At 64.6% G+C, this 57,671-nt stretch carries 35 protein-coding genes (1 of these 35 running past the window's edge); 21 read left to right on the forward strand and 14 right to left on the reverse strand.

Annotated elements, in window-relative coordinates; genetic code table 11:
• Positions 1 to 254: 254 nt before the first annotated feature.
• Positions 255 to 668 (forward strand): hypothetical protein, encoded by a 414-nt coding sequence (locus BM052_RS15735; RefSeq protein ID WP_091148431.1) that lies wholly within the window; start codon positions 255 to 257, stop codon positions 666 to 668.
• A gap of 588 nt (positions 669 to 1,256) precedes the next feature.
• On the opposite strand, the gene BM052_RS15740 is transcribed toward BM052_RS15735, so the two are convergent.
• Positions 1,257 to 4,217 carry a TonB-dependent receptor plug domain-containing protein gene (locus BM052_RS15740; protein ID WP_091148432.1) on the reverse strand — a complete coding sequence of 987 codons (2,961 nt, stop codon included), beginning with the start codon at positions 4,215 to 4,217 and terminating at the stop codon, positions 1,257 to 1,259.
• Between the two features lie 106 nt (positions 4,218 to 4,323).
• Here BM052_RS15740 and BM052_RS15745 point away from each other — a divergent pair, with 106 nt between their 5' ends.
• The 4 genes from BM052_RS15745 to BM052_RS15760 all read left to right on the forward strand — a co-directional run bounded on the left by BM052_RS15745 (position 4,324) and on the right by BM052_RS15760 (position 10,365).
• Entirely contained in the window at positions 4,324 to 6,630 is a 2,307-nt protein-coding gene (locus BM052_RS15745) for a S9 family peptidase (protein ID WP_177198513.1), read from the forward strand.
• 345 nt (positions 6,631 to 6,975) lie between these two features.
• Positions 6,976 to 7,896 (forward strand): dihydrodipicolinate synthase family protein, encoded by a 921-nt coding sequence (locus BM052_RS15750; protein WP_091148434.1) that lies wholly within the window; start codon positions 6,976 to 6,978, stop codon positions 7,894 to 7,896.
• A gap of 14 nt (positions 7,897 to 7,910) precedes the next feature.
• Positions 7,911 to 8,909 carry a 4-hydroxyproline epimerase gene (locus BM052_RS15755; protein ID WP_091148435.1) on the forward strand — a complete coding sequence of 333 codons (999 nt, stop codon included), beginning with the start codon at positions 7,911 to 7,913 and terminating at the stop codon, positions 8,907 to 8,909.
• Positions 8,910 to 8,928: 19 nt separating this feature from the next.
• Complete coding sequence (locus BM052_RS15760; RefSeq protein ID WP_091148436.1) at positions 8,929 to 10,365, forward strand: amino acid permease; 1,437 nt, start codon at positions 8,929 to 8,931, stop codon at positions 10,363 to 10,365.
• Positions 10,366 to 10,393: 28 nt separating this feature from the next.
• Here BM052_RS15760 and BM052_RS15765 read toward each other — a convergent pair whose 3' ends face one another.
• A complete protein-coding gene (locus BM052_RS15765; RefSeq protein WP_091148438.1) occupies positions 10,394 to 11,038 on the reverse strand; it encodes a GntR family transcriptional regulator in 645 nt (214 codons plus the stop codon).
• A gap of 62 nt (positions 11,039 to 11,100) precedes the next feature.
• On the opposite strand from BM052_RS15765, the gene BM052_RS15770 reads away from it, so the two are divergent.
• Positions 11,101 to 12,363 (forward strand): NAD(P)/FAD-dependent oxidoreductase, encoded by a 1,263-nt coding sequence (locus BM052_RS15770; protein ID WP_091148440.1) that lies wholly within the window; start codon positions 11,101 to 11,103, stop codon positions 12,361 to 12,363.
• Positions 12,360 to 13,547, forward strand: a complete 1,188-nt coding sequence (locus BM052_RS15775) for a M24 family metallopeptidase (protein WP_091148442.1) — start codon at positions 12,360 to 12,362, stop codon at positions 13,545 to 13,547. Before BM052_RS15770 ends, BM052_RS15775 begins: the two co-directional genes overlap by 4 nt.
• 57 nt (positions 13,548 to 13,604) lie before the next feature.
• On the opposite strand, the gene BM052_RS15780 is transcribed toward BM052_RS15775, so the two are convergent.
• Positions 13,605 to 15,374, reverse strand: a complete 1,770-nt coding sequence (locus BM052_RS15780; protein ID WP_255406197.1) for a DUF885 domain-containing protein — start codon at positions 15,372 to 15,374, stop codon at positions 13,605 to 13,607.
• Positions 15,375 to 15,644: 270 nt separating this feature from the next.
• On the opposite strand from BM052_RS15780, the gene BM052_RS15785 reads away from it, so the two are divergent.
• Both BM052_RS15785 and BM052_RS15790 read left to right on the forward strand, forming a co-directional pair.
• The gene (locus BM052_RS15785; protein WP_091148445.1) at positions 15,645 to 17,189 is read left to right on the forward strand and encodes an aldehyde dehydrogenase (NADP(+)); all 1,545 of its coding nucleotides are present in this window, start codon (positions 15,645 to 15,647) and stop codon (positions 17,187 to 17,189) included.
• Positions 17,190 to 17,428: 239 nt separating this feature from the next.
• Positions 17,429 to 18,934 (forward strand): amidase, encoded by a 1,506-nt coding sequence (locus tag BM052_RS15790; RefSeq protein WP_091148446.1) that lies wholly within the window; start codon positions 17,429 to 17,431, stop codon positions 18,932 to 18,934.
• A gap of 41 nt (positions 18,935 to 18,975) precedes the next feature.
• On the opposite strand, the gene BM052_RS15795 is transcribed toward BM052_RS15790, so the two are convergent.
• From BM052_RS15795 to BM052_RS15810, 4 genes are all read right to left on the reverse strand, one after another.
• Positions 18,976 to 21,858: a TonB-dependent receptor domain-containing protein gene (locus tag BM052_RS15795; RefSeq protein WP_091148448.1), complete on the reverse strand. Its 2,883-nt coding sequence runs from the start codon at positions 21,856 to 21,858 to the stop codon at positions 18,976 to 18,978.
• Between the two features lie 121 nt (positions 21,859 to 21,979).
• On the reverse strand, positions 21,980 to 25,084 hold the full coding sequence (locus BM052_RS15800) for a TonB-dependent receptor (protein ID WP_091148449.1): 3,105 nt from the start codon (positions 25,082 to 25,084) through the stop codon (positions 21,980 to 21,982).
• Positions 25,085 to 26,134: a FecR family protein gene (locus BM052_RS15805; RefSeq protein ID WP_091148451.1), complete on the reverse strand. Its 1,050-nt coding sequence runs from the start codon at positions 26,132 to 26,134 to the stop codon at positions 25,085 to 25,087.
• Between the two features lie 110 nt (positions 26,135 to 26,244).
• Positions 26,245 to 26,760 (reverse strand): RNA polymerase sigma factor, encoded by a 516-nt coding sequence (locus BM052_RS15810; protein WP_091148452.1) that lies wholly within the window; start codon positions 26,758 to 26,760, stop codon positions 26,245 to 26,247.
• 197 nt (positions 26,761 to 26,957) lie between these two features.
• Between BM052_RS15810 and BM052_RS15815 the strand changes: the two genes are divergently transcribed.
• Positions 26,958 to 30,194: a S41 family peptidase gene (locus BM052_RS15815; protein WP_091148454.1), complete on the forward strand. Its 3,237-nt coding sequence runs from the start codon at positions 26,958 to 26,960 to the stop codon at positions 30,192 to 30,194.
• A 29-nt stretch (positions 30,195 to 30,223) separates the two neighbouring features.
• A complete protein-coding gene (locus tag BM052_RS15820) occupies positions 30,224 to 31,639 on the forward strand; it encodes an L-serine ammonia-lyase (RefSeq protein ID WP_091148455.1) in 1,416 nt (471 codons plus the stop codon).
• 58 nt (positions 31,640 to 31,697) lie between these two features.
• Here the strand turns inward: BM052_RS15820 and BM052_RS15825 are convergent, their stop codons facing one another.
• Complete coding sequence (locus tag BM052_RS15825) at positions 31,698 to 32,234, reverse strand: Lrp/AsnC family transcriptional regulator (RefSeq protein ID WP_091148457.1); 537 nt, start codon at positions 32,232 to 32,234, stop codon at positions 31,698 to 31,700.
• A gap of 84 nt (positions 32,235 to 32,318) precedes the next feature.
• Positions 32,319 to 34,817, reverse strand: coding sequence for a zinc-dependent metalloprotease (locus BM052_RS15830; protein ID WP_255406198.1), 2,499 nt, complete (start codon positions 34,815 to 34,817; stop codon positions 32,319 to 32,321).
• Between the two features lie 643 nt (positions 34,818 to 35,460).
• On the opposite strand from BM052_RS15830, the gene BM052_RS15835 reads away from it, so the two are divergent.
• From BM052_RS15835 to BM052_RS15845, 3 genes are all read left to right on the forward strand, one after another.
• The gene (locus BM052_RS15835; protein WP_091148459.1) at positions 35,461 to 38,358 is read left to right on the forward strand and encodes a TonB-dependent receptor plug domain-containing protein; all 2,898 of its coding nucleotides are present in this window, start codon (positions 35,461 to 35,463) and stop codon (positions 38,356 to 38,358) included.
• A gap of 26 nt (positions 38,359 to 38,384) precedes the next feature.
• Positions 38,385 to 39,989, forward strand: coding sequence for an amidohydrolase (locus BM052_RS15840; protein WP_091148461.1), 1,605 nt, complete (start codon positions 38,385 to 38,387; stop codon positions 39,987 to 39,989).
• Positions 39,990 to 40,395: 406 nt separating this feature from the next.
• Positions 40,396 to 41,976, forward strand: a complete 1,581-nt coding sequence (locus BM052_RS15845) for a tetratricopeptide repeat-containing sulfotransferase family protein (protein WP_091148462.1) — start codon at positions 40,396 to 40,398, stop codon at positions 41,974 to 41,976.
• Positions 41,977 to 42,069: 93 nt separating this feature from the next.
• Here BM052_RS15845 and BM052_RS15850 read toward each other — a convergent pair whose 3' ends face one another.
• From BM052_RS15850 to BM052_RS15870, 5 genes are all read right to left on the reverse strand, one after another.
• Positions 42,070 to 44,457 carry a TonB-dependent receptor gene (locus BM052_RS15850; RefSeq protein ID WP_255406199.1) on the reverse strand — a complete coding sequence of 796 codons (2,388 nt, stop codon included), beginning with the start codon at positions 44,455 to 44,457 and terminating at the stop codon, positions 42,070 to 42,072.
• A gap of 253 nt (positions 44,458 to 44,710) precedes the next feature.
• Positions 44,711 to 45,742, reverse strand: a complete 1,032-nt coding sequence (locus tag BM052_RS15855; protein WP_091148466.1) for a sterol desaturase family protein — start codon at positions 45,740 to 45,742, stop codon at positions 44,711 to 44,713.
• A gap of 402 nt (positions 45,743 to 46,144) precedes the next feature.
• Positions 46,145 to 47,074, reverse strand: coding sequence for a Vgb family protein (locus BM052_RS15860; RefSeq protein WP_091148467.1), 930 nt, complete (start codon positions 47,072 to 47,074; stop codon positions 46,145 to 46,147).
• Positions 47,075 to 47,104: 30 nt separating this feature from the next.
• Complete coding sequence (locus BM052_RS15865) at positions 47,105 to 48,118, reverse strand: MBL fold metallo-hydrolase (protein ID WP_091148469.1); 1,014 nt, start codon at positions 48,116 to 48,118, stop codon at positions 47,105 to 47,107.
• A 34-nt stretch (positions 48,119 to 48,152) separates the two neighbouring features.
• On the reverse strand, positions 48,153 to 49,241 hold the full coding sequence (locus BM052_RS15870) for an MBL fold metallo-hydrolase (RefSeq protein ID WP_091148470.1): 1,089 nt from the start codon (positions 49,239 to 49,241) through the stop codon (positions 48,153 to 48,155).
• A 178-nt stretch (positions 49,242 to 49,419) separates the two neighbouring features.
• Here BM052_RS15870 and BM052_RS15875 point away from each other — a divergent pair, with 178 nt between their 5' ends.
• The 7 genes in view from BM052_RS15875 to uca are tightly spaced (at most 30 nt apart) and all read left to right on the forward strand, a layout consistent with a single transcriptional unit that may run on beyond the window.
• Positions 49,420 to 50,505 (forward strand): putative urea ABC transporter substrate-binding protein, encoded by a 1,086-nt coding sequence (locus BM052_RS15875; RefSeq protein WP_091148472.1) that lies wholly within the window; start codon positions 49,420 to 49,422, stop codon positions 50,503 to 50,505.
• Positions 50,506 to 50,535: 30 nt separating this feature from the next.
• Positions 50,536 to 51,351, forward strand: coding sequence for an ABC transporter permease (locus tag BM052_RS15880; RefSeq protein ID WP_091148473.1), 816 nt, complete (start codon positions 50,536 to 50,538; stop codon positions 51,349 to 51,351).
• Entirely contained in the window at positions 51,348 to 52,130 is a 783-nt protein-coding gene (locus BM052_RS15885; RefSeq protein ID WP_091148475.1) for an ATP-binding cassette domain-containing protein, read from the forward strand. Before BM052_RS15880 ends, BM052_RS15885 begins: the two co-directional genes overlap by 4 nt.
• Positions 52,131 to 52,142: 12 nt before the next feature.
• Positions 52,143 to 52,652 (forward strand): CopG family ribbon-helix-helix protein, encoded by a 510-nt coding sequence (locus BM052_RS15890; protein ID WP_091148476.1) that lies wholly within the window; start codon positions 52,143 to 52,145, stop codon positions 52,650 to 52,652.
• Positions 52,649 to 53,473 carry an urea amidolyase associated protein UAAP1 gene (locus BM052_RS15895; RefSeq protein WP_091148478.1) on the forward strand — a complete coding sequence of 275 codons (825 nt, stop codon included), beginning with the start codon at positions 52,649 to 52,651 and terminating at the stop codon, positions 53,471 to 53,473. The genes BM052_RS15890 and BM052_RS15895 overlap by 4 nt, the downstream gene beginning before the upstream one ends.
• 16 nt (positions 53,474 to 53,489) lie before the next feature.
• Positions 53,490 to 54,125, forward strand: coding sequence for an urea amidolyase associated protein UAAP2 (locus tag BM052_RS15900; RefSeq protein WP_091148480.1), 636 nt, complete (start codon positions 53,490 to 53,492; stop codon positions 54,123 to 54,125).
• Positions 54,122 to 57,671: the 5' portion of an urea carboxylase gene (gene uca / locus BM052_RS15905; protein WP_091148482.1), read on the forward strand. Its footprint extends 56 nt past the window's final position; the window shows 3,550 of its 3,606 coding nt (coding positions 1-3,550); its start codon is at positions 54,122 to 54,124; the stop codon falls past the right edge of the window. Before BM052_RS15900 ends, uca begins: the two co-directional genes overlap by 4 nt.

Raw genomic sequence — 57,671 nt, forward strand, 5'->3', positions numbered from 1 at the left:
ATCCCAGAGCCTTTTTACCCATAGATCAGTGTATGGGGCCCGCGGGTTCCTCCATGTCAGGATTCCGTACGCAAGCGCCCGAAATCCTTGGACTTCCCCGCCATTCGAAGGCATCGCTTCGCATGGCCGGTTCTGGAAGAGCCAGACGCTAGTGGTACGATTCTGACATTTGCATCCCATTTCAGCAAGCGCCGGAGCAAATGCCATAGTCTTCAGCGAGCCATGCCGACGTCTTCACCACAATCTGCGCGATCATGGAGCATCTTCGGACCGACGCTACGATCATCGAGCAGCGCCTGATCAATGATGCTCAGACGCACACTGTCCTGAGCGTCGAGACCTTCTCCCGGTATAACGACGGAGTAATCCAGGCTTCGTTCCTGAGAGCAGCGCTTCCCATCGAACTCAACTATCAGGACACGCCGACGGAAAGTCGGCTGATGCTCGACCTGCTCCGCCAGATGATCCGCTATCGAGACCGCCAGCAGGGTGAAGCGCTGGCGGAATTTCTGCTGGCGCTAGCCTGTGGGCGGTTGCGACTCGTGAGAGACGACATCGCGAAGCTTAGGATAGAGCTGGAGGGAGGACTTGACGGCGCCAGCGCGATCTCAATCTGGCTTGCTGATTGCATCGTGAACCGCTCCGCTCAGCTTCCAGACTGGGAATAGCTCGAGATATATCGCCCATTATGAGGAGCACCGTTCAACTATGCATTGGGGTTGCAATTTGGTAGTGGCGGAAGTGGAGATTTTGGCGGCGAATCAAGTCTATTTACTCAGGACGATTCCTCGTTTGAGAATCGAACCCATTTTGATTCCGGCTTTGATGGACCGATTGATGGATTCGAATTTGAGCGATCTTAATTTACCTTTTTAAATCAATCCCTTGGCCGACTGATTCGATTCCGGCTCGGCCATGGACGTCCGGAAAATGGCTGTTTCCCACCTTTTTTGTGATATGCTTGCCAAGCAAATCCGGACGGCTCCACCCTCTTCCGAGTACAATATGGGTACAGATGATGGACCGTCCGCCGAGCATCGCTTGGGAGGTCCATCATGGCGGAAGGCAGCAGTCGCCATGGATCGGCTGCAAGAACGTCCCCATTAGCGGGGTGATCGGCGTCTGATGCCTTACGCCATCCTGACGGGGCCCCCTTTTGCGCGCCGATAGGGGCCCCCGTTTGGACGCCGATTGACGCATCTATCAAAGATGGGACAATTGGCTCATGATGAAGCTCGCCAGAGTGGGGAGCGCCCTCAGCGCGTGAAGCGCAGGCGGAGGAAGAACGTGCGCCCGATCACGTCGTACACGCCGGCCTGATAGCTCAGCTCGAAGTTCGCCCCCCCCGCCTCGGCGCCGGGGATGCGCGGCGGCGCGCGGTCGAAGACATTGTTGAGGCCGCCCGATAGCTCGATGTTCTTCGTCAGCTTCACCCATCCGTAAATGTCGTTGTAGAATACGTTGGGCGTGAAGATGGGGTCGTAGTCCTCGCTGGTGATCGTGCTTGACGCCTTCATCGGCGAGAAGTGTCGCACCGTCCAGGTGCCGCCCCAGGTTGGTTGCGAATAGGTCGTGCGGATCACGCCTTTCCATGTCGGGCTGCCGAATACGCCGCGAAATTCGGTGGTCGTGTCGGGATCGGTGGGATCGAGCGTATAACGCCGGTTCAGCAGCCGCGTATAGTTGGCGCTGATCTCGATCCGGCCCGCCTTGGCGCCCAGCCCCAGTCGTTCGAGTCCCAAAGAATAGTTGAGTCCGAAATCGATCCCCCGGGTGAGGTACTGGGCGAGGTTGAGCTTCTGCGTCGTGACGGAGACGATATTGTTGCCGGAATCGCGCGTGACGAGGTCGCAGAAGACATTCTCCAGCGTCGGCTGGTCCACGCATTTGTCTATCAGCGTCTGGGCACCGAAGGCGTCGATCGCGTCACGCAGGTCAATATCAAAATAGTCGACCGTCAACGACAGACCCGGGACGAAGCGAGGTTCCAGCACCCCGCCCACCGTCAGCGTGCGGGCGACCTCGGGCTTCAGGTCCAGATTCCCCTTCGCGATGACGTCCCGATAGATCCAGTAATTGGTGAGATCGGTCGGTTTCAGGGCCGCGCAATTGGCTTCCGTATATTGCGTGCGCGTCACGCGGTTTTCCAAGTTCCAGGATTGGCATGGGTCGGTAACCCACAGGCCGCTCGTGCTGCTGGCGGTATAGAGTTCCTCGATGTTGGGCGCGCGCACGGCCTGTCCGTAAGTCGCGCGGAAACGCAGGTCGCGGATCGGGGCCCATTCCCCGCCGATCTTCCATGTCGTCGTCCGGCCGGCGGTGCTGTAGTCGGACAGGCGCACCGCACCGTCGATCGACAGACTGTGCACCGCGAACAGGTCTCGCAGCAGCGGCGCATGCAATTCGCCGTACACTTCCTTGACGCTGTATTTTCCGATCAGCGGCACGGCAGTGGTGCCGAGGGATGCGTCGTAGGCGGTGCTTGTGGCGTCGTACTCCGGAATGACGCCGATATCGTTGCGTTCGTTGCGGTACTCGGCACCCACCACGGCCTGCAACGTGCCGCCGGGCAGGTCAAGCAGGCCTCCCGAGACGTAGGCGGACGCCACCTGCTGAGTCATGACCGATTTCCCCCAGCTCGACGTATACTGGATATAATCGATCATTTGCGGGGTGAGCGTCATGAACGGATTGATGGCCACGCAGCCGTTGGTCGGATCGCTCAGCGTGCTGCGGCATACTGCGTTGCCGTTGCCGTCGGTGGTAGAATCGAGCCCCAGATACCAACGATCGTAGGACGTGGTGTTGACGTCGCGGACCTGCTCTTCGCTGCGGCCATAGGAGTAATAGGCGGAATAATTCCATGCCTTGCCGAACAGCCGGAAATCGCCCTCCGCGCCGGCGACGGCCTGAAGAGTCTTGCGCCTATATTGGGTTTCCGGCCTGCCGACCTCGGTCACCCGGCGCGCGAAATTGATCCCGCCCTCCGGAATGACGCCACCGGCCGCCGCCAGGATTTCAGAGGTAATGAACGGGCTGTCGGCTGGCACCGCATCATAGCCGAACCCCGTCAGCGAATCGTAGGCGGCGGTCGAAGTGTTGCGCGAGAAACTGACGTTGCCGAAGAGGCGGAACGCATCGCTGAAGTCGTAATGCGAGGACACGCGGGTGGAGAAGCGCTCCGACGGCACGGAGAGCAACCAGCCGTCATAACGGCCGTTATATTCCCCTCCATCGGTCAACAGCGTGCCGAGCGCCTCGCTGGTGTTGGCCATGTTCACCGCCGTCAAGTTGGTGAAGCCACTCGGGCCCAGCACCGGCGCGCGCAACTTGCCATTGCCATCGATCGCATAGAGCTTGTCGGCAAGGATCACCTGCGCCGAATTCGACGAATAGATATTGTAATTTCCGTCGGATATCCCGTATTTCTCGCTGCTGCTCGCGCGTGCGTAGTATGGATATCCAGCCGCTGTCCACGGGCGATCCTCACCAGCCACGAGACCAGGTTGATTATCATAGAATCCGTAGACGGTGACGTTCCCACGACCATCGCTGAAATTGGTTCCGGCGAGGATATCAAAGCTGTAAGTGTTCATATCGTTGCGAGTCGACTGACTATATTGCAAATTCGACTCTATTCCCTGAAAGTTCTTCTTCAGGATGAAGTTGGCGACACCAGCCACCGCATCGGCACCATAGAGGGCGGAAGCTCCGCCCGTTACCACTTCGACCCGTTCGACGAGACTTGACGGGATGTTGCTGAGATCGACGGCGGACGTGCCGGGAATCGCCGGCACCTGTCGCCGTCCATCCACCAGCACCAACGTGCGCTGGGTCCCCATGCCGCGCAGATCGAGGGCATTGATACCCGCGTTACCGGCAAGGTTACTGGTCTGGTTCGTCTGGGTGATCGCGAGCGCCGGCAGCTGGTTGACGACGTCTACGATCTGCCCCGAGCCGACCGTGCGGATCTCGTCAGCCGTTACGACCGCGATCGGAGCGGGAGCGTCGTTTACATCCCGCCGGATGCGCGAGCCGGTGACGACGATATCGCTCCGATCCTCATCGACGGTTCCGGCATCGGCACCGACGTCGGACGGGAGGTTGGCGGCATCTGCTGTCGCACGCGGAACCGACGTTTCCGCAAACGAAGGCTGCGCAAGAACCGCGCAGCCCAGCAACAATCCCACGCGATAAACTTTCTGACGATCGATCATGTCTCTTGCCCTCATTTGCCACTTCGTATACCAAATACGATATATTCATTGTGTCAAGAGGTATTGGATGTCGCACCGTCCATTCCTTCATCCACAGGAGGGCGGTGTGGCGATCACGAAGGTTGGAACGCGGGTGGTTGGCGTAGTGCTCGCCGTTGCGCTGGCGGCCGGCAGATCGGCGGCGAACGAGCCCGGCATCGCATCGGCCGATCGTTCGCCTGCGATCGATGTCCGCTATGCGCGCGCGGACGCATTCGTCTCACCGCGGCTCGGCGCGATGCTGGTCGATGCCGACTTGCAGCCGTCCTTTACCCCCGATGGTGCCGGCCTGCTGTTCCTTCGGGGCACGCCAGGCAGCCGGTCATTGCACTATCTAGCGCTCGAATCGTTGCAGGATCGGGTGGTAGCCAGTGAAGACAAGCTGCTAGCCGCACTCGCGGCGAAGATCGGACAGCGGATTAGCCCGTCCGAATTCGAAATCGGCTATCCCGAATATGGCACCACCGACCAATCGCTGCGTTTCACCTTCATGGACCGCAGATGGATGCTCGGGCCAGATGGCGCGCTGACCGAAGTCCATGAAGAGGCGGTCTCGCCCGATGGCCGCTACCTGATCGTGGCGCATGGCTACGACCTTTATGCACAGGATCGGAAGACCGGCCGGGAAGTACGGCTGACCACCGATGGTACGCGCGATCGCCCCTATGGCCGCGGCATCGCCACGCTGCCCGATATCCTGCGGGCGGGCAGCGAGGAGCCCCCCATGCCCGTGTCGGCGGCATGGTCTCCCGACAGCCGCCGCATCCTGACCTGGCGCCTCGACACGCGCGACGTGCCGCGTCTCTCGATCACGCAGCAAAATCCGCCGGGCAGCCTCTATCCCAGATCGTTCAGCTATATCTATCCGCTCGCTGGCGGCACGCGGCTTCCGCAGGCCGAACGGCTGGCGATCGACGTCGAGGAAGCGTTGCGCACGGGCCGCGCGCATGTCGTGCCTCTCGCCATTCCCGCCGAGTCGCTGCTCTATCCCAACGATCCGCACTTCGAATGGCAGGGCGATCGCGCCCGCGCGGTGTGGACCGAGCGCGGCTATGGGCAGGTTGCGGTCTACGACGCCGATCCGGTCACAGGCGCGGCGCGCGTCGTGGCGCGCGAGCGCATGAAGCCACTGGTGTTCGTTACATCCAGCTTCTTCCACGCCGCGCCCGGGCTGGGCGGCGAGCTCGACGTGTCCGAACGGACGGGATGGGCGCAGCTCTATCTCGTGCGCCCCGACGATCCTGACGGTGGGATCGCGCTGACCCACGGGGACTGGGAGGTGATCGGCATCGAACACGTCGATCCGGACGCGCGCACCGTGCTGGTGACCGGCGTGGGGCACGAACCCGACCGCGACCGCTATTTCCGCGCGCTGTACCGCGTGCCGGTGGCCGGCGGCGATCCGGTCCTGCTGACGCCCGAACCGCTCGATCACGAAGTGGCCGTCTCGCCCGACGGCAAATGGTTCGTCGACGCGATGTCGAGCCCCGCGGAGCCGACCCGGACCGTGCTGCGCGATGCGCGCGACGGGCATGTCGTGCTGGAACTCGCCCATGCCGACGCCGGCGCGCTCCGCGCGATCGGCTATAACTTCCCCGAAACGTTCGACGGGGTCGCCGCGGACGGGCACACGCCCCTTCACGCGATGATCTATCGCCCGATCGGCTTCGACCCGAAACGGCGCTATCCGATAATCGACAATGTCTACACCGGTCCCACGACCACGCAGGTGCCGACGACCTGGGCCGGCACGATCGCGTCCTCATCGTCGAGCGTCGCGCAGATCGGCGTGGTCGTCGTGCAGATCGACGGGCGCGGCACCTCGCGCCGCGGGCAGGCGTTCCGGCTCCCGTCCTACCAGAATCTCGGCGAGGTGGGACTGGACGACCATATCGCGATGATCCGGCAGATGGCGGCGCGCTATCCCAGCCTCGATGCGACCCGCGTCGGCGTCTATGGAGGTTCGGCGGGCGGTTACGACGCGGCGCGTTTCGTGATGCGGCGGCCCGACTTCTTCAAGGTGTCGGTCGCCTGGTCGGGCAACCACGACCTGCGGCTCGACAAGGCCTGGTGGCCGGAAGCGTCGATGGGCAACGCCGATCCCGCGACGTGGGAGCGCAATTCGAACATGTCGACCGCGGGCAACCTCACCGGCAAGCTGCTGCTCGTCCATGGCGACATCGACGACAACGTCCCGGTGACCGAAAGCCTGCGCCTGGAAAAGGCGATCATCGACGCGGGACGCGATGTCGATCTCGTCATCCTGCCGAATACGCGGCACCGCGTCTATCAGCCGTTCTTCTGGCGCAAGTTTCGCCACTATTTCACCCGCCACTTGCTGAACGAATCGCCACCGGGCGAAGTGCCGCAATGAACCGCCCCCGCCCGCCAGTCGCCCCGATGGGCCTCGCGAACATGACGTTCGGCGGCTATGGTGCGTTTTGCCGGATGACAGTGCGCGACTGCCGTCGCCGGCGATGTGCCGCAGCGCGCCATCCCGGCTGACCGGGACGCTCTCGTCGGCCGCGAGAAAACCGGACCGGCCGAGAAACGGCAATATCGGCGCGAACGACCAAGGTTGGGAATGCTGATTACCGGATACCTGCGCGGGTCCGGCCTTTCGCACCCACCGCGCGCCGGGCGCAAAACGCACGTTTCCGCGGTTGCGCATATTTAGAATATAGTATACGAATTTTCGAAACGAAAAGGATATCGATGTATGAAAGGTGCTTCGCAATTGTGGTCAGGTGTCTATCCAGCCGCGACAACCCAGTTCGCGGCGGACTTTTCGATCGACATGGACGCGACCCAGCGAGTGCAGACGGCATTGGTTGATGATGGCGTCGATGGGCTGATCGTGCTGGGCACCTGCGGCGAGAACAATTCGCTCGAACCCGAGGAAAAACGCGCCGTGCTGGCAGGCGCGGTGGAAGCGGTCGGTGGCCGGGTGCCGCTGGTTGCCGGGGTTTCGGAATTGACTACCGAACGCGCGATCCGCTATGCCAAGGATGCTGAGAAGCTAGGCATGGACGGACTGATGCTGCTGCCGGCGATGGTCTATGTGCCTACGAGCGAGGAACTGCAGGCGCATTTCCGCGCGGTGGCAGAGGCGACCGCGTTGCCGATAATGCTCTACAACAACCCACCCGCCTACCGCGTCAACATCGACTTCGCGACGCTTGAAGGCCTTGCCGAGATTCCCAACATCGTTGCGATCAAGGAAAGCGCGCCCGACCCGCGCCGCTTCACCGACGTCATCAACCGCTTCGGGAACCGCTTCGAGGTGATGGCGGGGCTCGACGACATCGCGCTCGAAGGCCTCATGCTCGGCGCGAGCGGCTGGGTCTCCGGCCTCACCAGCGCCTTTCCCCGGGAATCGGTGCGGCTTGTCGCGGCGGCAAGCGAGGGCAATTGGGAAGAGGCGCGCGCGATCTACCGCTGGTTCATGCCCCTGCTCCACCTCGATGCCGAACATGATCTGGTACAGTCGATCAAGCTGGCGGAGCAGATCATGGGCCGGGGCAGCGAGCGCGTGCGACTGCCGCGACTGCCGCTTTCCGGCCAGCGCCGCAAGGACGTGATCGCCTGGGTGGAGCAGGCCGCCGCAACCCAGCCGAGCAACAAGCTCGCGGTCGCCTGAGCGCATCCCGCTTCATGCGCAGCCACTTCTTCTGTATCGACGGCCATACTGCCGGCAATCCGGTCCGCTTGGTGGCGGGCGGCGCGCCGCTGCTGCGCGGCGCCAGCATGATCGAGCGCCGGCAGGACTTCATCGAGCGCTTCGATTGGATCCGCACCGGCCTGTGCTTCGAGCCGCGCGGGCACGACATGATGTCGGGCGGCTTCCTCTATCCGCCGACGCGGGAGAATTGCGACTGCGGCATCCTGTTCATCGAGACCTCGGGCTGCCTGCCGATGTGCGGCCACGGCACGATCGGCATCGTCACCTTCGGCCTCGAACATGGCCTCATCACCCCGCGTGAGCCCGGCAGGCTGCGGATCGAGGTGCCCGCCGGCGTGATAGAGGTCGCTTACGGCATCGAGGGCGAGCGCGTGACCTGGGTGCGCATCCGCAACGTGCCGGCCTATGTCGCCGCCACCGGCGTCGCGATCGACGTACCCGGCTTCGGCTCGCTGTCGGTCGACGTCGCCTATGGCGGCAACTACTATGCGATCATCGAACCGCAGGGCCCCTACACCGGGCTCGACGATCTCGGCGCGGCGCGCATCGTCGAACTCAGCCGCAGCATCCGTGCGCTGGTGCGCGAGGCGTTCGAGCCGGTGCATCCGCTCGACGAACGCATTCGCGGCGTCAGCCACGTGCTGTGGGCCGACCGGCCGAAAGGCGAAGGCGCGGACGGACGCAACGCCGTGTTCTACGGCGCGCGCGCGATCGATCGCAGCCCCTGCGGCACCGGCACCTCGGCGCGGATCGCGCATCTGGCGGCGCAGGGCCGGCTGAAAGTGGGTGATGGCTTCGTGCACGAAAGCTACATCGGCAGCCGGTTCCTTGGCCGGGTGGAGGAGGCCGTCGACATCGGCGGCATTTCCGGCATCGTGCCGTCGATCGAGGGTTCGGCGATCGCGACCGGGTTCAACACCATCTGGATCGATCGCGCAGACCCGTTCTGGGCGGGCTTTACCGTCACCTGATAGCTGAAAGGACCGTGCCATGGCCCTGCTGGGACCCGTCAAACCGATCGCACAGGGCGCCGCTTCCGATCCCGGCCAGCGCCTGCGACCCAGTCTTTCCTGGCCCCACCTGATCGCGCTGGGTATCGGCGCGATCGTCGGGACCGGCATCTACACCCTCACCGGGGTGGGCGCCGAACGCGCCGGGCCGGCGGTGATCCTCTCCTTCGCGATCGCCGGCGCGGTGTGTGCCTGCGCCGCGCTCGCCTATGCAGAACTCGCGACGATGATCCCGACCGCGGGCAGCGCCTATACCTACAGCTATTCGGTGCTGGGCGAGACCATCGCCTGGATCGTGGGCTGGAGCCTGATCCTCGAATATTCGCTCGCCTGCTCGACCGTGGCGGTCGGCTGGTCGGGCTATCTGGTGGGCTGGCTCGAATCGACGGGGCTGCACTTGCCGGCAGCGATCCTTAACGGACCGCACGCCGGCGGCATCGTCAACCTGCCGGCGGTAATGGTCTCGCTGGCCATTGCCGCGATGCTGATGGCCGGCACCCGCGAGAGCGCAACGCTCAATATCGTGCTTGTCGTAATCAAGCTGGTGGCGCTTGCCGCCTTCGTCGCGCTGGCGCTGCCGGCGTTCGACCCCGCGCATCTCCATCCGTTCATGCCCTACGGCTTCGCCAGCCACGCGGCCGGCAATAGCACGCAGGGCGTGATGGCCGCCGCCGCGATCGTGTTTTTCGCTTTCTACGGCTTCGATGCAGTCGCCACCTCGGCCGAGGAAGCGAAGAATCCGGGACGCGACCTGACGATCGGCATCATCGGCTCGATGGCATTGTGCACCAGCATCTACATCCTCGTCGCGCTTGCCGCGATCGGCGCCATGCCCTTCATCGAACTTGGCAATTCGCCCGAGCCGCTGGCGCTGGTGCTGCGCGTGCTGGGCCATCCCTTCGCCGCCTGGGCGATCGCGGGCGCCGCGCTGGTGGCGCTGCCCTCGGTAATCCTGGTGATGATGTATGGGCAAAGCCGCATCTTCTTCGTCATGGCGCGCGACGGACTGCTGCCGCGCGCACTGGCGAAAGTCTCACCCCGCACCGGCGCGCCGGTTCTGGTGACGGGAATCACCGGCCTGTTCGTAGCTGCCGTCGCCGGCTTCTTCCGGCTCGACGAGATCGCCGAGCTGGCGAACGCGGGCACGCTCGTCGCGTTCATCGCAGTGGGGCTGTGCATGATGCTGCTGCGGCGGCGGGCGCCCGAAATCCCGCGCATCTTCCGCTGCCCGGCACCATACCTAGTGGGCACGATGGCGGTGCTCGGCTGCCTTTACCTGCTGTCGTCGCTGCCCGAAAAGACGCTGGTGCGCTTCGCGATCTGGAATTTGATCGGACTGCTGGTCTACGCGCTTTACGGCCGCAGCCGCAGCCTGCTTGTGCGCGATGTGGTTTCTGCCGTTCCCGTCCAACCCTGAGATGAGCGGCGGTGCAAAGTGGCGGCCGTCAGCGGCCGAGCTGGCGCCGCAAGTCGCCGAGCGTGCCGCCGATGTGCTCGGCGATCAAAGTGCGCGCGCGCTCCGCATCGCGCGCGAGCCAGGCTTCCATCAGTACCGCATGCTCCAGGTGCGCGCGGTCCTCGCGGCCGGCCGGTTCCAGGTGCTTGCGCACGTAGCGTTCGGACATGATGTGCAGCCGCTCGACCAGCTGGGTGGTCAGCAGCCGCTTGCCGGGGCGCACCAGCGCCATGTGAAAATCGCGGTTGCGCGCGCCCACCTCGTCCAGTCGGTCGGCGGCGGCGCGGTTCAGTTCGTCGAGCGCCGCGCGCGCCGCGTCGCGCTCCTCCTCGCTCGCCGCCAGCGCCGCCGCCACGACCGCGTCGGGCTCGATCGAAAGCCGCAGCGCAAAGATTTCCTCGGCTTCCTCAGCCGACATCGCCCGCACGAAGAAACCGCGATTGGCCGCGTTTATCAGCAATCCTTCCTGTTCGAGCCGGGCCAGCGCTTCGCGCAGCGGAATCTTGCTCACGCCCAGTTCGGCGGCAAGCGCGTCCTGCCGCACCGCGCGGTCGACCGGCAGCTTGCCCGATACGATGCGTTCACGCACAATTTCGAAGATTTGCTCGGACAAGGTGCGAACCACAATACTCATCTGGAACCGCACTCCGTCGCTTGTACATATAACGTATACGACGCAGCCGGTTGGCTCACAACATGAATGTGCGGACAAATAAAGATACGGTGGTGGTCGGCGGCGGCATCATCGGCCTGACCTGCGCGCTGGCACTCGCGCGGCGCGGTGCGGCGGTCACGGTGTTCGAGCCCGACGCGCGGCGAAGCGCACCGTCCTGGGGCAATGCCGGGCATGTGGCGATCGAGCAAGTCATGCCGCTCGCTTCGCCCGCGATGATCCGTTCGGCACCGCGCCGGCTGTTCGCGCTGGGCGGCGCCCTGGCGCTGCCGCCGGGGCAGTGGCGCGCGTGGCTACCCTTCGCGCGTGATCTGCTGCACGCCTCCTCGCCCGCGCGCTTTGCGCGGGGCGCGGCTGCGCTGGGCCCGCTGCTCGCCGAGGCAATGCCCGCGTGGCGCCGCCTGGCCGCCAGCCTGCCCGGCCCGCCGCTGCTGCGCGAGGAGGGACACTTCATCGTGTGGGAAAGCAAGCGCCGCGCCGAGCACGGACGCCGCGCCTGGGCGGTGGCCGAGACCGGGACCGCGCGCTGGCGCGAGGCGGAGGCGGCCGAACGCGGCCGGCTCTCGGCGCTGTCCAGCGCGATCGCGGGCGCGATCCGGTTCGAGAACACCGGGCAGATCGCAAGCCTGCCCAGGCTTGCCGACGTGCTGGAAGCCGCGCTGGGCGCGGCCGGCGGACGGATCGTGCGCGCGAACGCGGCCCTGCAAGCGGCCGACGGAGGCGTTGCGATAGCGATCGACGGCGGCCCCGCATGGGTGCCCGAGCGGCTGATCCTGGCGGCCGGCGTGCGTTCGGCCGCGCTGCTGGCGCCGCTCGGCCTTCGCGCACCGATCATTGCCGAACGCGGCTATCACATCCGCGCGCGCGATCACGACTGGCCCGCCGGACTGCCGCCGGTCGCGTTCGAGGACCGCTCGATGATCGTCACCTGTTTCGAAAGCTACGCACAGGCATCGAGCTTCGTCGAACTCGCGCATCCGGATGCACCGCCCGATCCACGCAAGTGGGACAGGCTCGAAAGCCATGTCGCCGCGCTGGGCCTGCCCCTGCGCGGCCCCTTCGAACGCTGGATGGGGCCCCGCCCGACCTTGCCGGACTATCTCCCCGCGATCGGCCGCGCCCGCGATGCCGCCAACCTGTTCTACGCCTTCGGGCACCAGCACCTGGGCCTGACGCTTTCTGCGATCACCGCCGAGGGCGTGGCGGCGCTGGCTGGGGGCGATGAGCCGCCGATCCCGCTCGCACCTTTCGCTCTTGAACGCTTCTCCAAGGATAGATTGCCATGACCATCGGTGGATCGGACTATCACACCGAACTCGCGTGCCTCTCGCCATGGCCCGATCCGGCCGCTCCGATCGGGGGTGACGAACGCCTTGCTCGCCTCGGTCGCGCCCGTGCGCTGACGGAGGCGATGGGCGCCGATTCCCTGCTGGTCAACGCCGGCGCCTCGCTGCGCTACTTCGCCGGACTGCCCTGGAGCGCCACGGAACGGATGGTGGCGATGCTGCTGCCGCTCGCCGGCGAGCCGATCATGGTCTGTCCGCGCTTCGAACTCGGTTCGCTGCGCGCGGATCTCGGCATCGCGGCGGACATTCGGCTGTGGGACGAGGACGAGAGCCCTCACGCGCTGCTTTCAGACGCCTTGCGCGGGGCGAAAGTGCTGGCGATCGATCCCGCACTCAGCTTCCAGATGGCCGAGCGGCTGGGCGCCGCCGCGCCGTGGCTGGCGCTGGCGGACGGCGCACCCGCGATCGACGGCTGCCGCATGGTCAAGTCCGCCGCCGAAATCGCGCTGATGCAACAGGCCAAGGCGATGACGCTGGAAGTCCACCGCCGCGCCGCGCGCATCCTTGCCCCTGGAATTGCCGCCAGCGAAGTGAAGCGCTTCATCGACGATGCGCACAGCGCGCTCGGCGCGGCGGGCTCCAGCTTCTGCGCGGTCCAGTTCGGCCAGGCCACCGCCTATCCGCATGGCCTGCCCGGCGATCAGCGGCTGGCCGAAGGCGATCTGGTGCTGATCGACACCGGCTGCATCGTCGAAGGCTACAACTCCGACATCACCCGCACTTACGCCTTCGGCCGGGTATCGGACGAGACGAGCGCGATCTGGGCGCTCGAAAAGGAAGCGCAGGCCGCCGCCTTTGCCGCCGCCGTGCCCGGCGCTCCCTGCGAAGCCGTGGATGCGGCAGCGCGCGCGGTCCTGGAAAACGCCGGACTCGGTCCGGACTACCACTTGCCCGGCCTGCCGCACCGCACCGGCCACGGCATCGGCCTGTCGATCCACGAGCCCGCCTATCTGGTGCGCGGAGACACGACGCCGCTGGCACCGGGCATGTGCTTTTCCAACGAGCCGATGATCGTCATACCCGATCGCTTCGGCGTGCGGCTGGAGGATCACTTCTACATGACCGAGGACGGCCCGCGCTGGTTCACGCAGCCGCAGCCTTCGATCGTCCGGCCCTTCGCCTGAGCCGGCGCCAACGGTGTCCGGCGGACTACGGGAGCGCCGGGGGCAACCCTTCCGGGCCTATTCTTCGTCCGGGTAGGGTCCCTTGCCGCCTTCGGCGATGAACCGGTCTATCCGGGCTTGCAGCACCGGCAGCGGCACCGATCCCAGGTCCAGCACGGTATCGTGGAAGGCGCGAATGTTGAATTTCGGCCCCAGCGCCTTTTCGGCACGATCACGTGCGTCGAAAATCGCCATCTCCCCCGGGTAATAGGCCAGAGCCTGCCCCGGCCAGGCGATGTAGCGATCCACCTCGGTCTCGATCTCCCGGTCGGCCAGCGCGGTGTTGTCATGCAGGTAGGCCTGTGCCTGCTCGCGGCTCCAGCCCATCGAATGAATGCCGGTGTCCACCACCAGCCGTGCCGCGCGCCACATCTGGTAGGAAAGCATGCCGAAGCGATCATAGGGTGTCTCGTACATGCCCATCTCGTCACCCAGCTTCTCGCAGTAAAGCGCCCAACCCTCGCCGTAGGCGGAGATGTAGGTCTGCTGGCGGAATGGGGGCAGATTCTTGTTTTCCTGCGCCAGCGACATCTGGAAGGCATGGCCCGGCGCGCTTTCATGCAGCGTCAGCGCCGGCAGCGCGTAAAGCGGGCGCGAGGGGAGATCGTAGGTGTTGACGAGATACCCCCCCGGCCCGCCCCGCCCGCTGGTGTAGTAGGGCGCGATGTCGTCGGGCACCGGTGTGATCTCGAAGCGAGCGCGGGGCAGATGGCCGAACCAGGCCGAGGCTTTGCCGTCGAACTGCTTGGCGATCCATGCCGCGTCCTTGAGCAGTTCCATCGGGGTCTTGGCGTAGAACCGCGGATCGGTGCGCAGGAAGTGGAGGAAGGCGGGCAGATCGCCGCCGAACTTCACCTCTTTCATCACTTCCAGCATCTGCGCGTGGATCTTCGCCACTTCGTCGAGCCCGATCCGGTGGATCTGCCCGGGCGTGAGGTCGAGCGTGGTGAACTCGCGGATCTTGGACTGGTAGTAGGCCTTGCCGTCGGGCAATGCATAGGCATCGATCGCCGTCACGGCATGCGGAATATAATCCTCGCGCAGGAACACGAGCAGCTTGCGGTGCGCGGGCACCACGTCATCGGCGATCGCCGCCTTGCCTTGCGCGCGCAGCTCTGCCTGCACCGCAGCCGGGATCACCGCAGGCATCGCCTTGAACGGCTCATAGTAGGGATTGTCCTCGGTGCTTTTGGCTTCGGCGATCGAGGTCACGGTATCGTCGCGCCCTTGCAGCGTGATCCTTGGCGGAGTGAAGCCGCGCGCCTCGCCTGCCTTCATGTTGGCGATCTGCTGGTCGAAATAGCGCGGGATTTCGCCCATCAGCGCGATGTAATTGCGATAGTCCTGCTCGGTCCGAAAGGTCTGGCGCGCGGCGCCGCCGACATCGCCCCAGAAGCTGGTATCGGAATTGAGCGGCCTTTCGTATTCGCGAAAGCGCTGCGCGGCGAGCAGCGCGCCGATCTGATAGCGATAGACCGCATAGTTTTCCCGGTTGTTCGGGCTCAGCGCTTTCGCATCGATGGTATCGAGCTTGGAGAGCACCCCGGCCCATTTGGCCAGCTTGGCGTCCTGGGCCCGGGGTCCGACATCCGGCAGGTGTGCGGAGATGGCATCGCTGTCCTCATCATCGGCGAACTGCTTTTCGCGCCAGGCCCATTCCTCCTGATAAAGCGCCTCGAAGCGGCGATCCGCCTTGGCGGGATAAGCCGCCTTTGCGGGCGCCGCGTTCTCGTCGGCGCTCGCCGGCGCCGTGACCGTCAGCGCGCCCGCGAAAGCGATCGCTGACACAACGTTTCGCCAATGTGAATCCGCCAATTCAGACCCCTTCTTTCGCAATTCCGTTCTAAATCGTATATGATATCTAAAATGAGTGCAAGGCGGCGGCGATACCTTCCCGCTGGCCCCCTGCGTGTAGCCCGGTGAGCGCACGCTCACGCGCATGGAAAGCTTGCGACGATATATTTATATAGTATACGATTGTAGTTACATCGCCTCGCCAACCCGGCCCACGAGCCATTGGTGCAAAGACCGCGCAACCTCCGGAAGCAAAGGACTTTCATGACTTCGACCATCGATGGCGCGATCCTGTTCGGCGCCGACGAACGCCAGGCGGAGGCACGCTTCACCGCGATCGATCCCCGTCGCGCCACTCCGCTTTCGCCCAGCTTCTCGTCCGCGACGCGGGCCGACGCAGCCGAGGCCGCGCGTCTCGCTGACGAGGCGTTCGTGGATTATGCGGCGACATCGCCCAACGAACGCGCAACCTTCCTCGACGCCTTGGCCGATGCGATCGATGTGATCGGTGATCCGCTGATCGAACGTGCCATGGCCGAAACCGGCCTGCCGCGCCCCCGGCTCGAAGGCGAACGCGGCCGCACCACGCAACAGCTTCGCCTGTTCGCCGCCTTCCTGCGCGCGGGCGGCGGCCTCGACCCGGTGATCGACCCCGCCCTTCCCGGCCGCGCCCCGCTGCCCCGGCCCGATGTCAGACGCATCAACCTGCCCCTCGGCCCGGTCGCGGTGTTCGGTGCGTCGAACTTCCCGCTCGCCTTTTCGGTCGCGGGCGGCGACACCGCCGCCGCGCTCGCCGCAGGCTGTCCAGTGGTGGTCAAGGGCCATCCGGCGCATCCCGGGACCGGCGAACTGATCGCGCGCGCGATCATCCGCACGGTCGGCGAACGCGGGCTACCGCCCGGCACCTTCAGCTATTTGCCCGGCGAGACCGAGGAGCTCGGCGCCGCGCTGGTCGCCGATCCGCGCATCAAGGCGGTGGGCTTCACCGGCTCGCGCGCCGGCGGCCTGGCGCTGATGCGCGTCGCCGCCGACCGCGCGGTGCCGATCCCGGTTTATGCGGAAATGTCCAGCATCAATCCGGTCCTGCTGCTGCCGGCCGCACTGGAAGCGCGCGCCGAAGCGCTGGCCGAGGGCTTCGTCCAGTCGCTGACCCTGGGCTCGGGCCAGTTCTGCACCAATCCCGGCCTTGTCCTCGCGTGCGAGGGTCCTGCGCTCGACCGCTTCATGGCCGCGGCGGGAGCAGCACTGTCGGCCTGCCCGGCGAGCACGATGCTGACCGCGGGCATTCACGCCGCCTACGAGGCCGGCGTAAACGCTCTGATCGAAAACGACGCGGCCCGGCTGCTCGCGCGCGGCGGCAAGGCGGCGGCGCCTTACGAAGCCGTCGGCGCGCTGTTCGAAACGCTCGCCGGCGATTTCCTTGCCCAGCCGGCGCTGGGGAACGAAGTGTTCGGCCCTTCCTCGCTCATCGTGCGCTGCGAGAATATCGAGGAGATGGCGCGCGTCGCGAGCGCGATGGAGGGGCAACTCACCGCCACCATCCATATCGACGAGGCTGACAAGCCGGCCGCGGCGCGCCTCCTGCCGGTGCTGACGGCCCGCGCCGGACGCATCCTCGCGAACGGCTGGCCGACCGGGGTCGAGGTCTGCCACGCGATGGTCCACGGCGGCCCGTTTCCCGCAACCAGCGACGGGCACACCACTTCGGTCGGAACCTTGGCGATGAGCCGGTTCTTGCGGCCGGTATGCTTCCAGGACCTGCCGGGCGAGCTGCTGCCGCCTGCCTTGCGCGATCCAGCGGTGGACTGATACCAACGGCTTTTGGCCTGCCGGCACCTTTCCGCGCGCCGATGCCGGCATGCGTCAAATACGCTTCAGTTCTCGAAAGGCACCCTTTTCGCCTCTGCCTGGACCGAATCCCGACAAAGTCTCCTGGTCTGGATCGCCGCGCCGCCTGCGGCGATCGAAGGGAGGGGGACACCGCCCCCATTCCGATTTCGGCAGGGTCGAGCGTCAAACAGGGAAGAAGCCAGTAGGAGGAAGAAACGATGCGTGGTTGGATCGCCGCCGCATTCACCCTGATGATCGCGGTGGCCGCGTCCGGCCTCCACGCGAGCGACCGGCACGACTTCACCGCGGAGTTGACGATCGCGGGACTGCAAGCCCGCATCGCCAGCGGCAAGAGCGGTTGCGCGGAAACCGTCAGCCTCTATCTTGAGCGGATCGGGCGCTACGACGCGGCGGGCCTCCACGCCGTCAGCATCGTCAATGCAGCGGCTCTCGACGAAGCACGGGCGCGGGATCGTGAGCCCCCGTCGCGGCGACGAGCGCAACCGCTGTTCTGCGTGCCCGTGCTCGTCAAGGACAATATCGATGTCGCCGGCATGCCCACCACCGCGGGATCAATGGCACTCAAGGACAACATCGCGATCGGCGATGCACCGATCATAGCGAGGCTGAAGCGGGCCGGAGCGATCGTTCTGGCGCACGGCAACATGGCCGAATGGGCATTCAGCCCCCGGCACACCGTCAGTTCAACGGTGGGCGAAACAGTGAACGCCTATGATTTCTCGCGAGTGCCCGCCGGGTCCTCCGGCGGCACGGCCTCCGCGGTCGCGGCCAATCTGGCCATGGTGGGCCTTGGCACCGATACCGGAAATTCCATCCGCGGCCCTTCCTCCCGCCTTGCGCTGGTGGGCATGCGCCCCACGATAGGGCTGGTCCCGCTGGACGGCATCGTGCCGCTGGTACTGGATCGTGATGCCGTCGGCCCCATGACGCGCACGGTGGAGGACAATGCCCGCATGCTGGCGGTCATGGCGAATTCCGCGCCAGGCGGCCGAGCGCGGCACTATCTTGAAGCTCTTCGCCCCGGCGCCCTGAAGGGGCAACGGATCGGCGTACTGCGCGCGCTCGCCGATCCCGCTGAGATGTCACCCGATATTTCCCGCCTGTTCGAGGTCGCCCTTGCCGATCTGCGCGCGGCGGGTGCGACGGTGGTCGATATCACCATACCCGGGCTGAAGGCGCATTGGGACAAGGATGTCTATTGCCCACGCTTCCGCGCCGACGTGAATGCCTATCTCGATCGTCCAGGCCGGGTGTCGCCGGTCCGCGACGTCCAGCAGGTCTTTGAAAGCGGGCATTTCGCTCCATCGTCGCAGGAGCAATTCGCATTCTTCCTCGAGGGCGCCCGCAATGATTGCCCCGACCTTGCCCGGGATCCGGAAAGGCGGGCCTTTCGGGCGGACGTGATTAAGGCGATGGACGAGGCGGGGGTGATCGCCATCGCCTATCCGAGCTGGACAAGCGGCCCCGCGCGCATCGATCGCTGGCGCGAGGATTACCGGGGCGACAATTCGCAGGCGATCGCGCCGGCCACGGGGCAGCCCGCGATCACCGTCCCCATGGGCTTCGATGACGATGGCCTGCCCGCCGGCCTGCAGCTTCTGGGACGCCCCTTTGCGGAGGCGAAGCTCTACGGCATCGCCCATGAATACGAGCGGCGGACGCATCACCGGCGCCCGCCGCCCGCCTTCCCGCCGATCCGTTAGGAATCGCGAGCGCGGCGGCTCCCGTCGCCGCCGCCGCTACATCAGAACTTGTAGGTAATCGCGCCGCTGAAGCTGGTCCCCAGATTGGGATAGATCGACGCGTTGTTGATCCCCTGGTGGATGTTGATGCCCCGCATCGGGGGCTTGTTGTCGAACACGTTGTTGACGTTCACCCGCAGGTTGAACGCATCGTTCAGGTCATAGCCGATCGACCAGTCATGATAGACTTTGCTGCCGGTGTAGGGTTTATCATACGTTTCCGAGGTGATGCCGGTGAAATAGTCGATCCATTGGGAACTGATCGACCGTGCCTGCCAGGTGAAGCTGAACTTCGGCACACTGTAGGTCGCGGTCCACAGCATCTCCCAGTCCGGATTGCCGATCACACCGTCACGCCGCGTTTCCGACTGCGGATTATTGGCATCGCTGAAGTAGCGCAAGCGATGCAGATAAGTGCCGACCAGGCTCAGATCGAGCTGGCCAGGCAGCCTGGCGCTCAGTGTTTCGAGCGGCAGCACGTAGCGGATGTTGAAATCGACGCCCTTGGTCATGAGACGGCCGATGTTGAGCTGGACCGCGCTGATGCTTGTCACCGCGTTTGTCACCGGATCGCGCGTAACCGCCGCGCAGTTCGGATTCTGGGCGACGGGAATATCCTGATCGACGCAGTTGTTGAGGATCGTCTGCGTCGGAATGTTGCCGATCGCGTTCCTGATGTCGATGTCGAAATAGTCGACCGAGATCGACAGGCCGGGAATGCGGGGCGGCGTCAGCACGATGCCATAGGTCCAGGTCCTGGCCGTTTCGGGATCCAGATCGGGGTTGCCGCCATAACGGCCGAGGATGGTCTTGCCGTTGGTCGGCGCATCAAAGCCCGCCGGGATGCCGAGCGCGGCGCAATTGGCGGCGCGATTGGGGCTCAGGCCGATGACCGACACGTCGCAGGGATCCTGATCGAACGAAAAGCCCGAAGTGACGGGCGAGAACAGTTCCCCGATGTTGGGCGCGCGCACGGCCAGCGAACGCATGCCGCGCAGTCGAAGGCCTTCGAACGGTTCATAGGTGCCTCCGGCATTCCACGACCAATGCATGCCGTTGGTGCTGTAATCCGACACGCGAAAGGCGCCCTGCAATGCCAGATCGTGAACCAATGGAATGCCCTTGAGCAGCGGAACACGCAGCTCGCCAAACGCTTCCCTCACTTCGACCTTGCCGGAAATCGGAGCTTCCTGGGGGTAGAAGGTGTTGTTCGCCTGAAGCTGCGCGGAAGGGAAGGTCCTGGCCGTATCACGACGATACTCCACGCCGGCCGCCAGCGACACGGGACCACCGGGCAGCATGAAGAGATCGCCGGTGATGCTGGCGCCCAAGTCGATCAGGCCGGCGGTCTTGCGGTAACGGTCGTCATAGCTGCTATAGGCGATGGCTGCCGGATCGCCGGTATCCAGGCCCATGATGTTGAGCGGAAGGCATCCCTGCGCCCGCGCGGTAACGCTGGCGCATTGGGGTCCATTGGGCCCCATCACGACATCGATCGATTCCAGGAAGCGATCCTGCAGGCGACCATTGAGCAGCTTGATGTTGTTTATCGAACGTCCGTAGGATGCATAAGCATTATAGGACCAGCCGCCCCCTAGGTCCCCGTCGAAACCGGCCGTGAACTGATAGACATCGCGATCGGAATCACTGCCCCGGCGCCCGAAGTCATTGTTGTTGCGGAAAACCTGAATGCCGTCCTGTCCGGCGTCCAGCAATGCGTTCCGCAAGGCGGGCAGCATATAGGGGTTGTCCACCGAGATGAATGCGGCGGCATATTGGACATCTTCCTCTGGCGGTTGCCAGAACCCCAGGACATTGGTGCGCGAATAGTTTGCCTCGACGAAGAATTTCGCGGCACGGCTGAATTCATAGTTCAGCATGCCAGTGAAGACATAGCGCTTGGTCGGCAGCGAGAGATTGTCGTACTTCTCGTAAAAGCCGCCATCGCCGCCGATCGACCGGCCCGAACGGTTGCCGACCGACCCGAAATCATAAGGGCGGTAGCTGAGACCATCATCGGAAAAGGTGTAGCCCTTGTTGCCGATGAAGAAGGCGCCCGGATCGTTCAGCCCGTTGAAACGGATGCCCGGAACCTGGATGAAGAGGGGCGTCGTACCATTGGGATTGCGGATATAATTATAGCCGTTGCTCGCATATTTGCGGTCCACGGCTTCCACGCCCTTCACCTGGTCGTAAACGGCGTTGAGCGTGATGTTGCCTCGCCCTTCCGCGAAGTTCTTGCCGCCGGTCAGTGTCGCGCCCCAGGATTCGCCGTCCCCCCGAGACGTGATGCCGCCATTCACCCGGGCGGTGAACCCTTCGTAGTTCTTCTTGAGGATCAGATTGACCACCCCGCTCACGGCATCGGCGCCATAGACTGCGGATGCACCGCCCAGCGAAATATCGACGCGATCGATCAACACCGAGGGGAGCGTGTTGAGATCGACCGACGATGTCAGCGGCTGGCCCGGTACGACGCGTCTGCCATTTACCAGAACCAGCGTGCGGTTCGTGCCCAGACGGCGGAGATTGACCAGGTTGAGGCCCTGGCTGGTGCCTCGTCCCTGAGAATTGGCGTCGCTCAGGCCAACGCCCATCTGAGGCAGGTTGTTCAGTACCTTGGCGATATTTTCCCGCCCCGACTGGGCGATCTGTTCCCGTCCCACCGACGTGACGGGGATCGGCGCCTGAAGCTGCACCTGCTTGATGCGCGACCCTGTCACTACGATGGCCTCGCCGTCACCGGGCTGCGCGATATCGTCGGCATTCGCCTGGGCAAGCGCCGAGGCCGGAAGCAGCAGGCCCCCGGCGATGGCGCTGATGCTCGCAGAGCGCAGGAAACCGTTTGCGCCGCACAGGCGGCGCATAGAAAATCTATCGATCATCACTATCCCCTTTTGATCCTTGGAGTCAGTCAATGTCCCGCTGCGGGCATCCGCTCACCCCATGTTTTCCGGGATGTCGTGGCAGCCGATCGTTTGACGATTGACTCGCGCCTTTTGGGAATCAGAGGGAGGCCGTCACGCTGAACCGAAACTGCCGGCCCAGGTTGGGATAGATCGCGCCGGTGCGCAGGCCGGCGTTGATATTATATCCGCGCTGCGGCGGCGCGCTATCGAACAGGTTGAGGATATTGAAACGCAGGGTAAATCGCGGATCGATCTTTTGCGCCACTTCCAGGTCGTGATAGGTTCGCGCGCCCGTATTCGGCTTGTCGATAGTCAGGGTGGAATCGATCGTGATCCGGCTGGAGCCGATGAACTGTGCGGTCCAGCCTATCGTGGTCGGCCCATGCTCCCACCGCGTCGACAAGGTGCCGCGCCACCGGGGATTGGGCAGGATGCCGTCCAGCCGCTGGACAATGCCCCGCGCCACATCGCGGGTGATCGCCAGCCGCTCCACCCAGGTTGCGAGCAGCTCGACAGTCAGCCTGCCGCCGCCCGGCTCCCAGGGCGGGCGCCACGTCGTCGAGATGTCGATACCCGCCGTTTCCAGCTTTCCGATGTTGCTGATGCTCGCGGTGACCATGGCAATCCGGCCAGTCAGCGGATCGCGCATGATGGCGCCGCATGCCCGGCCGCGAACATCGGGGTCGGCTCCGTCAACGCAGTCGTTGAGCAGCAACTGCTCGATGGGGAATGCAATGGCCTCGTCGATCCGGATACGCCAGCGATCCACTGCCAGCGCCAGGCCCGGCAAGGCACCGGGCTTCCATGTGACGCCCAATGTCGTGGTCGCGGCATGCTCCGGGCCAACATGCTCGTTGGACTGATAGGCGACCAGCTTTGAAATTCCGTTCTGGCCATCGAAGTCCGCCGGCAAGCCCAGCGCCGAACAACGCGCGGCACGTTCGGCAACCGCATGGCGCAGCGCGGCGTCGCACGGATCGGTGATGAATGAAAAGCCCTGCTGCACCCCGCTGAAAAGCTCGCCGATATTGGGCGCCCGCACCGCCTGCGACCGCACTGCCCGTATCCGCAGTTCGGGGACCGGCGCATAATCGAGGCCCAGGTGCCAAGCCGTGGCCCTTCCGGCCGTGGAGTAGCGGGAGAAACGCAGCGCCGCGGTGGCGGTGAGCCTTTCCACCATCGGCTTTTCCGAAAGCATCGGCAGCGCGATTTCACCGTAGCCCTCCACCACCGAATAGGCACCGCGATAGGACGTGACACGGGGGAGATAAGTGCCGCCGCTTTCCTGAACGGCGCTCGAGCGGCGCATGCTCGTTTCTCGCCGATATTCCCAGCCCAGCAGCAGATCGACGGGGCCGCCGGCAAGGTGAGCCGGATTTCCGCTCACATTGCCGCGAAGAACCATCTGCATAAGCGTTTCACGCGCTTTCGGGGTGATGCTCACCCAGGCGCGAGCGGTGGGGTCGAACGGTTGATCGCCCAGAATGTTCAGTGGCTCACAGCCTTCCGCGCGTCCGTTCCGGCAGACGATCGCTCCCGTGGCGGCATCACGCACGGCATCGATGGCTTGCAGGAAACGAACATTGTCACGGACATTGATCGTGGTGACCCGGTCCTCGGTGCGACCCCAGCCTCCGCCAAGCGCATAGCGCCAGTTCACGCCGAGCGGCCCGGTGAGATCGGCTTGTCCCTGGATCATCAGCCGTCGGTTGATCGATCCGACACGGCCCAGCCCGTCCAGCACCTTGGCCACCCAGATGCGGTCGACACCCGCCGCCCGCATCATGTCCACCGTCGAGGTAGGGAGATAGGGGTTGTCGATCGCGATGGGGATTCCGGGGCCACCGATCGGATCGATCACCGGTTGCCAGGAGGACCGGGTGCGGCTGTCGGCCACGCGCAGTGACGCGGAAAGGACGTTGCCCGCGCCGATTTCCGCCTTGCCCAGGATCGTTCCCACGGCGCGCGACAGGGGGATGCGAAGCTGGTCGTAGGCCGAAACGTCAAGCCCGTCCCCGCCGAGCTGGACGCCGCCCCTCGTCCCGGCCGTACCACTGTCATAGGGCCGCACCCCGGAGCCGTCGGCAAGGAAGACATATCGCCGCCCGCCGAGCTCGAAGCTGCCCGCCTTGTCGAACGGCCCAAAGCGGACGCCAGGACGGGTAAGGAGCGGCGCATCCGGTTCATCGCTGGCGTAAACGAGGTCAAGGCCGGTGCTGGCCCGGCCCAGGCTTGTGGCATCGACCCCCGAGAGCCGGTCGTAGGACAGGCCGAGGGTCAGGTGCAGACGATCGTCGGCAAGCGCCGTGCCGGCGAGAAACGAAAGATTGTAGGAAGCACCATAGCCGCGCTCCGCGATGCCGCCGCCGGCCGAAAGCTCGATGCCGTCCACATGGTCGCGCAGGATGATGTTGATGACGCCCGCGACGGCATCCGCCCCATAGACGGCGGACGAACCGCCGGTCACGACTTCGACGCGGTCTACCAGCCCTGGCGGAATGGTATTGAGATCGACGACGGAAAGCCCCCGCCGGCTGCCGACTTGTCGCTGCCCGTTCACCAGCACGAGCGTGCGGGCCGCGCCGAGGCCGCGCAGGTCGGCCTGGCTGAGCCCCGCACCGCCGGAAGTCTGGTTTTCCGTATTCTGCAATCCGAACCCGGGTTGGATAGCACCCATCAAGAGCAGGACACGGGACAAATCCTGCTCACCGCTCGCGGCGATCGCGCTGCGGGTCAGCCGGCGCACGGGCATGATCGCGCGGCTTTCCATGGCAGCAAGGCGGCTGCCGGTAACGATCAGGTCATGCCCCCCGCTTTCGGGCGACGAGGTTGGCGACGGACGGCGAGGGACGAGCGGCGTATCGGCGGCACGCCTCCGGATCGCCACGGTGTTGATGCCGACGAAACGGGCTTCATACCCGCTGTCCTTGAGCAGCCGCTTCAGAGCGGAAGCGGGAGACATCGTACCGCGCACCGTTCGGCTGCGCAGTCCGCGCAGGTCCGCCGCCTTGACGAGTTGGATGCCTGTCTGCTGGGACCAGGCGGTCAGCGCGAGATCGAGGGGCTGGGCCGGGATATCGAAGCGCTGCGCCTGCTGGTCCCGGCTGGCCGGGGCGGGCGTCGCGGGGCGGGCCTGCGCCACTGTCGCCATTCCGACGCCAAAGGCCAGCGCGAGCAGAGATCGCGAAGCCAGGCGCAACATCTACGGGGTCTCAGGCGGGAAGGACGCCTCGCTCCGCTTACCTGGGGCCGAGGATATGACTATCTCGTTCGGTTGCACACGCACGGTGACCGGAAAGGCATAGGGCAGCGCGCCAGCCCATTCGTCAATGGAATCGGTGCGCAGGGTGCCGCTGTAGTGCAACCCCCTCGCCCGCTCGTCGACAATGCGGATACGTTGGCGTCCGTAGCGATTTGCGTCTGCGACGACGTCGGCCAGGCTATCCCGATAATAGCGCAGCTGCCCGTTGCGAACGGCGAGCGCCATCGTCCCGTCGATCGCCGCGACCGGTCCAAAGCCGCCCTGCGAAGAATAGGCGACGCGGTCCCCCGCCTCCAGCCTCGTCTCCGCGCGCCCGTCGCTGGCCGCGACCACGCCCTCGGCGACAGTCACGACCGCCGCATCGCCCCTTCGAATGATGGCGAACGTCGTTCCCACGTCGCGGGCGATCATGCCGGCGACATGCACCTCGAAAGGCTTGCTTTCGTCATGAACGACATCGAACAGGGCCTCGCCGCGGTTGAGCGTGACACTTCGCGACGAGCCCTCCATCGCCACCGTCACGGCACTCTCGGCGCCCAAGGTGACCTGCGAACCATCAGCGAGCCGGATCGTGCGGGTTTCGCCATGCGCGGTGGCAAAGACCTGCGGGGCGCTCGTCTTCGCCCCGAACGTCAGCATGGCCATGGCGCCGGCGGCCAGCACCACGACCAGGCCGGTCAGCGCGAGCGGCCGCAGGCGCCAAAGTCCACCGGCGATCGGCGGCCGGACGCCCGATGGCGGTGCCTCGTCGTCCAGGCCAGTCTCGCCGAGCCGGACGTCATTTGCGTCGATATTGCCGAGTGCCTGCCACCCCCTTTGCATATGCGCCATGACCGCGCGATGATGGTCGGACCGCTCCTCCCAGCGGGCGATGGCCTCCATGGCCGATAGCGGGTCATCGCTCACATGCAGTGCGGAAATCAGCGCCAGCGCTTCTTCGGCCAGCGGATCCTCATGCAGGGGCGCAGCCGCCGCGATCTTATCGGCCATGGCTGATCCGCGCACCGCTGCAGCTGGACTTCCTCAAGACACGCCTTTCCTGCCGCCCCGTAGACTGCTTGGTATCAAAGACGTTTCGGCCACGCCTGTTGGGAATGCGATCAGCCGTCATACGCCACTTTCATATCCTCTTCCGACATGCGGCTCAGACAATGGCGCATGGCGGTCAACACATATTTGCGCACCATGCTTTCGGTGAGGCCCATCTCGGCGGCGATATCCTCGTAACGCCGCGCCTCCAGGCGATGCTGGATAAAGGCGTGGCGGCAGCGCGGCGTAAGCTCGTCGAGCAGGATCAGGATACGCGCCACCGCTTCACGAGCGAGCAGGTGGCGCTCCACATCGGGTTCGTCCGTTGGATAGTCGATTTCCACGGGATCGAGTCGATCCGCTTCGCGACGCCGATGGCGCTGGCGCAGCCGGTCCGTGGCGAGATTGGATGCGATACTGAACAGGTAGGACCTGATATTGCCGATATCCTGGTGCTGCGACTGGCGTGCCAGCCGTGCAAAGGCTTCATGCGCTATGTCCTTCGCCTCCTCCGGAACGCCCAGCTTCAGTTCCAGCATCCGCACCAGCAACACGATATTGTCGCGATAAAGCGCGTCAAGGTCCACATCGACGCTAGCCGACGCCGACCGCGCGCGAACTCCTGGCACGATTTGCCGCAACTGCTTCCCCCGCGAAGGCGGACACCGGCACACATCGGGCGATCGCGATAATCCCCCGATGTCGCGCTGGCCGCACGCACATTTCCATTCCCAAATGCCGACTTTATATCGTCTATATTGCGGCGCACAAGGATGGGTTGCACATGCGAAAAAGGGCCTGGTTCTTCTCCTGCATCATCGGTTTCCTGGCGCTTGCGCGCGCAAGCGCCCAGCCGGGAGATTTGCCACGACCGATGTTGAGCCAGCCTTCCCTTTCGCCGGACGGCAAGGTGATCGCCTTCATCTCGGGCGGCGATATCTGGGAAGTTCCGGCCGAAGGCGGCACCGCCCGCCTTCTGCTGTCCGATCCGGCCACGGAAGCCCAGCCGCTATATTCTCCGGACGGACGCAAGATCGCCTTCACATCCACGCGCGGCGGCAATCCGAATATCCATGTCCTCGATCTTCAGAGCCGCAAGATCACCAGAATCACATGGGCGGAGGCGGACGAGGAGCTGGACGGCTGGTCGGCCGACGGTCGATGGATCTATTTTTCCTCGACCGCCGGGGAAACGGGCCGGCCCACCGATATCTTTCGTGTTTCGGCAAGCGGCGGAACGCCGATGCCGGTGAGCGATGAAGTCTACCTGCCCGAATACCAGGGCGCGCCCGCACCCGACGGCAGGTCGATGCTGCTCGTCGCGCGCGGGATCAGCAGCACGCAATGGTGGCGCAACGGCCATTCGCATATCGACCAGAGCGAAATCTGGCTCGAAACCACGGATGGCGCCAAGTCCTATCGCAAGCTACTGGCCCAGGGCGCGAAAAACGCCTGGCCGGCCTGGTTGCCGGACGGCCGCGATTTCATCTTCATGAGCGACGCGGGCGGCGTGGAAAATCTGTGGCGCATGGATGCGGCGCCGGGCGCGCAACCCCGGCAACTGACGCGGTTCACCAATGGCAGGCTGCTTTTCCCGCGTCTTTCGATGGACGGGAAGACCGCCTTGTTCGAGCGTGACATGGCGGTGTGGAAGCTGGACCTTGCCACCAACGCCGCCACGCCGGTGCCGATCAGCTTGCGCGGCGCACCCGCGCAAGTCGGCGTTCGGCATGAAGTGCTGAGCAATTATTCGTCACTGGCGCTTTCGCCCGACGGCAAGAAGCTGGCACTGATCGGACATGGCGAGATCTTCGTGGCGCCGGCGACGGACGGCGGCCCGGCGAAAAGGCTGACGCACAGCCCTGGCGCGGAGGATGGCGTCGTCTGGTCGCCCGATTCCCGGCACCTGCTTTACGTTACGCCGCGCGGCCTGGATGTCCTGCTGGCCGAGGCGGACGCCATAACCGGCGAGGAAGTGCTGCTCACGCACGAGGGCATCGCCTCCTCCCCCGCCTATGCGCCCGATGGCCGATCGGCGAGCTACGTGCTCGACGAGAAGGAACTCCACGTCACCTCGCTGCCGCATCAGGGCCGCGCTCCCGCCAGTCGCAAACTCTACGCGGGGCCGCTCGGCACCGGATTTGGCGGTCCGGCTCCCGTCTGGTCGCCCGACAGCCAGCATATCGCCTTTCCCGTCGTCGATGCCCGTTCCTTCACCAACGTCTTCATCGCACCGGCAGGAGGAGGCCCCGCGCGGCAGGCAAGCTTCTTGGCCAATGGCGAGATGGGACAGATCACCTGGGCTCCCGATGGCCGCTACATTCTGTTCGACAGCGCGCAAAGGACGGAAAATTCCCGGATCTTCCGTATCGATCTGTTGCCGCAGCTCCCCAGGTTTCGCGAAGACAAGCTGGCGGAGCTCTTCGCCAGCGAAATCCCGCTGGACGACGACGCCAACCAGGAAACGGCCAAGAATAAAGGACAGCCCGATCGATCCCCATCGCCATCCGCCCAGGCAAAGTCCGCACCGCGCGACGTCAGGATCGATTGGAACGGCATCAGGCTGCGGGCGAATTCGCTTCCCATCGGCCTTGACGCCGATGCGCCGTTGATAAGCCAAGATGGCAAGACCCTGGTTTTCCGGGCGCGAGAGGCCGGCCGGCAGAATTTCTACAGCTATTCTCTGGACGAACTGGCGAAGGACAGGCCGGTCCCCGTGCAGATCACATCGACCGACCGGCAAAAAAACGCGTTCGGCTTGTCACCCGATGGCAAGATCCTGTTCTATCTCGACGGCGGCGTGCCGATTGCGACTCCTGTCGCGACGCCCGACGCCAAGCCGATCACCATCACTGCGGAGATGGACATCGACTTCGCGGCGGAACGGCAGGCAGTGTTCGACGAGGCGTGGCTGACGCTCGACCGCCATCTTTTCGATCCGAACTTCGGCGGCAAGGACTGGACGGCGCTGCGCCAGCGCTTCCAGCCCTATGTCTCGGCCGCTGCGACACCCGACGATCTCCGCAGGATCATCGGACTGATGATCGGCGAACTCAACATCTCGCATTCCGGCATCGCCTCTCCGGAACGCGGCTACGGATCCGTTCCCCGGGGGCGAGTGGGCGACCTTGGGCTTCGTTTCGATCCGGCGGCCCATGCATCGGGCAAGGGTCTGGTCATTTCCGCGATCGTCCCGCTCGGCCCGGCGGCGCTGCAGGATCGCATCAGGGTGGGCGACAGGCTGGTCAGCATCGATGGCGTGGCGCTCAATGAGCACAGCAACATCGACGCACTGCTGGAATACAAGGTCGGGAGCCAGGTGATGCTGGGCATTTCCGCGCCTTCCGGTCGGCGGTCCCTGCCTGTCCGGCCGATATCGGCCGCGACAGCTGCCGGCCTGCGATACCGCGAATGGGTCGAGCAGCGGCGTGCCCTGGTGGACCGGCTTTCGAGCGGCACGCTCGGCTATGTTCACATGTACAATATGTGGGACGATGCGCTCCCACAGCTCTATCTCGACATGGATTCGGACAATCAAGCCAAGCAAGGCATTGTTTTCGATATCCGCAACAATCTGGGCGGCTTCGCGAACGGCTATGCCCTCGATATGCTGGAGCGGCGCAATTACCTGATGATGACGCCGCGCGGCCTGTTCGCCATGCCCGCCCGCCAGCGGCTCGGACAACGGGCGCTGGGCCTGCCCACGGTGTTGGTGACGAACGAAGCCTCGCTGTCGGATGCGGAGGATTTCACCGAGGGTTATCGCCGGCTGAAGCTCGGCAAGGTCGTGGGCCAGCCGACGGCGGGATGGATCATCTTCACCAGCAACGTTACGCTCGTGGACGGATCGGTCCTGCGCGTGCCGCACACCCGGATTCAGGATGTCGAGGGTAACGACATGGAGATGGCGCCGCGTCCGGTCGACATAACCGTGGAACAACCCGTCGGCGAAAGCCTCTCGGGCGGCGACGCGCAGCTTGAAGCGGCTGTAAATCAGTTGAGGCGACAACAGGCGGACTGAGTGTTCGGGGGAAGTGGAACTGAGTGCCGATGCCCATTGATCCAGGAACCGACACCCGTCCGCGCACCCGATCGCGTATCGACAGCAGCCTCGCGATCAGCATCGCCGATCTGTTCACGATCGGAATTGGCCCGTCGAGTTCGCACACGGTCGGCCCGATGCGCGCGGCCCATGCCTTTGCCCACGTTGTCGCCAGGACGGGACGCACGCCGACGCATATCCGGGTCGAACTGTTCGGCTCGCTCGCGCTGACCGGCCATGGCCACGCCACCGATCGCGCGATCCTGCTCGGGCTGGCCGGCGAGACGCCCGAGGCGGTTGATCCAGCCCTGATCGCCGGGATTGTTGCCGAGATTTCCGCCACGCGGCGGATCGACACACCGGCCGGTCCGGTGGCTTTCGATCCCGAGGTGGATCTGCTGTTCCGCAAGGGCGAATTCCTCGAGGGCCATTCGAACGCGATCCGCTTCACGGCGAGGTTAGCGGATGGCGAGCCGATCGCGCAGGAATATCATTCGATCGGCGGCGGCGCGATCGTCGCGGTGGGCGCGCGGGCAGGCAGGCTCGGCCACAATATCGTGCAGCCACATCCCTTCTCGTCGGGGGCCGAGATGCTCAAGGTCGGCGAGGAGACCGGCCTGTCGATCGCCGCGATCGTGGCGCGCAACGAGACAGCGTGGCGGTCCGCCGCCGAGTCCGACGCATTGCTCGATCGAATCGCCGAGGTAATGAACGCCTCGATCGAGCGCGGCATGCGCGAGGAAGGGCTGCTGCCCGGCGGGCTCAAGGTGCGGCGCCGGGCCAAGGTGATCCATGCGCGGTTACGCGCGCAGCCGCCCGAGCAGCAGTTCGCCAGGGTGTTCGAATGGGTCAGCTTGTTCGCGCTCGCGGTGAACGAGGAAAATGCCGCTGGCGGCCGGGTAGTGACCGCTCCGACCAATGGTGCCGCCGGGGTCGTCCCGGCGGTAATCCGCTATTACCGAGATTTCATCCCCGGCGCCGATGCGCAGGGCGTGCGGACCTTCCTGCTCACCGCGTCCGCGATAGGCTTCCTTTACAAGAAGCGCGCGTCGATCTCGGCGGCCGAGATGGGCTGCCAGGGGGAAGTGGGGGTGGCGTGCTCGATGGCGGCGGCGGGGCTCGCCGCGGTGCTCGGCGGCACCAACGCCCAGATCGAGAACGCCGCCGAAATCGGCATGGAGCACAATTTGGGATTGACCTGCGACCCGATCGGCGGCCTCGTCCAGATCCCCTGCATCGAGCGCAACACGATGGGCGCGGTCAAGGCGATCAACGCCGCCTATCTGGCGCTTCAGGGCGACGGCCGCCACCTGGTCAGCCTGGACGCCGTGATCGAGACCATGCGCCAGACCGGTGAGGACATGCACAGCCGCTACAAGGAAACGAGTCTCGGCGGCCTGGCGGTCAACGTGGTGGAATGCTGAAACCACACCAGGAGCCGATAGGTAATCAAAACGCGGCAAGTTCGATCATCGAGGATGGTCAACGCCGCGCTTGCAGGATCGCCGGGGCGATCTGGCGGTTCGCCACTTCGCGCAGCACGAAACTGCTGCGGATGCGTGCGACATGCGGCAGGACCGAGAGCTCCTTGCGGTAGATCATGTCGTAGTCCTCCAGCGACTGGACATTCAGGATCATCAGGAAGTCGGTGTCGCCAGTGACGAAGGCGCAGAAACGCATCGAGGGGCTCTGCAGCACGGCGCGTTCGAAATCCTGCAGGACTTTTTCTGCCTGGGACACCAGCTCGATCGAAACCATGACGAGCGTGCCGTACCCAAGCGACCGCACGTCGAGGTTCGCCGAATAGTGCGTAATGTAGCCGGTCTCCTCCAGGATCTTGCGCCGTCGCGCCACGGCCGTGCTCGACAGATGCACGTTTTCTCCGAGCCATACGTCCGACGCCCGCCCTTCGGTGACGAGTGCCCGCATCAGGCGAAAGTCGGTTTCGTCGAGCTCATGCTGGACGGCACGGCTTCGTGCCGGATCGAGCCAGGTCGATCTGCCGGAGGGCATGTCCATGTGCTTTGCGTCCCCTGTTTGGTTTTCCAAACCAATAGTGCCGAAAGTTTTTGCAATTTCAAACGAAAGGACCGGATGGTGCGATCACTCCGTCAATACGTCGTCGAACCATCCGGTATCGCCTATCGGCATGCCCGCCGGAATGTCGGGCGGCGGGCGGTGCTTCTTGTCGATTTCCGCTTCCAGACGCGCGGGATCGGAAAGGGTGCTCGCCATCGATACCTGCCACAACGCTTCTTCGGAATTTCGCCCTTCTTCGGAATTTCGCTGCGCCTTGGCGAAGGCGCTTGCAATCTCCTTGAGGAAACCGTCGAGCACTGCGGCAATGTCGGCAGGGGTCTCCGGATCGCGGGAGGCAGACGCGATCGCCAGCAGCGTGGTCTGCGCTATCCGCCGCGCGACAGGACGGTCGTGCGCGCCGATTACCGGCCTCAGTTTGTCCAGCATCGTCATGACGCCGGGCTGCGCGGGGTCGTAGCCGTGCTGGATGTGCAGGCGCTTCAGGCGCGCGGGTGCGAGCAGGCTGTCGAGGCTGACCTGAGCAGCGACCTGGGTCGCCACCAGCGGATCGAACACGGCCGAACCGGCGCTAGCCAGCACTTCCGGCACGGCCTCCGCGTCGGCGCGCGCGCTCGTGCCGCTCGACAGTATCATCGACAGCCCGGCCGGCACGGTCAGCTCGCGTTCGGAGAGCGTCGCGACCAGTGCGTCGATGGCGGCGACCTGCTCCTGCGCCGGCACCGGGCTCGGCGCCGGCCGGCCGTCGCCCGCCACGGCATAGTCGTAGCGCACACCGCCCACCAGCTTGCCGGTAGCGTCGATCGAATAGCGGTGGAACAGCCAGATCGGCACGAATTTGCGGCGCAGGTTCGCAAGCGGATCCCCCGCCAGCAGCACGCGCGGCCCGAAGGTCTCCAAGGCGATGCGGCGGACCGCCAGGGTGTGGGCGAGATCGGCGGGGGTATCCTGCCCCTCGGTCCACATGTTGATCCCCGGCACGGCCAGGTCCGATGCGCGGCCGTCGATGTCCGTGCCGTAGATCAGGCCGGCCTTGTGCGCCGCATCGGCCTTCGCCGCTGCATCGGCGTCCGGATCCACTCCGGGTGCGGGCTGGCCGTAGAGCCAGTCGACGGTGAACTTGTCCCACTTGCCGATGCCGGACGCATAGGCCTCGCTCAAGTCCAGCCGGCCGTCGACGATGCCGACCTTCGGCCCTGGGTAGTCCATCACCGATGCGCGGTCCTGAAGGCTGGCCATGAAGTTGTGGACGAAGCCGATCGAATGCCCCACCTCGTGCGCGCCGAGCTGGCTGATGCGGGCCAGTGCCGCGCGAACCGGATCGTTCGGCCCGCCGCTGCCGTTCTGCGCCGTTCCGACCAACCCTTCGAAGATGGTGATGTCCTGCCGCACACGCAGCGCGCCGAGCACCACGTTGCCCTTGATGATCTCGCCGGTGCGCGGATCGATGACGCCGCCGCCGTAGGACCAGCTCCGGTTCTGGCGGTCCGTCCAGTTGACCACGTTGTAGCGCACATCCTGCGGATCGACGCCAGGCGGCAGGATGTCCACCTTGAACGCATCGATGAACCCCGCGGCATCGAAGGCATCGGCCCACCAGCGCACGCCGTCGGCCAGCGCGGTGCGGATGGGCTCGGGAGCGGCGCTGTCGATGTAGAAGACGATCGGCTTCTTTACCGGCGAGCGGGCGGCGGCGGGGTCCGTCTTTTCCAGGCGGAAACGGTTGGCGTATTCGACCAGCATCGGCGAGCCAAGCGGCGTGCCGAAGTCATAGACCTGCGTGGCATGGGAACCCGAGCGGATGTCGAAGCGGCGGGGGACGAAGCCGGGCTCGGGCAGCGCGACCAGCGAGGAATGAACCGTGAAGCTGACCGCGCGTCCCTCGGGCGCCAGAATGTCGAGTTCGGGCCCCGCGGAGTCGGCTGCAAAGGTCTGCACCGTTTCCAACTCGATGTTCCGGGGGAAGACCTTGATCGAACCCGTATCAACGGCACTGAGCCTTTCGGAGAGCTTGTACCCCTTGGCCGCGGCGCCGATCGCCCCAGCCAGGTCCATGGCATCGGTCATGAGCAGCGGCGTGAAATCAACCTTGACCGGACCGATGGTGGTGGAATCGCCGACGATATCGAGCATGGCCACGGTACTGAACGGAAAGCTCGCCTGCGCTCCCCTCTGCACGTTCGAATTGCCGCGCGCGCGGTAACGGGGATTTTCGAACACGACGGCGATCTTGCCGCCCAGGCGCCGGAAGGCGAGCACCTTTGTTTCCCCCTGCATGCCCCGGTCTATGCGCACGGATGCCGAACCGAGCCCGGTCTTGATCGCCTGGGTGAACAGGAAGCGTCCGGAAATGCCCTGCGCGTCGGGCGCGGGCAGGACCAGCAGAACTCTGCCGTTCTCGGCGTCCGTCTCGACTGGCAGCAGCGCGCCGTCGGGTGAAGCGGCCACGCGTACCGGCGCGGCGAGCCCGGCCGTCGCCGGCAGCAGGGCAAGTGCCGAGACGGCAAGAAGCAGACGCTTCGACAGACGCCCTGCACGCGCCGGAATAGACATGAAGATGAGCATCGGAAGTGTTCCTCCTGGCTGACTGTCCGGCGCGCCGGGCGCCCGGGCACGGCCGCTCGGCGCCGGTCTGCCCGCAGGGGCGGGCCTGCCCTGTCGCGACGCGGGAAGCTAACAGAAAACGCGGCGCAGCATCCCCGAACTTATCCCCCGCCGAATGCCTCCCGTTGATGCATTCCTGCTCGTTCGGCGTATTCGACGCAGGATTTCCCCACATCCGTGCCTTTACGGCAAAGAGCTTCAACGTCGCTCCGGCATGCTGCACCGCATTCCCGAATCGGTGCGGCGGTGCTCAGCGATAAAGTGCGTAGCTCGCAGACGGGACGCAGAAATCCTGCACAAGGAACAGGATGTATGGTGGATTCCGCTATTTTCGTGACCTCTTCTTGCCATCTTTCATGGGATCGCCCGCCGGCTTCCCGCTAAGATCGCAAACGTCCGCAGCGGCACCGACGGGGCCAGAACACCAAGGGCCGTTACGGAAGGATAAGGCTTCGCCGTGAGCGGAGCGGGGATCGACAAGTCTGCAATCTGCGGATCGAACTTCGTGCCCGGCGCCGTGCCGGGGCGAACGGGCCCGAGCCTTGCCATCTCAAAGGGACGGGATGCCTGCGGCGGAAAAGGTTCAGCCGAAGGAGTTTTCGCGATGCGCACCGACATATACACGGACCCTGCGCCGACCCCGCCTCGCGGTTCGAGGGGAACAGCGGTTCGCCTGCTACTTTTGGCGACTGCCGCGCCATTGCTGGCAATCGAGCCGGCCATTGCTCAGGACGCGCCCCGGCCCCAGGATGCGGCGGACATCGCCGACGAGCCGATGGGCGAGGTCGTCGTCACCGGCTCACGCATTGTGCGCGACGGCTACAACGCACCCACGCCCGTGGCGGTCCTGGGCGAGGCCGACATCGCCGCGCAAGCCCCGGTCAACATCTCCGATTTCGTCAACCAGTTGCCTGCGATTGCCGGTAGCGGCACGTCCGGCACGTCGTCGGGCGGGCTTTCCAACGCCGGCGCCGGCATCAACTCGATCGGCTTGCGCGGTCTCGGCGTGGCTCGCACGCTGGTCCTGGTCGACGGCCAGCGTTCGGTCGCCTCGACCGTGGGCGGCACGGTCGACATCAACACCATCCCGCAGGATCTGGTGAAACGGGTGGAGGTAATCACCGGCGGTGCTTCAGCCGCCTACGGATCGGACGCGGTGGGCGGCGTCGTCAATTTCATCCTCAACACAGATTATCAGGGGGTGAAGCTCTCCGCCGACACCGGCATCTCGACTTATGGCGACGCCGCGAACTACCGACTGGCCGGAACCGCCGGATTCTCGCTGCTCGACGATCGCCTGCACCTGCTGACCAGCCTTTCATGGTTCCATCAGGATCGCGAGGAGGGCATCGACCGCGACTGGAACGACAGTGGCTACTTCCAGATCAACAATCCGGCCTACAGCAGCACTAACGGGCAACCTTCGCGCCTCGTCGGCAGCGGCGTGGGCCCGTCCGACCACACGGCGGGCGGCCTGGTCACCAGCGGCGCCTTGAAGGGCACCTACTTCCTGGGCGAAGGCGAGACGGGGCAACTGACTTACGGCTCCACGGCCACCGGCAACCCCTGGATGATCGGCGGCGACTGGCAAACGACGCTTGCCGGTCACGAGGGCACCAACACCCTCGTCCCGCTCGACGAGCGGCTGAGCCTGTTCCAGCGCGTGGGCTTCGACGTGACGCCCGGCATCGAGATCTTTGGCCAGTTCTCCTACAACCGCTCGGTGAGCGCGAGTTCCTACCAGCAGACGCCGAGCACGGGCGTCACGATCCGCGCGGACAATGCCTATCTGCTGAGCCAGTATCCGGCGGTCGCCGCACAGATGGCCGCGCAAGGCTTGTCCTCGATCACCATCGGCACCGCCAACGCCGGCTTCCCGATCCCGGGCAGCGACAACAAGCGCGAGGTCTACCGCTTCGTCGGCGGGGCCAAGGGCAGCCTCGACCTGTTCGGCAAGCCGATGACCTGGGACGCCTACTACCAGAAGGGCGTGACCAAGACGCGCGAGGAACTGACCAACACCTGGTACAACGCGCGCATGGCCTTGGCGCAGGACGCCGTCTTCGCGAGCGACGGCAGCATCGTGTGCCGTTCCACGCTCACCGATCCGACCAACGGCTGCGTACCGATCGACCGCCTCGGCACGGACGGGCCTTCGCAGGAGGCGCTCGACTACATCTTCTACGACGGCTTCCAGCCGCTGCGCCGCCAGACCCTCAAGCAAGACGTCGCCGCCGCCAGCATTTCAGGCAGCGCCTTCGCGCTCCCGGCCGGCGATATCGCCTTTGCCACCGGCGTCGAATGGCGGCGCGAGCAGATCGATGGCGAGGTGGACCCGCTCCACAATTCGGGCTGGCTCTACGGTAACTACCGCGTGAACCAGGGCAAGTATGACGTCTACGAGGGCTTTCTCGAAGTCGACATCCCGGTGATCGACGGGATGAACCTGAACGCGGCGGCACGCGGCACGCACTATTCGACCTCGGGCTGGGTGGGCACCTGGAAAGTAGGCGCGACCTGGCAAGTGATCGAGGACGTGCGCCTGCGCGGCAATATCAGCCACGACATCCGCGCGCCCAACCTGGAGGAACTGTTCGCCGCCGGAACCGCGCGCACGAACTCGGTCATCATCCCGGCCGGTGCCGCCGCACCCGTGACCGGTTCACAGCAATTCGTGCAGAACGCCTTCGGCAACCCCGACCTGAAGCCCGAGGCGGCGGACGGCTGGACGCTCGGCGCCGTCTTGACCCCGTCGTTCCTGCCGGGCTTCAGCGCCTCGCTCGATTACTACGAGATCAAGATCCAGGACGCGATCGGCTCGATCACCGCCCAGCAGACCGTGGACTTGTGTTACGATCAGGGCATTGCGGAGTACTGTTCCAATATTCACTTCGTGGGCGGTGCGCTCAGCACGATCGACCTGACGCCGATCAACTTCTCCACCCAGAAGACGCGCGGCTTCGACATCGAGGCGAGCTACACCGCACAGGTCGGCCCCGGCACCCTGCGGCTGCACGGACAGGCCACGCACTACATCGAAAACGTGATCGACGATGGCATCAGCTTCCCGATCGATTATGCGGGGGTCCTGACCAACAGCACTTATGCTTCGCCCAACTGGGTTTACCGCCTGAGCGCCTTCTATGAGGTCGATCCCGTAACCTTCAACCTGGTGGCGCGCGGCTTCACCGACGGTGTCTACGGCAACGACTGGATCGAGTGCAACGCAGACTGTCCCGCCAGCACGAACCAGTACCGCACGATCAACGACAACCACATCAACGGCGCCACCTACTTCGATGCCTCGATCGACTTCAAGTTCCCGTCGATGGGCGGGACCGGGCATCTGACCTTCATCGCCACCAACTTGCTCAACAAGGACCCGGTACTGGTGGGCAACGGACCGGACGGCAACAACGTACCCGCCTACGCCCAGACCAATCGCGGTCGTTTCGACGTCGTCGGCCGCACATTCCGCGTGTCGGCAAAAGTCGAATTCTAAGACGACAAGAGAGGAGCTCCAGCATCATGAGAACGTTCATCCGCGCCACGCGCGCTGCGGCGCTGGGCTTCGTCGCCCTCTTCGGTCCCCTCGCAGCCCCGCCGGCCCATGCGGAGGCTCCGCAAGCGCTCAAGGACGAAGTTGCCGCCGAGATCGAGGCGCAGCGCAAACAGATCCAGGTCATGGTCGACCAGATCTTCAGTTACGCCGAGCCCGGGTTCCAGGAGTTCAAGACATCGGCGTATCTGACCGGCATCCTCGAGAAGAACGGGTTCACCGTGACCCGGGGCGTGGCCGGCATCCCCACCGCCTTTACCGCGACCTGGGGCAAGGGCGGGCCCAAGATCGCGCTGGGCAGCGATATCGACGACGTGCTCGGCGTCTCGCAGATGCCGGGCGTTCCTTATCTCAAACCGATGATCGAAGGCGCGCCGGGGCATGGCGAGGGCCATAACTCGGGCATGCCGCTGATGGTGGCGGCGGCGATCGCGACCAAGAAAGTGATGAGCAAGCACGGCCTGGAGGGGCGCCTGATGCTATGGCCCGGCGTCGCCGAGGAACTGCTCGCGACCAAGGCCTATTACGTGCGCGCCGGGCTGTTCAAGGACGTCGACGCCTCGATCTTCACGCACGTCGGCTCCGATTTCTCCACCGGCTACGGGGAGATGGGCAACAACGGCATGATCTCGGTCGAATACACCTTCAACGGCAAGACCGCGCACTCGGCCGGCATGCCCTGGGAAGGACGCAGCGCGCTCGACGCCGTCGAGCTCATGGACGTTGCGTGGAACTTCCGACGCGAGCACCTGCCATTGACCCAGCGTTCGCATATGATCGTCACCAATGGCGGCGGGCAGCCCAACGTCGTGCCGGACAAGGCGAGCATCTGGTACTTCTTCCGCGAGCGCACCTTCGACGATATCCGCAAGCTCTACGAAGTCGGCAACGACATCGCCAGGGCGGCGGCACTCGCCACCGGCACCACGATGACCCAGCGCACTCTGGGCTATGCCGCACCCAATTTTGGCAACAAGCCGCTGGCCGAGGCTGCCTACGCCAACATCAAGGCCGTCGGCATGCCCAAGTGGAGTGCGGCCGACCAAGCCTTCGCCAAAGCCGCGCAAACCTTCAACGAGCGCAAGATCGAGCCGCTGAAGGACGAAGTGACCGAACTCTCGACCCCGGAGAACCGCAAGCCCTCGACCGGCGGCGGCTCGGACGACATCGGCGACATCATGTGGGCGGTCCCCACGATCACGATCCGCTTTCCCTCCAACATCCCCAACATGATCGGCCACAACTCGACCTCGGCCATCGCGATGGCGACGCCGATCGCGCACAAGGGCGTGGAAGCCGGTGCCAAGGCCGTGGCGATGACCGTGCTCGACCTGGTAACCACGCCGCAGCTCATCACCGATGCAAAGACCTACTTCAACGACGTCCAGCTCAAGACCGCGAAGTACGACCCGGTCCTGACCGACAAGGACGTGCCCGCGATCTGGCTCAACGAGCGCGCCATGGCGCTCTACCGCCCGCTGATGGAGAAGTACTACTACAACCCCGCCAAGTACGGCACGTACCTCGATCAGCTCGGTATCGCATACCCGATGCTCGAAGGGCCGGCGAAGTGAGCGGGGCGATGCGCGCGCCGAAGTGACAAGCTCTGTTCCTTGCGCTGGCCCCGATCCTGGCAGCAGCGCCGCTCGCGCCGGCTCCGGCTTGGGCGGGAGGCCCAGCGCCGGCAACTGCTTACATGAGGCGGGCGGGCTGACGCATCTTCCTTCCCTTCCGGGCATCAATTGCGGCGTCCCCGATCCCTGCCGTGGCCACCTTGGCTCGGTAATGACATCAGAAGCATGATTCGGTAGGAAAGCCACGCGCGAATCGACCCTATTTTTGATCCGTGATGCCGCGTTTGAGAATCGAACCCATTTTGATTCGGACGTTGATGGACGCGACTTCGATGCCTCTTACTTTATCTTTTGATATCAATTCCAGGGAAGGCGAATTCGATGCCGGCTCGGGCAGGGCTATCGCGTGACGCTGGAAGCACAGGCGCGGGCGGCGCTCGAGCGCGGTGACCTGGCCGGCGCCGTCGCTGCCGCCAAGGCGCTTGCCCTTGCCGAGCCGGAGCAGGCGGCGGGCTTCTTTCTGCTGGGCATGGCGGCGGCCGAAGCGGGCCAGATCGCCAGGGCGGTTCCGCTGATCCAGGCCGCGGTGGAACGTGGGCCACGGGCGGAACATCTGGCCCAGTTGGCAAGGCTGCTCATCCTGTTGCGCAGGGACGGCGAAGCCGCCGATGCCGCGCGTGAGGCAATGGTGCTGGCGATGGCCCGGGCTCCTGGCGATGCGCTGACACTCGATACCATCGGGTGCGTGCTGGCCCGGCTGGGAGACCATGAGGCGTCGGTGGTGCCGTTCACGGCGGCGGTGGCAGCCGCCCCGGGCAACCTGGACTATCGCTACAATCTGGCGGCCGCCAGCGGCTTTACCGGCCGGGTTGACCAGGCGCGCGCGCATTATGAGACGATCCTGGCCGAAGACCCCGGCAATGCGCGCGCACACTATGCGCTCGCCATTCTCTCTCGCCAGACGGCCCGGGCCAATCATGTCCCCCGGCTCGAAGCCGCGCTGGCGAAGGCGCGCAGGCCCGAAGATGCGCTGCGCATCGGTTATGCCCTGGCAAAGGAACTGGAGGATATCGGGAATGCCGCCGATGCATTTCGGCACCTGTCCGCCGCCAATGCCGAACACAAGCAGGCGATCCGCTATGATTTCAGCCAGGATGCCGCGATATTCGACGCGGTCGAAGCGCTGTTCGGCGGCAACGCGAATGCCCTTGCGACCGGGCCGGGCAATTCCGATCCCGCGCCGATATTCGTGGTGGGCATGCCCCGTACCGGCACCACCCTGGTCGATCGCATCCTGTCCTCGCACCGCGATGTCGGATCGGCGGGAGAGCTTCAGGCCATGCCGCTGGCGGTCAAGCAGATGGCGGGCACGCCATCCCGCGTGGTCATCGATCCGGCCACGGTCGCGGCGAGCGGCGGCATCGATCCCGCCGCGATCGGCGACGCCTACCTGGCGCGCGCGGACCATCACCGGCCCCGGGGCAAGGCGCGGTTCACGGACAAGCTGCCGGCCAATTTCCTGTATATCGGCCATATCGCGCGCGCATTGCCGAATGCCCGGATCGTCTGCCTGCGCCGGGGGGCGATGGATACGGTGTGGAGCAACTACAAGAACCTGTTCGCCAGCCAATCCGCCTATTACGCCTATTCCTACGATCTCATGGACACGGCGCGCTACTATGCGCGCTTCGACCGGCTGATGGCCCTGTGGGACAGCCTCTGGCCGGGCCGGGTGCTGCAATTGTCCTATGAAGCGCTGGTCGCCGACCAGGAAGGGCAGACGCGGCGCCTGCTGGAGCATTGTGGCCTGGAGTGGGACGAAGCCTGCCTGTCGTTCCACAAGAATAGCGCCGCCGTGGCGACCCCCAGCGCGGCGCAGGTACGCCGGCCGATCAATGCCGATGCGGTGGGGAAGTGGCGCGCGCACGAAGCGGCGTTGGAGCCGGCACGGGCCTGGCTGGAGGCGCGGGGCATCGCGGTCGAATAGCGGACGCCTTCACCAACGGCGTCGCAACGATCCGATGTCCGAGGGTCGAGGCGCCGCCCATTCCGGAAAAACGCCTCGACCTTCCCGTCGCAATCAGTACTTGATGCGCCCCTCGATGCCGAAGGTGCGTGGGTTCGCAACCGTCTGCTGATAATAGCGCAGCAGCACACCGTCGTTGAGGCCGACGCGCGATCGATCGTTCGCGACGGAAACGACGGCGTATTTGTCGAAGATGTTATTCGCAAACAGGCTGATGCTGTAGCGATCCATGTCATAGGTCAGCGATGCCCGGTGCATCACGTAGCCGGGCAACTTGTCGCCATAGGCGCGATCCCAGCCCAGCCGCGTGACAATGCTTCCGCGATAAGTCGCCGTCCAGTTAGCCATCAGAGAACCATCCATCAGTGGCATGGTATAGGTCGCACCCAGGCTGCCACTGTTTTTTGCCGAACCCGGCAGGCGATCGCCCGAAAGCGCTGCAATCGTGATGGCATCGCTGGGATAGGTGCCGGCGGGATCGTTGACCGGGATGATGCCAGGCACGTCCTCGGTCAGCTTGGCGTCGGTGTAGGAATAAGTGCCCTGGATGGATAGCCTGGGAAGCGGTCTCAACTGGAACGACGATTCGAAACCTTCGGACTTGGCCCCGCCGCCGTTCACCGTGATGCCGGCAATACCGTTCAACGTGGCCGAGTCGACCTGAAGCCCCTGCCACTTGACCTGGAAGACGTCGAAGTTGAAAGTCAGCTTACGGTCGAAAAGCTGCGCACGAATGCCGACCTCAATGTTCTTGGTGCTGTCCGGTCCGTACTGGATCTCGTTCGCCAGGGCGCAGATGATCTGGGTATTGTTTTTGCCGTCGCCATCCGGGTCGTTCGGCAACGGATCGGGACACGGCGCAACGCTGTTGGGGCCACCGATACGATAGCCCTTGCTGTACGTCGCGTAGACCATAAGGTCTTCGTTGAACTTGTAGGAACTGTTGAACTTCCAGACCCATCCGCTTTTGCCGGCATTGCCGCCGCGCGGCGTCAGATCACGTGGATCGAGCGGGTCGCCGAGAATCGGCAGCGTCTGCGCTCCGGCGATGGTGGACGCATATTTGAAGTAACGCGCGCCGGCCGTGACCTGCCAGTCGGGCGTGATCTTGAACGATCCTTCACCGAAGACGGCCTGCTCGGTCACCTTCGAGCGGGTATAGCTCACATATTCGAGATATTCGGGATTGGTCTCAGCATCGACCCACGGGTGATTCGGCAGATGCTCGGCATAATCGCTGGCGTAACGGTTCTCGTTGTAGAAGCCCCCGAGCACCCAGCTGAACGGGCCGCCATGCCTGGAGACGAGGCGGATTTCCTGATTGTACTGCTTGCGCCGGGTGTGGTTTTCATTCCAGCTGGAGAAGGCGGGGAAGGTTTCATAATCATAATCGAGATCGAGCAGCAGGTCGGTATTATCGCCCTGTGAATCCGACTTGACGTCGGTATAGGCCGTCGTTGCCACCAGATCGGCGATGTCGAACACGTTCGCGTTGATTTCCAGGCTGACCAGGTGCGCGCGGCGGTTCACCGGTTCGATATAGCGACTGGCATTCTCATACCTGCCCGTCCCGAAGACGCCGGCACCGTTGGACTGGGCACCATCGGTCTTCGTCCGCTGGAATGCGTAGGTAACGGTGGCGGAGAAGTCATCATCGACATAGAACAGCAACTGGTTGCGCGTCGTGAACGTCTTCTCGAAATTCAGATCCTTGCGGCTCGTCAGGTTCGCCGCATAAAAGTCGTCGGTGATGGGGGGCGAGCCCTCCGCCTGCGGCAGCGACACGCCAGGTTCCTGAAGCAGCAGCGGATAGTCGATGAAACCGGGGTCGTAGTAATAGCCCGTGGCCGACCGGAAGGCGATATGATCCCTGGCGATCGGGATATTGATGACCGCGTCCGCCTGATAGCCGGGCTTGCTGCCGTGGCTCTTGCCATAGAAGCTGCCATGCGCCTCGGCTTCGAAATCGGCCACGTTGGGGCGATTTGGAATGTAGCGGATCGCGCCGGCGAGTGTGCCGAGGCCGTAGAGCGTGCCCTGCGGCCCCAGCAGCGTTTCCACCCGATTGATATCAAGAAGCTTGAAGTCGTAATAGAGCGGAACCTCCCCCAGATAGACGCCGACGGAGTCATCATAGTTCACGCCGGTGGCGTCCACGTCGGACGCACTGAGACCGCGGAGCACGATCGCTCCGGTCGTGCCGGGTCCGGTATCGGAGATCGTCAGGCCAGGCGTGAAGTCCGCGAGGTCGCGCACGTCCTGGATCCGCTGGCGCGCTATCTCTTCCGCGCCGACCGCCGCGATGTTGATCGGCGTTTCCATGATCGTAGTGCTCCGGCGCGTGCCGGTGACGATAATGGATTCGCCATCGTCACCGGCATCGGCGGCGGCCGAAAGGTCCTGAGCAAGTGCCGGCATGGCGAGCACCGCGTTCGTGAACATGGTTGCAGATAGAAGCCCTAACCTCAGTTTAGCGCGATATGACATATGCGTCCCCCTTGTGTGGTTGAGCTCTCCCGTGCCCTGGCATCTCCGTGCCAGAGCCTAAGCAGCATTTGATTTGAGGACCTTGTGCAATGCGCCCGCCACCCCCGTCGGACATGGCCGCCGGGTATGGGCTGACGCGCTTGCCGCTCGACTTTTCCAAACTCGTCGAGACGTTCGATCCGATGTCACCCCGGCTGTCCGCCGTGAGTCAATTGGCCGCTGGTACAGCTTCGCCTTGTTTTGCCTTGATCCATGCGATCGTGGGCTGAAACGGGAATATGAACTGTTCCCAGATCGACAGTCTCTTGCGCTCGTCCTGGCCGACGATGGCCGATTCTCCCTCGCGATAAGTGCCCAGCACGCGATCGATGAGAATCAGCGAGTTGGCGTAGTTGCAGCGGGTATCTTCATACTTCACCGAATGGTGGAGGCTGTGGTGCCGGATCGTCGTGAAGACGAACGAATAGAACGGGGGCGGGTCGGAGCGCACATTGGCGTGCGCGAAAGTGGACACCGCGCCCAGAATGTTGAACGCGCAGAATTCCGCGGCCTGCGGCAGATCGAACAGCGCCAGCACGCTGAGGCTGATGAGGAACAATTCGATGGGGTTGCCCACCGCACCCTTCATCGCGTTCAGCTGCGTGATGTGATGATGCGGAGCGTGGGTCAGCCAGAACGGACGCCAGTCGTGCATGATCCGATGCATCCAGTACTGGCCGAATTCCATAACGAAAATCACCAGGGCGACCTGCAGGATGAACGGCAATTGCATGGCCCATTCGGTGGTGATGCCCAGCGAATGCTTGGCCGCCTTCAACGGATCCTCGGCCAGCTTGCTCGAGGCCCAGGAAATCGCCGTATTGCTCAGGATCACATAGAAGAGGTCGGTGGCGAATTCCCGCCTGTCCAGCCGCCAGCCCTCATGCCGCTCCAGGAACCACTCAAGCGCCTGCACGAAGATCGTCGTAAGGGCGCCCGCCACCACGATCGACCACGGATTGTCGATCCACGACCTGGGGCCGAACGCCCAGAACAATACGATCACCGCGACGGTCGCGGGCGGCACCAGGTTGACGAGTGTCTTCTTCAAGGCGTTTCCGTCGCCATCGCCCGCGCCATAGGCATTGCGCGCGTTCGGCGGGCTGTACGACAGATCGGGATTCCCGCTGGAATGGCCGCCGCCGACAATGGATTGCATATCGCCAGAGGGGGCAGCGTTGCAGGCCGGCTGTTCATCCATAGAAAATCTCCCCTATCGAGCCGGAAACCGGCTCAACGTTGCAGATCCTCTCTCCTGGCGACATCGCTCTATCAGGCGACATGCATACGGTATTGATATTACGTATTGCGTCAAGAGTATTAATTTTGAGCCGTCCCATTCCGGTCATGAAACGCGAAAGACCCCGGAAAACCGTCATTTTCACGGAAAGCTCCGGCCGGGTTTCGTCATGGTGCCGATTGCAAAGCCGGCAAAGTCGCGGCTGTCACGGCAACCACCAGGAGGCCTGTCGGCGCTGATTCGTTACCCTCCGCTCGACACCGCGCCAGCGCCTCCTTCGGCCGGCCGCGTGCAGCCGCCGCTCCGCACAAGTTTCGATCGGCCCAGGACGAGCGGGGTGGAGCAGATTTTGGGCGCGACGCGCTAATTCTTGCTCTTCGGCGCTTCGCTCCACCAGGACAGGGTCTGCAGATCATGCGCGGTCGTCCAGATGCCGGACGGGGTATATCGCAGGGCCCCGCTGCCGGAGGGCTTGCCCGAACGCGCGCGTATCGCCATCGAGGTCGGATCGATCGCCACGAAGGTCTGGTCGGCGGTAGTGCGAAGCCAGACGCTGCCGCCGCCCACATCGATGTCGCCATAGACCAGCGTCTCGCCAACTTTCACGCGGCCGGTCACGGCAACCGTGCCCGGATCGATCCGCGCGACCGTGCCGTCGCCCTGCTCCTGCACCCAGACCGCGCCTTCGCCGGCGGCGAGAAAGCCCGGCTGCAGGCCCAGCTTGACCTTGTTCGTCACCGCATCGGTCTGCGGATCGATCCGCTGGAGCGACTGCCCCGCGCTGCTGACGGCCCATAGCGAGTCGAATCCGAAGGCGAGATAGAAAGTGCCGGGATCGACCCTGACAGTGGCCGTCACCTTGTTGGTCGCCGGGTCTATCCTGGCGACCGCCCCGGACTCTTCGCTCGGAACCCATATCGAGCCCGCGCCCGCGACGACGTTCAACTCGCCCTTGGGATTGGCGATGCCCGTCGGTACGATCGCCTGTACCCGCGATGTCCGCACATCGATCCGATAGAGGTTGCCGCCCTTGCAATTGGCAACCCAGAGGGAGCCGAAGGCCACCGCCATCGCGCCGCAGGGCCGCGGCACGGCGACGGATGCGCGCTTGCCCTGGGTCGACCATTGTTCGACGCGCCCGTCGTTGGTGGCCCACACCGTGTTTCCATCAACCGCCAGAAAGTCCGCGAAGCCCGGCACACTGAACGCCTCCTCGCGCAGTGCCATCGGATCCGGCGGGGCCGAAGCGCAGAGCGCGGTCAACGCCAGCATCATGCCAAGGGGTCTTTTCATGCGCTTACTCCTGCCCTGATATCCGACGCATCAGCTGTAACGATAGGGATTCTTGTCGATCGTGGTCGTGCCGCGCGTCTGGTTGCAGAGGAACACCGTGCCGGTGAAGTAAATGCCGGGCTCGGTGATCGTCTGCGCATAGGCGAACGCCTCGCGCAGTTGCTGCACGGTCATTTCCACGGGTGCCTCGTCGGGCTGATAGGTCATGCCATAGGTATAGTCCTGACCGTCCCGGCTGATCTCCACATGGCAGCCCATGACATGCGTCACCGGATGGGTGTCGCAAAAGTCGATCAACCGTTTCATGCTGTCGAACCAGGGCTGCCAGAAACTGATGTAGCAGCGGCCCCGGTAGAACATGTCACCCGTGTAGAGGATCTGGGTGTAGCTATCGTAATAGGCGAATTCCGAGACGACATGGCCGGGCGAACCCCAGATCAGGATATCGCGGCCGCCCAGATCGAGCGTCACGCGTTCTTCCGGAAAATTGGTCATGCCCCAGAAGCCGACCATCTCCTCGTGGGTCAGGCCCATGTAGCGCGTGTTGGGACGGTCCGCGAACTGGTTGGTCGCGGCATAATGATCGGCATGCAGATGGCTGAACGCGACCAGCAATTCCAGGCTGGCGGGATCCCGGCCATTGCGACGGCACCAGTCGTCGATGCATTGATCCACGACGCCGCGCAGATCCCAGTCGTTGCGCAGCTGCACGAAGCCTTCGTCGAGCAGCAGTACGCGGTCATTGCCGAAATAGAGCGGAGCGAACGGCGCCTCGTAGCTATAGGCCTTGTTCTGCCGCAGGATCGCCGTGTGCGGATTATACCAGTGGACCTGTACCGGCGGGTCGGTGTTGTCCATGCAGGACGGAGAACCGCAGATCCATTTCTCGGGAAAGCTGCCCGCAGCGGGTAGATTGCTCTTGAAATCGAGGGGAGCCGGGCGTGCGGCCGCCGATGCGGCATCGGCAAGGCCGGTCAGTGCCATGCTGGACAGCGGGACGGCGGCGGCTGCGGCGTTGTAGGTCAGGAAAGTGCGACGATCCATGGATACTGTCCTTGTCGTCAAAAAAGGGGAGTCGTCAGAACGGGTGCGGCGGGTCGATCTTGGGGACGCCTTCGGGCCAGACCCGTGTTCGCTGGTCGGGACTGACTCCATTGAAGAGCGCGAAATCAGGCCGGATGAGCATCATGTCCTTGCCCTTGACTTCACGGGCATACTGGATCGCCTCGTCGATCAGCGCCGGGCCCATCTCCAGCACGCGCTCGTAAGGTTTGTAGGTCGCGAAGCGCGGGTAATATTTTCCGGGCACGAACATCATCTCGACATGGCCGCCGAGAATCCATTTCACCGGCCGGCTGGCCACGAAGCCCTTGAGCCGTTCCAGCGAGGCGATGAAGTCGCTGTCATTGCCGATATTGATCTTGCCGGGGAACAGCAGGTCGCCGGTGAACAGGAAATCGCAATAGGGATCGTAGAAACTGACGCCGTCCTTGTGCGTGCCCGGCGTCGGGATCACCTCGATCACGCGGTCGCCGAGATCGATCCTGCCCGTGCCGGAGGGCCAGCTGCCCCCGAACCCGTAAAAGCGCTTCATCACTTCCAGCGGTTTCGGGACGATCGTGGTATCCGGCCGTCCCGCGAACTGGACGAGACCCTGGTTTTGCGCGACGTCCTCGCCCGATGTCAGCGCGATGGTCAGGGGAATCCGGCTCCGTCCCCGCGCCTGCCCCCAGCGCGCGATGATGGCGTCCACCGTCTCGCGCAGCGGATAATGCCGCGCATCGGCGGTCGCGCCGCTGTCGATCAGCAAGGCGCCCGCGTTGCCGAACAGCAGATAGGTGAACGGCGCTTCCCAATGCACGCAGACATTCTGCCGCAGAACGAAGCTGTCTTCATTGTACTGCACGACCTGGACGCGGGGATCGCGGTTCTTGGCAGCGACGTTGGACCCGTAAGTCCAGCGAAAGCCCAGATTGCCGGGCGCCGGGCCGTCGCAGGCGTAATTGTGGACCACCGCCCCCTTGCGATGCAGCGGCAGGGCGCTGTCGGTGTTGCGAACCCCGGCGGGATTGTACCCCAGGTCGGGATTGCCGTTGGGATAGGTACGCCCGGTCGCCGACTGCGGATTGCCGGACAGTGCGGGGTTGTAGGTCGAGCTTTGCGCCATCGAATTCTCCAGGAAACGGCCGTAGCCTGGCTTTGTCCGGTCCTCCCCATGTCCGGCCCCGTCGGAACCGCATCATGGAGCGAATGGTAGCGATATTACCAATCATCGCAACAGTAATAATATCGCTTGGACAAAGCCCGGCTTTGCGGCAATGCTGCGCTGCGGAAGGAGTCGAATCATGCTCAACGGGATTCGCGTCGCGGGAAGAATGGCATTGCTGGCTTGCGCGCTGATGGCGGCATCCTGCTCGCCGACATCGAGCGACGCGCCGAAACCGCGCACGGAATTCAACATCGGCTGGTCGATCTATGCGGGCTGGATGCCCTGGCCCTATGCCCAGCAGGCCGGCATCGTGAAGAAATGGGCCGACAAATACGGCCTCAAGATCAACATCGTCCAGGTGAACGACTATGTAGAGTCGGTGAACCAGTACACGGCCGGCCGGCTGGACGGCGTGACGGTGGCGAACATGGACGCGCTCACCATTCCCGCCGCCGGCGGCAAGGATACCAGCGCGATCATTGTCGGCGACTATTCGAACGGCAATGACGGGATCCTGCTGAAAGGCGCGGACAAGCTTGACGCCATCAAGGGCCGGCAAGTCTATCTCGTCGAGCTTTCGGTCTCGCATTACTTGCTGGCGCGCGGTCTCGATTCCATCGGCATGCCGCTGACCTCGGTCAAGACGGTGAACACGTCGGACGCGGACATGGTCGGCGCCTTCGTGGCTCCCGAAGTGACGGCCGCCGTCGCCTGGAATCCGCAGCTTTCCGTCATGAAGGCCATGCCGGGCGTGAAGCAGGTCTTCAGCTCCGCCGACATCCCGGGCGAGATACTCGACCTGCTGGTTGTCGACACCGCGACGCTGAAGGCCAATCCCAATCTCGGCAAGGCACTGGTCGGAATCTGGTACGAGACGACCGCGCTGATGCAGCGGCAGGACGCGGAAGGAAAAGCGGCACGGGCAGCCATGGCGAAACTGGCCGGCAGCACGCCGGAGGCTTTCGACGGCCAGTTGTCCACCACCTATCTCTACGCCGATCCGAAAGCGGCGGTGCAGGCCGCTTCCGCGCCAGCCCTCATCACCACCATGACGCGTGTGCGGGATTTCAGCTATTCCAAGGGTCTCTTCGGCCAGGGCGCGAAATCCGCCGACGTGGTCGGCATGGCCTTTCCAGGCAACAAGACCCTGGGCGATGCCAACCATATTACTTTGCGCTTCGATGCAAGCTATATGCAGATGGCCGCCGACGGTAAGCTCTGAACGGCGCGAGCGTATCAAGGATATGACATCATGCGCTGGGTGAACCGACGCATCCAGCGGGGCAACGGCATCCTTCTGGGCGCGATACCGATCGTGCTGCTGGTGCTGCTCTACCTCGTGGTTGCAGCCAGCCGCCATGCGGACAATCCCAACGACAAGATCCTGCCGCTGCCCGGCGGCATGGCGGAGGCGATGTCAGCGCTGCTGTTCCAACCCGATCTGCTTTCCGGGCGGCTGGTCTTTTGGGCAGACACCCTCGCCAGCCTGCAGCGGCTCGGCATCGGCCTTGGCATATCCACCCTCTCGGCACTGCTGGTGGGCCTGCTGCTGGGCACCTTGCCCCCGGTCAGAGCCACCTTCGGCCCACTGGTGACGGGGATCGCCGTCATCCCGCCCATCGCGCTGCTGCCGATATTGTTTATCGCCTTCGGGCTTGGAGAGACCGCGAAAGTGGCGCTGATCGTCGTCGGCATAGCGCCTTTCATGATCCGCGACGTCGCGGCCCATGTCGCCGCCTTGCCGCGGGAGCAGATCGTCAAGGCGCAAACGCTCGGCGCCAGCAGCTGGCAACTGATCCTGCGCGTCGCGCTGCCGCAGGCGATGCCGCGCCTGATCCAGGCGGTGCGCCTGTCGCTCGGTCCAGCCTGGGTCTTCCTGATCTCTGCGGAGGCGATCGCGTCCGACATCGGACTGGGCTATCGCATCTTTCTCGTCCGCCGCTATCTGTCGATGGACATCATCCTGCCTTATGTCGCCTGGATCGCGCTGCTGGCGATAGTGATGGACATGCTCCTGACATGGACCAGCCGCCGCCTGTTCCCCTGGGCGCACGGAGCGAACCATTGAGCGTGCTGCTGAGCCTGCGCGACGTCTGGGTCGAATATGGCGACAAGGTCGTCCTGGAACGCGTGAATCTCGATATCGAAGCGGGCTCCTTCGTCTCGATCATCGGGCCCTCGGGTGCCGGCAAGAGCAGCCTGCTACGCGTCGTGCTGGGCCAGGAAGTGCCCACGCGCGGTTCGATCCTGCTGGACGGTGCGCCGCTCAAGCCCGAATGCGAGCCGGATCGCGGCGTCGTGTTCCAGCGCTATTCCGTGTTTCCGCACTTGTCCGTCCTGGGCAATACCCTGTTCGGGCTGGAATGCGCGCGGGCCCCGTTTACCGCGCGGCTGTTCGGCGCACGACGCCGCGCCGCGATCGCGGAGGCGGAGGAGATGCTGACGGCGGTCGGCCTTGGCGACAGCCTGCACCTCTATCCCACACAGATGTCGGGCGGGATGCAGCAGCGGCTCGCCATCGCGCAGGCCCTTATCAAGCGGCCGCGCATCCTGCTTCTCGACGAACCCTTCGGCGCGCTCGACCCGGGGATAAGGGCGGACATGCACGCTCTCATAACCCGGTTATGGAACGACTATTCCCTGACTGTCATCATGGTCACGCATGATATAAGGGAGGCCTTCTCTCTCGGCACCCGCGTCCTGACCTTGGACAAGCGCCGCCGCGATCCGCACGCTCCCCATCGTTTCGGGGCAACGGCGGTCTATGATCTGCCACTCACCAAACGGGCTCCAGCCCCTGCCGTCACCGACGTAAGTATTACACTTGACGATTTTTGTAATAATTGAGAAGACCGCAACATGAGCACCGAACCCGCCAATCTCGCCCGGCTCAGCATGAGCCTTCCGGCAGAGCTGTTTCGCCAACTGGACGTGATGGTCAGCGAACGGGGTTTGCCTTCCCGATCGCAGCTGATCGCCGAGCTTATCCGCCATGCGCTCGCCGAACATGAAGCGCTGACCCGCCCCGAAGCCATGCTCGCGGGCACGATCACGCTGGTCTATCGGGGGGACCGGGGGCGGGTGCGGCAGCAGCTGGCCCAGACCCAGGCCGAGTACCTGAAGGAAGTCATTTCTTCCCAGCATGTATTTCTCGAGGACGACCAGTCGCTGGAAGTGCTGCTGGTGCAGGGCCCGGCCATGCGACTGAAGGAGCTGTGCGATGCCCTGCGCGGCATCCGCGGCGTGCAGCAACTGCAGCTTGTCACCACGACCGCCCTGCTCCCGCCGCTTCACGAGCAGGACGGCGTGGAAAGCAATGATACCGCGCCCTCCGGCAAGAGCCGGACAAGCAAGGAAGTCGCGGCATGACACGGCCGCTTGCCGACCCCATGGCTGCCCGCGACCATGCCCGCGCCATGGCGGGAACGGTTGTGGAGGCGATGCCGCTATTGCCGCCGGTCGCCGACGACCTTCCCGCCGGCGTGCCCGCGCAAGACCTGCTTTGGGAAGAGACGATCGCGGCGGGCGGCTATGCGACACGCAGGCTCCCGCGCGGGTCCCGCCTGCGCCTGATCGACCTGCAGGGAGACGCCTGCGCGTCGGTGCTGATCTTCAATGCCGAGATGCCGGCCGAGCGGCTCAATGTCGCGGACACGGTGAAGATCCAGTGGAATGCCTATCTGGGCGCCGGCAAGCTGTTGCTGTCCGACATGGGGCGCGTGCTGATGAGCATCCTGGAGGATGAGGCAGGCACTCATGACGCCTTTTGCGGCACCTCCAATGCCGCGATCAACCATGCGAAATACGGCGAAGGCCGCAACAGCGGAGCCTTTCCCAACGGACGCGACCGCCTGCTGCTGGGGGCGGCGAAGCATGGGCTGCAACGCCGGGACGTCCATCCTTGCGTGAACCTGTTCAAGGGCACGCGGATCGAGGCGGACGGGACCATCACGCCGCTTGTCGGTCCCTATGACGCGGGGCGTGCCATGGTCCTGCGCGCCGAGATGGACGTGATCGTCGTCATCGCCAATTGCCCGCATGTTCTCGATCCGCGCGAGGAATGGACCGTGACGCCGCTGCGCGTTTCGGCCTGGCGCGGCGCCCTCACCCCCGCCGACGATCCCGTCCGCAACGCAACGCCGGAGGGATTGCGCGCCTTCCTGAACGTCGAAGACTATTTCCGTCGCTAGGAAGGAAGAGGCCGAAATGACCATAGACCCGTATATCTCGGGCCTTTCCGGCACTGTCGTCCATGATGAGATCGTGCCGGCCCGGGCGCCGTGGCTGCACCGTGTCGCTGCTGGCCAGACCCTTCGCATCGTCGATCTGGAGGGCAATCAGGCCGTCGACTTTCTCCTCTATGCCGCCGCCGACGATGCCGAGCGCTACAGCGCGCAGGACACGGTTGCCGCGCAGCACAATCTGTTCCTGCGCACCGGCACCGTGCTGCGATCGAACGAAGGACGCGCGATGATGACGATCGTCGCCACCTCCGTCGATTATCACGACACCATCGGCGGTGCATGTTCCTGCGAATCCAACACGCTGCGCTATGGCCACCACACCAAGTCCCAGCATGCCTGCGTCGAGAATTTCCTCGAGGCTAATCTGACCGAAGGCCGGGGCAAGCGCGACATCGTTTCCAACATCAACTTCTTCATGAACGTGCCGGTCGAGGAAGACGGAGCGCTGGGCATCGTCGACGGCATTTCCGCGCCCGGGCTGACGGTGGATCTGCGCGCGGAGATGGACGTCGTCGTCGTCGTGTCGAACTGCCCGCAGATCAACAATCCCTGCAACGCCTTCAACCCCACGCCCGTAAGGATGATCGTCACCGCATGAGCTTCGATACGGTCCTGGTGGCGAACCGGGGGGCGATCGCCACCCGGATCATCCGTACCTTGCGCCAAATGGGCCTGCGCTCGGTCGCCGTCTATTCGGACGCGGACGTCGGCTCGCTCCACGTTTCGCAGGCGGACCTGGCGGTTTGCATCGGCCCCGCCCCGGCGTCGGAGAGCTATCTCGATACCGCCGCGATCCTGGCGGCGGCGCGGGAGACCGGGGCGGGTGCGATCCATCCGGGCTATGGTTTCCTGGCCGAGAATGCCGAGTTCGCGGAAAGCTGCGCCGCTGGCGGCATCGTCTTCATCGGCCCCACGCCGGAAAATATCCGCACCTTCGGCTTGAAGCACAGCGCCCGCGCGCTGGCGGCCGAGCATGGCGTGCCGCTGGCCCCCGGGACCGGCCTGCTCACGGACGAGGAAGAAGCCGCCAGTGCCGCGCGGAAGATCGGCTATCCGGTCATATTGAAGGCCACCGCCGGCGGCGGCGGTATCGGCATGCGCATCTGCGAGGACGAGGCGGCCGTGCGCGAAGGCTTCGCGGGTGTCGCGCGCCTGGGCGAGGGCAATTTCGGCGATGCCGGCGTATTCCTCGAATGCTATGTCGGGCGCGCGCGCCACATCGAAGTCCAGATATTCGGCGACGGCACCGGCCGGGTCATGGCCCTGGGCGAACGCGACTGCTCGCTTCAGCGCCGAAACCAGAAGGTCGTCGAGGAGGCGCCCGCGCCGCTGCTGCCGGCCGCCATACGCGCCGAACTCATCGCCGCCGCCGTCCGCCTGGGCGAAGCCGCCCGCTATCGCTCCGCCGGCACGGTGGAATTCCTTTTCGATGCCGAACGGCAGCAATTCTTCTTCCTGGAGATGAACACCCGGCTTCAGGTCGAACATGGCGTCACCGAGGAGGTGATGGGCATCGATCTCGTCGAATGGATGATACGCGGTGCGGCGGGGGATTTCTCGTTCCTGGACGCCGAACCGCCGATGCCGCGCGGCCATGCCGTGCAAGTGCGCCTCTATGCCGAGGATCCCGCCCTCGACTATCGTCCCACATCGGGCACGCTGACCGCGGTCAGCTTCCCGCAGGGCATTCGCGCCGAAACCTGGTGCATGGCCGGCACCGCCATCAGCGCCTGGTACGACCCGATGCTCGCCAAGCTGATCGTTCATGCCCCCACGCGCGAAGCCGCCATATCGGCCATGCAGGCCGCGCTCGACGAAAGCCGGATAGACGGCATCGAAACCAACCTGCGCTGGCTGCGAGAGGTCGTGCGGACCGGGCCGTTCGTCGATGGCGAGGTCTCGACCCGCCTGCTCGACACGGTCGCCTATCGCCCGCGCAGCATCCGCGTGATCGGCGGCGGCACCGCGACCACGGTGCAGGACTGGCCCGGCCGGCAGGGCCTGTGGGCCATCGGCGTTCCGCCGTCCGGCCCGATGGACGACAAGTCCTTCCGTATCGGGAACCGGCTGCTCGGCAATGCCGAGGGCACGGCCGGACTGGAAATCACCGTCAGCGGGCCGACCCTGTTCTTCAACGCGCCCGCGCGCCTGTGCCTGACCGGCGCCGATTTCGGTGCCAGGCTGGACGGCACACCGATCGAACGCGGCATTGCCGTCGATGTCATGGCAGGTCAGACGCTGGCGCTCGGCAGCGTCGGCGGCGGCGGGATGCGGGGCTACATCCTGTTCGCCGGCGGTCTCGATATTGCGCCCTACCTTCAAAGCCACAGCACTTTCGAGCTCGGCCAGTTCGGTGGGCATGCGGCGCGGCGGCTGCTCGCGGGCGACACGCTGCATCTGGGCGGAACGGACGTGGGCACGCCCCCCGCGCCGCTGCCCGTGCCGCCCTTCGCGGATACCTGGACGCTGCGCGTTCTCTACGGCCCGCACGGCGCGCCCGACTTCTTCACCGATGACGATATCAACGTGATCCTCGCCGCCGATTGGCAGGTGCACTACAACAGCAACCGCACCGGCGTCCGCCTGGTCGGGCCGAAGCCGCAATGGGCACGGACCGACGGAGGCGAGGCGGGCCTGCATCCCTCGAACATCCATGACAATCCCTATGCGATCGGGGCGGTGGACTTCACGGGCGACATGCCGATCATCCTCGGCCCCGACGGCCCCTCGCTGGGCGGGTTCGTCTGCCCGTTCGTGGTGATCGCGGCGGATCGCTGGAAGATCGGGCAACTCGCCCCCGGCGACCGCCTGCGGTTCGTGCCTGTCACGCTTGAAGACGCCGCCGCGGCGGACCAGGTTCCATTGATGTCGGTCCCGGCGGAGATATCATCCCCGGAAGAACCATCGCGCGATATCGATACCCTGTCGCCGATCCTTGCCGATATCCCGGGGCAGGGAACCCGTCCGCGCGTGGTCTACCGACAGCAGGGCGACCGCAACATCCTGGTCGAATATGGCCCCATCGTGCTGGACATCGAGCTGCGCATTCGTGTCCACGCGCTCATGGCCGAACTCGAGCAGCTGGCCTTGCCCGGCGTCATCGACATCGTGCCCGGCATCCGCTCGCTCCAACTGCATTTCGATGGCAGGGTACTCGATCAGCGCGGCGCGCTGGCGGCCCTGATGGAAGCGGAGGAACGGCTGGGAGATCTGGAGGATTTCTCGGTCCCTTCCCGTATCGTCCATCTCCCGCTCAGCTGGCGCGACCCGGCCACCATCGAGACGATCGAGAAATACATGGGCGCCGTCCGCGACGACGCGCCCTGGTGCCCGGACAATATCGAGTTCATCCGGCGCATCAACGGCCTGTCCGATGCCGACGCGGTCGAAAGCATTGTTTTCGATGCCAGCTATCTCGTCCTGGGGTTGGGCGATGTCTATCTTGGCGCGCCGGTGGCGACGCCGGTCGATCCCCGCCATCGGCTGGTCACCACCAAATACAATCCGGCCCGTACCTGGACCCCGCCCAATGTCGTGGGCATCGGCGGCGCCTATATGTGCATCTACGGAATGGAAGGCCCCGGCGGCTACCAGCTTTTCGGCCGCACCATTCAGATCTGGAACACGCATCGGCAGACGGATGCCTTCATAGAAGGCAAACCCTGGCTGCTGCGCTTCTTCGATCAGATCCGCTTTTTCAAGGTGAGCGCCGAGGAATTGGCGGAGTGGCGCCGCGACTTCCCCAGCGGCCGCCGCTCCATTCCTGTCGAACAGTCGGAATTCCGCCTGGCCGACTATCGCGCCTTTCTCGCGGAAAACAGGGCCTCGATCACGAGCTTCGAGGCACGGCGCCAGGCCGCTTTCGATGAAGAACGCGCCGAATGGCAGCGGGGCGGCGAATTCGACCGTGTGACCGATCTGGCCGATGACGCGGAAACCGGCGCGCTTCCCATGGCGGCCATCGAAGTCCCGGACGGCGCCGACCTGATCGAGGCCCCCTTTGGAGGCAGCGTCTGGAAACTGCTGGTGGCGCCCGGCGACAAGGTCAAAACGGGGGACATCATCGCAGTGATAGAGGCCATGAAGATGGAATGCCCACTGGAAAGTCCGGGTAGCGGCACGATTGCCGCGCTCTACATGCAGG

The sequence above is a fragment of the Novosphingobium sp. CF614 genome, assembly GCF_900113255.1.
Classification (GTDB): Bacteria; Pseudomonadota; Alphaproteobacteria; order Sphingomonadales; family Sphingomonadaceae; genus Novosphingobium.

Bases quoted from the DNA above. Each gene is read 5' to 3' on its own strand.
- BM052_RS15835 (WP_091148459.1), top strand. From the start codon at position 35,461: ATGCGCACCGACATATACACGGACCCTGCGCCGACCCCGCCTCGCGGT.
- BM052_RS15875 (WP_091148472.1), top strand. From the start codon at position 49,420: ATGCTCAACGGGATTCGCGTCGCGGGAAGAATGGCATTGCTGGCTTGC.
- BM052_RS15840 (WP_091148461.1), top strand. From the start codon at position 38,385: ATGAGAACGTTCATCCGCGCCACGCGCGCTGCGGCGCTGGGCTTCGTC.
- BM052_RS15830 (WP_255406198.1), bottom strand. From the start codon at position 34,817: ATGCTCATCTTCATGTCTATTCCGGCGCGTGCAGGGCGTCTGTCGAAG.
- BM052_RS15795 (WP_091148448.1), bottom strand. From the start codon at position 21,858: ATGATCGATAGATTTTCTATGCGCCGCCTGTGCGGCGCAAACGGTTTC.
- BM052_RS15775 (WP_091148442.1), top strand. From the start codon at position 12,360: ATGACCATCGGTGGATCGGACTATCACACCGAACTCGCGTGCCTCTCG.
- BM052_RS15765 (WP_091148438.1), bottom strand. From the start codon at position 11,038: ATGAGTATTGTGGTTCGCACCTTGTCCGAGCAAATCTTCGAAATTGTG.
- BM052_RS15815 (WP_091148454.1), top strand. From the start codon at position 26,958: ATGCGAAAAAGGGCCTGGTTCTTCTCCTGCATCATCGGTTTCCTGGCG.
- BM052_RS15850 (WP_255406199.1), bottom strand. From the start codon at position 44,457: ATGTTCACGAACGCGGTGCTCGCCATGCCGGCACTTGCTCAGGACCTT.
- BM052_RS15735 (WP_091148431.1), top strand. From the start codon at position 255: ATGGAGCATCTTCGGACCGACGCTACGATCATCGAGCAGCGCCTGATC.
- BM052_RS15860 (WP_091148467.1), bottom strand. From the start codon at position 47,074: ATGAAAAGACCCCTTGGCATGATGCTGGCGTTGACCGCGCTCTGCGCT.
- BM052_RS15895 (WP_091148478.1), top strand. From the start codon at position 52,649: ATGACACGGCCGCTTGCCGACCCCATGGCTGCCCGCGACCATGCCCGC.
- BM052_RS15800 (WP_091148449.1), bottom strand. From the start codon at position 25,084: ATGTTGCGCCTGGCTTCGCGATCTCTGCTCGCGCTGGCCTTTGGCGTC.
- BM052_RS15880 (WP_091148473.1), top strand. From the start codon at position 50,536: ATGCGCTGGGTGAACCGACGCATCCAGCGGGGCAACGGCATCCTTCTG.
- BM052_RS15820 (WP_091148455.1), top strand. From the start codon at position 30,224: ATGCCCATTGATCCAGGAACCGACACCCGTCCGCGCACCCGATCGCGT.
- BM052_RS15770 (WP_091148440.1), top strand. From the start codon at position 11,101: ATGAATGTGCGGACAAATAAAGATACGGTGGTGGTCGGCGGCGGCATC.
- BM052_RS15750 (WP_091148434.1), top strand. From the start codon at position 6,976: ATGAAAGGTGCTTCGCAATTGTGGTCAGGTGTCTATCCAGCCGCGACA.
- BM052_RS15865 (WP_091148469.1), bottom strand. From the start codon at position 48,118: ATGGATCGTCGCACTTTCCTGACCTACAACGCCGCAGCCGCCGCCGTC.
- BM052_RS15785 (WP_091148445.1), top strand. From the start codon at position 15,645: ATGACTTCGACCATCGATGGCGCGATCCTGTTCGGCGCCGACGAACGC.
- BM052_RS15870 (WP_091148470.1), bottom strand. From the start codon at position 49,241: ATGGCGCAAAGCTCGACCTACAACCCCGCACTGTCCGGCAATCCGCAG.
- BM052_RS15900 (WP_091148480.1), top strand. From the start codon at position 53,490: ATGACCATAGACCCGTATATCTCGGGCCTTTCCGGCACTGTCGTCCAT.
- BM052_RS15825 (WP_091148457.1), bottom strand. From the start codon at position 32,234: ATGGACATGCCCTCCGGCAGATCGACCTGGCTCGATCCGGCACGAAGC.
- BM052_RS15855 (WP_091148466.1), bottom strand. From the start codon at position 45,742: ATGGATGAACAGCCGGCCTGCAACGCTGCCCCCTCTGGCGATATGCAA.
- BM052_RS15790 (WP_091148446.1), top strand. From the start codon at position 17,429: ATGCGTGGTTGGATCGCCGCCGCATTCACCCTGATGATCGCGGTGGCC.
- BM052_RS15890 (WP_091148476.1), top strand. From the start codon at position 52,143: ATGAGCACCGAACCCGCCAATCTCGCCCGGCTCAGCATGAGCCTTCCG.
- BM052_RS15755 (WP_091148435.1), top strand. From the start codon at position 7,911: ATGCGCAGCCACTTCTTCTGTATCGACGGCCATACTGCCGGCAATCCG.
- BM052_RS15805 (WP_091148451.1), bottom strand. From the start codon at position 26,134: ATGGCCGATAAGATCGCGGCGGCTGCGCCCCTGCATGAGGATCCGCTG.
- BM052_RS15760 (WP_091148436.1), top strand. From the start codon at position 8,929: ATGGCCCTGCTGGGACCCGTCAAACCGATCGCACAGGGCGCCGCTTCC.
- BM052_RS15740 (WP_091148432.1), bottom strand. From the start codon at position 4,217: ATGATCGATCGTCAGAAAGTTTATCGCGTGGGATTGTTGCTGGGCTGC.